We start from the raw sequence: 57,671 nt of genomic DNA on the forward strand, positions 1-57,671 counted from the left end.
AGCTCGGCCTGCGCGGCCGCCAGCGCGGCGCGGGCCTCGGCGAGCCCGGCCGACTCGTCGCGCGGCTGCGCCAGCTCGGCCTGCGCGGCCGCCAGTGCGGCGCGGGTCTCCTCGAGCTGCGCGCGCAGGTCGCTCTCGGCCGCCGCTCCGCTGCGACGGCGCCGGCGGCGCGGCGGCGGCAGCTCGACGACCAGCGTGCGGCCGATCTCGAGCTCGGCCCCCGCGATGTCGTCGCCCGACCACGCGAACGACGCCATCCACGGCTCCTCGGACTCCTGGCTGCCGGACAGCCGCTGGCGCCTCCCGCCCGCGTCGACGGTCAGCGCGGGGCGCGAGACGCGGCGCCCGCGGACGCCGTGCCAGCGGCCGACGACCTCGAGGCGGTCGTCAGCCGTCCACTCGAAGCGCTCGAGATCGAACGAGACCTCACCGACGGCCGGCATCAGGTCTCCGTGCCGGCCTCGGGCGGGTCGTCGAGCAGCGAGGAACGCTGCGAGACGGGCTCGCCGGACTCGGTGGGCGGCGGACGGTGATCGACCGCGCTCACGCGCCGGCGCCGGTCACGGCCCTCGACGGCGACCGCGAAGTGGACCTTGCCGAGTGCCAGGAGGGTGCCGAGCGCCATGAAGATCGTGGCGGCGAATGCCATCCAGGCCCCGAGTGCGGGGTCGCCGATCGAGGTTTGCGGCGCGATCAACTGGTTCACAACGAGCACGATCGCCGCCCCGACGATCCAGGGCAGCCAGCGGCGGTCGACCAGGTCGACGGTCGGCACGATCAGCCCGATCGCCGCGACGAAAGCGCCGATCGCGAGAGCCGCGAGGATGAGGTCGGTGATCTCGAATAGCCGCCAAGCATTCACCTTGCCGGCGTCTGCGCCGCCGGCAATTGCCTGGCCGTAGTCCACCCACGGCAGGAACAGGCTCACCAGCAACACAAGCGCCGCGAGGGCCAGAACGAATGGCCCGATGTCGAATCTGCGTGTCAACGAGTCTCCTCTTGTGGAGTTGACGCGGACAAGGATGACAACCGCCCCCGCCAGATGGCTTTCGTTGGAAACCTGACAGAACACCGGTTTCCCCGTTTTTCGCCTCTTGACGAGGGAATCCAATCAGTAGGCGCTCCGCATGTCTCCCGATCGAGCGCCCACTTCCCTCCTCTACCGCGCGGGCGGATCGCCGACACGGGCCGCCCGCGCGGCGTCCCCTGCCTCGGCCGCCACCAAGGCCGCCGCTGATTCAGAGAGGTGCTCTCGCAGCACAGTCGGCCCGTCACGCTCCAGCCCCCGCACGAGCGCGGCGTGGTCGGCTGCCATGCGTTCGACGCTCCAGAGCGGCTCCAACTGCGCGAGGAAGAGCTGCATCTCGCCGTTCAGCGCGGCGTGGGCGGCCTCGATGCGCGGGCTTTCCGCCGCGTGGACGATCGAGCCGTGCAAGTTCGCGTGCGCCTCGTTGATCGGCCCCCACGCACGCTCGACGCAGGCGGCTTCGAGCGTCGCCAGCGCCGCGTGCACCGAGGCCGGGAGCCGGCCGCGGTGGCGTTCGAGCGCGAGGCGGGCGGCTTCGACCTCGAGCGCCGTCCGCAACTCGTAGAGCTCGACGATCTCCTCCGCCGTCAGGCGGGTCACCCGCGCGCCGCGGTTGGGCTCGATCCGCACCAGCCCCTCCGCGGCCAACTCCCGCAACGCGGCGCGCAGCGTGTGGCGGGCGACGCCGTAGCGCGCGGTCAGCTCCTGCTCGATCAGCCGCTGGCCGCCGGGCCGCTCGCCCTGGAGGATCTCCTGCCGCAGCGCGGCTACGACGGTCTCGACCGTGCTCACACGGTGACCGTAGCGGGGCGGCGGCGGATGTCGGGCGCCGCCAGCACCACCAGGCCGCCGAGGATCAGCGTCCCGCCGAGCATCGCGGGCGCGGTCAGGTGCTCGCCCAGCACGATCACGCCGAGCAGCGCCGCGGTCAGCGGCTCGGCCAGGGTGAGGGTGGCGGTCTCGGCAGCGCTCAGTTGCTTCAGGCCGCGGGCGAAGAGCAGGTAGGCGACCGCGGTCGGGACCACGCCGAGGAACACGATCAGGCCGGCCCCGGCGGGCGTCGCGAGCCCGCCGCCGGCGAACACGAGCACGGGCAGGAGCAGCACGGCGCCCAGCCCGAACGCCCCCGCCATCACGGTCTCGGGCGAGTGGGCGTGGAGCATCCGCTTCGCCGCGAGCGTGTAGCCCGCGTAGGACGCGCCAGCGCACAGCGCGAGGCCGACGCCGGGCAGCGAGATGTTCGCGTCCGTGCCGGCGAGGGCGAGCATCGCGACCCCGGCGCAGGCGAGGGCCGTCGCGGCCGCCCAGGCGCGGGAGGGCGCGCGCCGCTCCACCGCCCACTCGATCCCACCCGCGAGAGCGGGTGCGGAGCCGAGCGCGACGATCGTCCCGACCGCGACGCCGGTGTCGTGCACCGCGGCGAAGAACGAGAGCTGGTAGGTCGCGACGGCACCGGCGGCCAGCAGCAGCGGCCGCTTCGGCAGCGCCGTCAGTCCGCCCCTGGTGAGCAGCGCGACGAGGACCAGCAGCCCGCCGCCGACGAGGATTCGCCCGGCACCCACGCCGGCGGGCGACAGGCCGTCCGGCCCGAGCGCCTGCGCGGTACCGGTCGTGCCGAAGCAGAGCGAGGCGAGCAGGACCTGGAGGCGCGCGGTACTGGACATGCGCTCGATTGTTGCACAATCATCGCGATTGTTCAACAATACGTTTGAGCAAGAGCCTGTCCATGGCGCGGCCCGGCAGCACGCGGGCGATGGCAGCCTGGATCTGCGCGTTGCGGCCGACGACGTAGCGCGTGCGCGGACGTTCGGCGAGGAGCGCGGTGGCGACGATCCGCGCCACGGCCTCGGGCGGCAGCCCCTCTTCGTTCTGGCGCTGCGCGAGCGCGCGCAGCGAGGCGACGAGCTTGCCGTAGCGCTCGTGGGCGACGGGCGGCATCGCCTCGTACAGCGCGTCGGCGGCGGTGAGCGAGCGGTCCCAGATCGGGGTCGCGATCGAGCCCGGCTCGACGAGGACGACGGGAACGTCCTGCTGTTCGCGGCGCAGCGAGTCGCTCAGCGCCTCCAGCGCGAACTTCGACGCCGCGTACGGTCCGTACAGCGGCAGCGCGACCCGGCCGGCGATCGAGGAGATGTTCACGATCCGGCCGCCGGCCCGTCTCAGGGCCGGCATGCAGGCCTGGATCACCGCGAGCTGGGCGATCACGTTGACCTCGAGCTGGCGGCGGAGCTCGTCGATCGGGAGGAACTCGAGCGGGCCGGTGATCGCGATGCCGGCGTTGTTGACGAGGCCGTCGAGGCGCTCGATCTCCCTCAGGTGCTCGGGTTCGAGGACGTCGAGGTGGATCGTCGTGATGCCCTGCCCCAGATCCTGCGGCGTGCGCATGCCCGCGAGGACGTTCGCGCCCAGCTGCGCGAGCAGGAGCGCGGTCGCGCGCCCGATGCCGGTCGAGGCGCCGGTGACGAGCACGGTGCGGCCGTCGAGCATCTGGGCGAGCCTATTGAATGTGCGGATGCTGTTCGCCGAGCTCGCCGCCGCCACCGAGGACGTCCGTGCGATGTCAGGCCGCAAGGCGAAGGTGGCGCGGCTGGCGGAGGCGTTGCGGGGGCTGGACGAAGGCGAGCGGGCGGCGGGCGCCGGGTACCTGGCGGGCGCGCCTCGGCAGCGGGTGCTCGGGGTCGGGTGGGCGTCGCTGCGGGAGCTGCCGCCGGCCGCCTCGACGGCGTCTCTGACGGTCGCCGACGTGGATGTGGCCTTCGCCGCCCTGGCGGAGCTGAGCGGCGCCGGGTCGGTGGGCGCGCGGCGGGCGGCCCTCGCGGGGTTGCTCGGTCGCGCGACGGAGTCCGAGCAGGCGTTCCTGCGAGCGCTGATCATCGGGGACCTGCGGCAGGGGGCGTTGGCGGCCGTCGTCGGCGACGCGGTGGCGGCGGCCGCGGGCGTGCCGGTCGGCGCCGTGCGGCGGGCGTTGATGCTGCGCGGAGACCTGGGCGCGGTGGCCGTCGCCGCCTTGGACGGCGGTGCGGAGGCGCTGGCGTCGTTCCAGCTCGAGGTCGGCCGCCCGATCGCGCCGATGCTCGCGTCGACGGCCGCCGACGTCGCCGCCGCGATCGAGAAGACCGGGCCCGCCGCGGTCGAGTGGAAGCTCGACGGGGCGCGCATCCAGGTCCATCGGTCCGCTTCGGGCGTCCGCATCTTCACGCGCACGCTGGACGAGGTGACCGATCGGCTGCCGGAGATCGTGTCGGCGGCTTCGGCGTTGCCGGGCGCCGCGTTCGTCCTGGACGGCGAGGCGATCGCGCTGCGCGACGACGGGCGGCCCTACCCGTTCCAGGTGACCGGGTCGCGGTTCGCGTCGCGCGGGGCGCACGAGGTCGCGTTGACGCCGATGTTCTTCGACCTGCTGCATCTCGACGGGCTCGACCTGCTCGATCGACCGGGTTCTGAGCGTGCCGCGGCGCTGTCGGCGCTGGTGCCGGCGGAGTGGCGGGTCCCGCGCGGAGGGCCGGAGATGCTCTCGGAGGCGCTGGCCGCCGGTCACGAGGGCGTCGTGGTGAAGGCGTTGGACGCGCCCTACGAGGCGGGACGGCGCGGGTCGGCGTGGGTGAAGGTCAAGCCTGTCCACACGCTCGACCTCGTGATCCTGGGCGTCGAGTGGGGCTCGGGCCGGCGCCGCGGCTGGCTCTCGAACCTCCACCTGGGCGCGCGAGGCGCTGATGGCGGGTTCGTGATGCTCGGCAAGACCTTCAAAGGCCTGACCGACGCGATGCTCGAGTGGCAGACGGAGAAGCTGCTCTCGCTGGAGGAGCGACGCGCCGGGCACGTCGTGTTCGTGCGGCCCGAGCTGGTCGTCGAGATCGCGTTCGACGGCGTCCAGACCTCGCCGCGCTACCCGGGTGGCGTCGCGCTCCGGTTCGCGCGGGTCGTGCGCTACCGCGAGGACAAGCCGGCGTCCGAAGCGGACACCCTCGAGTCGGTGCTCGCGCTCAGATCAGCGTGATCAGGATCGTCAGCACGACGATCAGCGCCACCGCCACCACGACGATCGCCGCGACCCGCGTCCGCGTGTCCCACTCCTCGGTCCGCCTCGGCCGCGGCGTGCGCGGTGTGCGAGGCGGCAGCGGCTTGACCTCGACCGGCTGCGCGTTCTCGGCCGCGACCTGCATCTCCGCCAACTCCCGCTCGAGCCGCGTGACGTGAGCGACAGCAGCCTGCGCCCGCGCATTCGACACCGCCAACTGCCCCTCGAGCTCGACGATCTCCTGCGCCCGCTCGACCGCGCTGTCGTGGTGCGACGACAGCCCTTCGATCTGCTGCCGCGCCTCGGCGAGCTCGCGCGCGAGCGCCTCCCGCTCGGCCCGCTCCTCGACCAACCGCCGCTCGAGCGCGAGCACAGCGATCTCCGCCGCCACCGTCGTCGGCGCGTGTGCGGGCACCACCGGCGTTTCTGGCACGTCGGCGCTCGGGGTGTGAAGGGAGGTTGACGGCGGCGCCGCCGCGGCGGGTGGCGCCGGCCGCGCGGCGGCGGGTGGCACCGGCCGCGCGGCGGATGATGTCGCGGGCGGGGTGGCGGCGCGCGGCGCGGGGTCGACGGGCGGCGAGACGTCGGCCGCGGGTTCCGCGCCGGCGGGCGACGTCGTGGGACGCGGCGCGGGCTCGGCGGGCGGCGAGACGTCGGCCGTGGACGCGGCGGCGACCGCCGGCGCCTCCGCGCGCGGCGCGGGCTTAGCCGGCGGCGTCTTGCTGCGCGGCGTGGGGTCGGCGGGCGGCGAGACGTCGGCCGTGGACGCGGCGGCGAGCGGCGGCGCCTCCGCGCGCGCCGCGGGCTCAACCGGCGGCGCCTCGCTGCGCGGCGCGGGGTCGGCGGGCGGCGAGACGTCGGTCGCCGGGTCCGCGCGGGCGGGCAGCGTGTCAGCGCGGGGCGGCACGTCGGTGGGCGCCGCAGTCCCGGGCGGCGCCTCCGCCCGCGGCGCGGGCTTGGCGTGAGGCGAAGTGTCGGCCGCGGGCGTCGCCTCGGCGGCCGGCGCCGGCTCGGCTTCGGCGGACGGCGCGGCGGTGTCCGTGGGGCGCGGCGCCGCGGCCTCTTCGCTCCGACCTGCCGCGGGCGGCTTCTTCGCGGCCGGGGGCTTGCGCTTGGCGCGTGCCTTGGGCTTTGCGCTCGCGGCTGCCGGGGACAGCTCGTCGGCCGGCGGTTCGGTCTCGGTGGGCGCCTCCGGCTCCGGGCGGCGGGGCGCCGGGGGGCGGCGGGGTTCGGGTTTCGGGCGGGGGCGCGGGGTCAGTGGCCGGCTCGGTGCGGCGGCGCCTGGGGCGGGAAGGTCGACGATGACGTCGGGGGAGACCTCGAGGCGGGGGTCGGTCACGCCGGACTGGGCGCCGCGCCAGGTGAAGGCGGCGGTCCAGAGATCGTCGGTGTCGGCGGCCCAGGGTTTGTGGTCGAGCACGGCGATCAGGCGCCGGCGGCGGCCGTCCACACGGGTGTGGAGGGTCGGGCGGACGAAGCGCCGGCCGCGGACGCCGTACCAGCGGCCGGAGACCTCGATCCGGTCGGCGGCGGTCCAGTCGAAGCTCTCGAGCTCGAACGCGAGGTCGGTGAAGGGATCCGCCGGTGTGTCGATGCGCGCCATCAGAACACCCGTGTACCCATCCTGGCACGACCTGGTGCTTCACTGGTTGCTCGATGAAGCGGCGGATCGCGGTGGATCTGAGCGTCCTGCGCGAGAACCGTGGTCTCCGGCTGCTGATCTCCGGGGAGCTGATCTCCGGCCTGGGGTCACAGGCCACGCTGGTCGCGATCCCGTTTCAGATCTACACGCTGACGCATTCGCCGGCGTTGGTGGGCCTCCTCGGAATCGTCGAATTGATCCCGATCGTCGTGTGCTCGTTGTTCGCGGGCGCGATCGCGGATCGGGTCGAGCGGCGGCGGTTGATGTTCGCCGCGCAGCTGGCGATCGCCACGTCCGCGGCGGCGCTGGCTTCGATCTCGTTCGCCGAGGACCCGCCGGTCGCCCTGATCTTCGCGTTCGCGGCGCTGCTCGCTGCCGGCTCGACCGTCGACAACGTCACCCGCTCCGCCGTCGTGCCGGCGCTGGCGGGCGATCGGCTCAGAGCCGCGCTCTCACTCAGCTATGGCCTCCACCAGGTGTCGGCGGTGGTCGGGCCCGCGCTGGGCGGCCTGCTGATCGCGGCGACGAGCGTCGGGTCGGCGTACACGATCCAGGCCGTGGGCTTCGTCGCGATGCTCGGCATCACCGTCGCCCTCCCCCGCCTCGATCCGGCGCCGACGGAGACCGAGCACCCGCCGATCCTGCGCTCGATCAAGGAGGGACTGACGTTCGTCCGCCACAACAGCGCGCTGATGGGGTCGTTCGCGGCCGACCTCGTCGCGATGACGTTCGGCATGCCGCGCGCGCTCTTCGCGGTGCTCGCGCTCACGGTCTACGACGCGGGTGCGAGCGGCACCGGCCTGCTGTACGCGTCCGTGTCCGCCGGGGCGACGATCGCCGCGCTGACGACCGGCTGGGTCGAGCACGCCCGCTGGCTCGGGCGGATCGTCGTGGGCGCGGTGGCGGTGTGGGGACTCTCGATCGCCGCGGCCGGCTTCATGCCGTCGATCTGGCCCGCCGCCGCGCTGCTGGCGCTCGCGGGCGCCGCCGACAGCATCAGCGCCGTCTGCCGCTCGATCATCAACCAGACCGTCACCCCTGAGGAGCTCCGCGGGAGGATGTCCGCGATCTTCATGCTCGTGGTGACGAGCGGGCCGCGGTTGGGCGATCTCGAGTCGGGGATCGCGGCCTCGGTGACGACCGCGGGCGTCGCCGTCGTCAGCGGCGGGCTCGCGTGCGTGGCCGGAATCGCGCTGATCGCGCTCCTGTTTCCCGCGCTGATCGCGTTCGACGGGAGGCAACCGGCCGTGGCAGCCGGCGGATCAGACCTTGACGGCGATGATGCGGTCGTCGCCGGAGCGCGGTGAGCCGCGGCCGTCGCGGTTCGACGTCGCCACCCACAACGTTCCGTCGGGCGCGGCCGCGACGGTGCGGATGCGGCCGTAGCGGCCGGCGAGCATCCGGGTCGGCTTGCCCAAGGACGACCCGCGCAGCGGGATTCGCCACACGCACTCGCCCCGCAGCGCCGCCACGTAGAGGTGCGAGCCGATGATCGCGGCGCCGCTGGGTGACGCCTCGGACGTCGACCAGGTGACGAGCGGGTTCGTGAAGCGCCCGTCCTGCGTCGGGCCGACGCCCTCGACCTCCGGCCACCCGTAGTTGCGGCCGCGGCGGATCAGATTGACCTCGTCGCGGGTGTCTTGACCGAACTCGCTCGCCCACATCCGCCCGCGCCGATCCCACGCGAGACCCTGGACGTTCCGGTGCCCCCAGGTCCAGATCAGCGAGCCTTTGAACGGGTTGCCCGCCGGGACGCTCCCGTCGGGGTTCATCCGCAGGATCTTGCCGTTGAGCGACCCTCGGTCCTGCGCGTTGGCGGTGTTGCCGGCGTCGCCGACGCCCGCGTAGAGCTTGCCGTCCGGGCCGAACGCGATCCGGCCGCCGTCGTGGATCCCGGCCTTCTGCAGACCTGTGACGAGATTGCGCACTTTGCCACCGAGGCGGAAGCGAACGATGCGGTTATCGGAAGCCGAGGTCAGATACGCGTAGATGAGCTTGTCGTGAGAGAACTGGCGAGAAATAGCCAATCCGAGGAGGCCGCCCTCCCCCACGGCCGATACGCCTGGCACCGTCATGACCGCCCGCGCACGACCACCTTTTGCCGGGATACGCAGGATCTTTCCGGTCGCACGCTCGGCGACGAGGGCGTCGCCGCCCGGCAGGAACGCGATACCCCACGGTACGTCGAGTCCCGTAGATACGGTGCGGCGCGTAGGAACGCGTGGCGTCCGCGTCGGGGCGGGTGTGGCGGTCGCGGACGCCGTCGCGGTGGCGGTGGCCGTGGGCGACGGCGCGGGATCGGTCGGCGTCGAGGTCGAGCGGACCGCGTCGCCGGAGGAGGACGAACCGCACGCCGCGAGAACGAGGGCCACGAGCGTGGACGCGGCGAGGCGCGGGGCGACGACGCGGGCGGAGCGACGAGGTGAGACGGCGCGGGCGGGGCGATGCCGCGTGACGGCGCGGGCGGGGCGGCGCGGCGTGCCAGCGCGGGCGGCGAGGCGCGGCCGGCGGCCGCGAGGGATCGGCGGTGGCGCCGCGCCGCGCATGATCAGGCCGGCGGCGGGCGGTGCCCCGGGAGCTTGACGACGGTGACGAAGAACTCGTCGATCTGACGCACGACGTCGATGAAGCGGTTGAAGTCGACCGGCTTGGTCACGTAGGCGTTGGCGTGCAGGTCGTAGGAGCGCAGGATGTCCTCCTCGGCCTTGGAGGTCGTGAGCACGACGACCGGGATCGAGCGCAGCGCCGGGTCGGACTTGATCTCGGCGAGCACCTCGCGGCCGTCCTTGCGGGGCAGGTTGAGGTCGAGCAGGACGAGGTCCGGACGGTCGGAGTCGGGGGCGCGGAGGTAGTCCATCGCCTCGACGCCGTCGCCGACGATCTTCAACGAGTTGCGCACCTTGTTGTGCTCGAACGCCTCTTCGATCAGCACGACGTCGCCGGGGTCGTCCTCCACGAGGAGGACGCTGATCGGCTGGCTGTCGTCTGGGGTCATCAACTCTCCGGTCGTTTGGCGGGAAGCGTGAAATAGAAGGTAGAACCCGAGCCGAGGGCCGTCGTGTCCGTGTCCAGCCACATGCGACCGCCGTGGTACTCGACGATCTTGCGGCACATCGCGAGACCGATGCCCGTGCCTTCGTACTGGGTGCGGGGATGCAGCCGCTGGAACAGCACGAAGATGCGCTCCGCGTACTCGGCGTCGATCCCGATGCCGTTGTCGATGCAGCGGAACCGCCAGAAGTCCCCGTCGCGCGTCGCGCTCAAGACCACCCGCGGCGCCACCTCGCCGCGGAACTTGATCGCGTTGGCGATCAGGTTCTGGAAGACGAGGCGCAGCAGCCCCGCGTCGCCGTGCACGGTCGGCAGCGTCCCGTCGACCTCCAGGACCGCGTCGTTCTCCTCGATCGCCCGCGACAGGTCCCCGCGCACGCGCTCCAGCAACAGGCCGCAGTCGACGTCCACGTGCGGCTGCTCCATCCGCCCCACGCGCGAGAACGCCAGCAGGTCGTTGATCAGGTCCTGCATGCGGCGGGCGCCGTCGACCGCGAAGGCGATGTACTGGTCGGCGCGCTCGTCGAGCTGGCCGCCGTAGCGCTGCTGGAGCAACTGGCAGAAGGACGCGACCTTACGCAACGGCTCCTGGAGGTCGTGCGAGGCGACGTAGGCGAACTGCTCGAGCTCGGCGTTGGAGCGCCGGAGGTCGGCCTCGGCGACCCGCAGCGCGTCGAGCTCGGCGACGATCCGTGCCCGCATCGCGTCGACGTCCTCCCCCAGGTCCACGACCTCGCGCGCCCCCGACCCGCGCACCTCGGTCCCGAACTCCCCGCGGGCGACCTTGCGCACCGCCCGCGCGAGCTCCTGGACGGGAACGACGAGCTGGCGGCGCAGCGTCAGCGCCACGGCGGCGACGCTCAAGAGGATCACGATGCCGGTCCCGAGGACCCAGAAGCGGACGACGTCGGCGTTGCGGTCGAGCTCGGCGCGGGCGGACTCGCGCGCCGGAGTGAGCACGCGCTGGAGGTCGGCGATCGCCGCCCGGAAGGCGTCGAAGCGCTCCTTGCCGGCCTCGACGGCGCCAGGTGTCCGCGCGGCGGCGGGATCCGAGCGCACGACGGCGATCGTCGGCTCGGCGTAGCCGCTACGCCACTCGGCGGCGGTCCGCCCGACCGCGTCGACGGGATCGTGGAGGAAGCGCACGTCGTCGAGCGCGGCGATCGCGCGCAACCGCGCGAGCGCGGCGGCCTCGTCGCGCTGACCCGACCGATATGGATCGAGGAACCGGTCGTCCCGGCCGAGCATGAAGCCCCGGAGGCCCGTCTCCTGGTCGGTCAACGCGGCCTTGATCTGCTCGGCCGTGATCGCCGCGGGGTCCAGCCGGTCGGCCAGCCGCTCGCGCGCGTCGCCGAGCCGCGAGAGCGCGATCGCCGACGCGACCGAGCCGAGTACGCCGACGAAGACGAGCAGCGCGACCGAGATCGCGAACCACTGATTCGCCGTCAACCGACGGCGGCGAATCATGTCCGTTGCACCAGGAACGCGGCGACGTCGTCGAGCATCGGGCCGCCGTTGAGCTCCTCGGCGCCCTCGACGAGAGCGGTCAACAGCCCGGGCGCGGTCTCGTCGCGCAATCCGCGCACCATCGCCTCCAGGCCCTCGCCGCCCAGCCGGTCCGACCCCACGCCGGTGCGGCCCTCGATCAGCCCGTCGGTGTAGAGCAGCAGCGACCAGCGGTCCGGCAGGTCGTGCGACACGGGTGTCCACGCCGCGTCATCGACCACTCCGAGCGGCGGATCGACGAACGCCGGCTCCAACGTCGTGATGCCACGCGCGATCAGCAGCGGCGGCGGGTGCCCCGCGACCCGGACGGACACGGACGAGCGGTCCGGCGCCACCGAGATCATCGCGAGCGTCGTGAACATCCACGCGAAGTGGCGCTCGGCGTCGTGGATCCGCTGCAGCGTGGGAAGGATGTCGTCTGCGCCCGAGAGCACGAGCGTCCGCCACGCGATCCGCAGGCAGACACCCAAAGCGGCCGCGTCCGGACCGTGGCCGGACACGTCGCCGATCACGGCGTGCACCGTGCCGTCCGCGACCTGCACCGCGTCGTAGAAGTCGCCACCGAGCAGCGCCCGCTGGCGCCCCGGGCGGTAGTGGGCGGTCAGGAGCAGCGCGGGATCGGTGACCAGCGGCGCCGGAAGCAGGCCGCGCTCCAACCGCGCGTTCTCCTCCTGGTGCGCGCGGGCGAGCTCCAGCTGCTGGCGCGCCTCGTCGGCCCGGCGGCGCTCGACCGCGTAGCGCACCGCGCGCGCCAGTCCTTGCCCGTCGATCTGGCCCTTGACCAGGTAGTCCTGCGCGCCCGCGGCGACCGCCTGCGTGCCGCGGACCTCGTCGTCGAAGCCCGTCAGCACGAGCACGGACATGTCCGCCCGGTCGGTCTTGAGCTGGTGCAGCGCGGTCAGGCCGTGGGCGTCGGGCAGGTCGAGGTCGAGCAGGACGCAGTCGATCTCGTCGAACGGCACGCGTCGCGCGCCGGCCAGCGTCGGCTCGCGCAGGAGCTCGACGTGGGCGCCGCTGACCGCGAGGAGCTCCTCGACGAGGAGCGCGTCCCCGTCGTCGTCCTCGACGAGCAGGATCCGGATCGGCGACGAGGCTGCCGCGGTGTCACGCGGAGCTGTGTTGACGGTCTCTGGAGGACTCACGTGTCGTTCTGGCTCCGCAAGCTGCCCCACCATACCCACGGGAACGGCGCCCCAAGCCCAGTAGCCTGCGGCACCGTGAACGACGCGACCGCGGTGATCGCCGGAGGCGCGCTGGGCACGCTGGCGCGGGCCGGCCTCGCAGAAGCGATGCCCGTGCATCCGGGCACGTGGCCGTGGGCGACCTTCGTGGCCAACATCGCGGGCTCGCTGATCCTCGGGTGGGTGGTGATCGCCAAGGCGCATTGGCGCCCGTTCGTCGGCACCGGCTTCTGCGGCGCGCTGACGACGTTCTCGACCTTCCAGGTGCAGATCGTCGTCCTGGGCGACGACGGGCACGTCCCGCTGGCGGCGCTGTATCTGGCCGTGAGCGTGATCGTCGGGCTGGCGGCGGCACACGCGGGAGCGAAGTTGGCGCGCCGATGATCGCGTGGGTGGCGATGACGGCCGCGGGCTCGCTCGGCGCGTTCCTGCGCTGGCAGGCGTCCAAGCGCTTCGCCCCGCGCGGGACGTTGCTCGTCAACCTCACGGGCGCGTTCGTGGCCGGGCTCGTCACCGGACTGCACCCGAGCTCCACCGTCCTCATGATCGCCGGCACCGGCTTCCTCGGCGGCTACACCACGTTCTCGACCTGGATGGTGGAGCGCACCTACATCGCCACCTCGATCGTCGCCGGCCTGGCGGTGGCCTCGGCCGGCTTCGCGCTCGGCTCGTCGTTCTGACCCTCGATCGCGCGCATGCCAGGGGCGTACAACGCGGCCAGGGTGACGACCGCGCCCAGCACCCCCGCGCCGATCAACGTCTCCCGCACGCCGATCGCCCCGCTCACGGGCCCGGTCAGCGCGAAGCTCAGCGGGAGCAGCCCGATCGAGATCAGCCAGTCGAGGCTCGAGACGCGGCCGAGCAGCGCCGCCGGAACATGCTTCTGCTTGGCCGTCGCCCAGACGATCGTCCCCGCGGTCTCGAACGCGTTGAACGCGAACGAGGCGAGCATCAGCTGCCACACCGCGTTGGCGATCCCGTACCCCGCCACGCACAGCGTCCCGAGCGTCCAGACCGCGTACATGAAGGTGATGTCGCGGCGCGGGAGCCCGCCCTGGCCGATGATCACCGCGCACAGCACCGACCCGATGCCGCCGGCGGCGAAGACGATGCCGAGGTCGGCCGCGCTCCCGCCCAGCTCGTTCTTGACCACGTACGGCAGCAGGACCTCGGCCGGCCCCATGAACAGCAGGTAGGCGATGGCGGCACTCGCGAACGTCGCCCACAGCCAGACGCGACCCCGGATGAAGCTCCACCCCACGCGGATGTCGGCGACGACGCTCCCGGAGGCCGTGCGCAGCGTCGGCCGGGCCCGCATCGACAGCACCACGCCTGCCGACAGCACGAACGACGCGGCGTCGAACGCGAACGCCGCTCCCGCGCCGACCGCCGCCACCAGCAGGCCGCCCAGCGCCGGACCCGCGAGCCGCAGTGCCAGCGGGCGCACGAACTGGTCGAGCGCGTTCGCCTGGCCGAGGTCGGATTCCGGCAGGACGTCCGGCACGATCGCGTCGAACGCCGGGTTGAAGAACGCCGCGCCGACGCCGTAGACCGCGACCAGCGCGACGACGTGCCAGAGCTCGATCGCCCCCGTCAGCGACAGCAGCGCGAGCAGCCCCACCGCGAGGCCGCGGGTGACGTCGGCCGCGACCATCACCCGCCGCCGGTCGAACCGGTCCACGACGACGCCGCCGATCAGCAGCAGCGCGATCGTCGGCACCGCCATCGCGATCCCCACCAGCGAGAGCGCGGTCGGGACGTTCGAGAGCGCGTAGACCTGCCACGCCATCGCGACCATGAACATGCCGTCGCCGAGCAGCGACACGCACATGCCGGTCCACAGCAGCCGGAAGTCGCGGTGGCGCAGCGGTGCGAGCAGCCGCACGCGGCTGAAGCCGCCGACGCGGTCCAGGCCCTCGTAGGAGTGGTGCATCAGGCGCGCTGCAGCCAGCCGCGCTCGGCGAGCTCCTCGATCGTCTCGCACAGCATGAAGATCTCGTCGGCTGTGTTGGCCGAGGTGATCTGCGCACGGAAGCCGACCTCGGCCTTCGGGACCAGCGGGAACGCGGCCAGCGTCACGTAGATGCCGCGGTCGAAGAGGAACTGGCCGACCTCGGCGATCTTCGTGTGGTCGGCGATCGGCAGCTCGACGATCGGGAAGCCCGAGCGGTTGGGCGTGTGGGCGCCGACGCGGTCGACGGTTTCCAGCACTTTGAGCGTGTGTTCGCAGAGCGTCTTGCGCAAGTGGTCGCCGCGCTCGTCGTTGACGCGCAGGCCCTCGAGCACGGTCGCCAGCGAGGCGACCGGCGACGGGCCGGAGTACAGGTACGGCGGTGCGCCGACCTTGAGCAGGTCCTTGACCTCGGTGGGGCAGGCGATGAAGGCCATCAGCGACGAGTAGGCCTTCGAGAAGCCGCCGACGAGGACGATGTTGTCGTAGGTCTCGTCGGCGTGCTTGACCACGCTGTTGCCGCGAATGCCGTAGGCGCACGTCTCGTCGGGGCGGCGCTCGCCGATCACGCCGAAGCCGTGGGCGTCGTCGACGTAGAGCAGCGCGCCGTGGGCGCGGGCGACCGCGGCGAACGCGCGCAGGTCCGGGGCGTTGCCGGTCATCGAGTTCACGCCGTCCATGCAGACGAGCTTCGTCTCGCCGCCGGACTCGCGCAGGAGCGTGTCGAGGTGGTCCGGGTCCTCGAAACGGAAGCGCTTGACGGTGGCGCCGCGGGACTTCGCGACGTGGCACCCGTCGTAGATCGTCTTGTGCGCGCGGGCGTCGAGGAAGATCGTCCCGTTGCCGGCCAGCAGCGGGATCACCGACATGTGGATGTGGGTGATCGTGGCCATCACGAGTGCGTCCTCGCAGCCGAGCAGCGCGACCAGCTTGCGTTCGATCTGCTCGTACAGCACCGGCGAGCCGAGGAGGCGCGACCAGGACGGGTGCGTGCCCCAGGCGTCGAGGTAGGCGGGGACGGCCTCGATGATCTCGCGGTCCAGGTCCAGCCCGAGGTAGTTGCAGGAGGCGAAGTCGGCGAGCCAGTGGTCGCCGATGCGGATCATCCGGCCCTGCTGCTCGTCGATGACGGCGTCCATCATCGGGTGCGAGTGCTTGAGGGCGGCGAGATCCCCGCAGGTCTGGAGCCACCGCTCCAGCCAAGGGGTGGACGGGGTGAGGTCGATGAGGCTCGTCATGGCCCCCCGTTTGGTAGGCGGGACCGGTAATGCGCCGGTTATATGGCGGTCGGGTGGCGGGGCTCGTAGAGCCCGAGCTCACCGCCGCCCGGCACGCGCAGCGCCGTCAATCGACCCCAGCGTTCGTCGCTCACCGGGCGGGTGAACTCGACGCCCTTGGCCCTGAGTTCCGCCATCGTGGAGTCGAGGTCGTCGCACATCAGATAGAGCTCGACGGCGGCTTCGTCGGCCGGATGCGCCGCGATCTCGGCGGGCGGCAGGGCGAAGATCAGCCAGCCGCCGCCGGCATCGACGGACTTGAGCTCCAGCGTGTCGCGCAGGAACGCGCGTGTCGCCTCGGCGTCCTTCGCGTACAGGATCGCGTGGGCGCCGATGATGGTCACGACGACAAGGCGGGGAGCCCGTCGATCGACTCCCAGTTGTTGTCGCGTTCGTAGACGCGCATGGCGCCCTCACCCTCCACGCGGATGCGCTTGGCGGTCGAGAGGTCCATGTGCGGGCGCTCGCCCTCGTAGCTCATCAGCGGGACGCCGTACCCGCAGGAGTCGGCGATGCGGGTGACGTTGACGACGATGAACGCCCGCATCGACTCGGCGATCTCGGGCTCGGCCCAGCCCAGCTCGCGCAACTCGTCGAAGCGGGCGTTGTCCGGGCGCACGTACTCGCCGTGGCCGTGCAGGCGGAGGATCCGCGGCGGGCCCTCGAACGCGCAGAACATCACGCAGATGCGGCCGTTGTCGCGCAGGTGGGCGATCGTCTCCGCCCCGCTGCCGACGATGTCCAGGTAGGCGACGGTGTGGTCGTCGAGCACCCGAAGGGTCCCGATCGGACCCTTCGGGGAGACGTTGATGTGTCCGCCGTCACCCGAGGGGGCCGTACCTACGAAGAACATCGACTGCTTGGCGATCCATGCCTTCTGGTACTCGTCGATGCGTTCGTAAATGCGGCCCATGCACGGTGAGTCTAAGCGTTCGCACCGCCGTCTCCGGCGGATCGCCGGCCAGATCACCGGTCGTCGCTGCCGGCGGCGGACGCCGCCGACATACCGGTGGTACGACTGCGGCGGCCGCCGCCGGGCAGCGGCGGGCGGGGCGCGCCGGAATCCGTCGGAGGCGACGGGGCGGGCGCTAAATGGCGTGGTTGGCGTGCATGAGCCCGTTCGGGTCCATGCGCGTCCTCACGGCCTGCAGCCGCGCCCAGGACTCGGCGCCGAAGGTCAGCGACGCGTCGACCTTGTCCTCGGCGAAGTTGAGGTAGGTGCCGCGGAGGCTCCACGGCTCCATCGCGGCCTTCACGCGGGACATGTAGTCGCGCATGAACGCGCCCATGTTGGCGTCGATCGCCATGCCGCCCATGAACAGGACGAACTGGCCGGCGATGCCGCCGGCGGCGCCGTGGCCGGGCTCCCGGCGGGCGAGCGCGCCGCCGATCTGGCGCAGCTCCACGCCTGCCAGCGGGGAGCCGCTCTTCGGGCCGGCCATGCAGACCAGCATGTCGATCGCGGCCTGGGGCAGCTCCTCGATCAGCGCGGTCTCGCTCGTGAAGGGCATCGGCTCTTCCGGGTCCTGGTGCAGGCGGATGAGCGCGGGAGCGGGGATCGTCGCGAACGTGTCGATCTCGGGCTCGAGCGCGCGCAGCGGCGCGATCACGTCCGGGTCGCCCTGGACGGCGCCGTCGATGATGACGATCGAGCGGCCGCGGATCGGCGCGGGGATCTCCGGCAGCGGCGGGAGCTGCATGATCCGGAAGGACGTGGTGATGTGGTCGGGGGCGGTGACCGCCCACTGCGCGTACACCTTCAGCACGCGGGCGGCCTCGGTCCAGTCCCACACCATCATCCCGGCGTAGATCTCGGTCAGCTCGTAGAGGCGGAACTCGAGCGCGGTGACGATGCCGAAGTTCCCGCCGCCGCCGCGCAGCGCCCAGAAGAGCTCGGGGTCGTTGTCCGCGTCCGTGCGGACGAGCTCGCCGTCGGGCGTGACCAGCTCGACCGCGGTCAGGCTGTTGGTCTGCAGGCCGTGGCTGCGGGCGAGCCAGCCCATGCCGCCGCCGAGCGAGTAGCCGGCGACGCCGACCGTGGGCGAGGAGCCGTGCAGCGCGTAGAGGCCGTGCGGGGCGGCGGCGTCGACGACGTCCTCCCACAGCACACCGGCGCCGACGCGGGCGGTCCGGTTGGCCGCGTCGATCGCGACGCCGCCCATGCCCGAGGTCTTGACGAGGATCGTCCCGCTCAGGTCGCCCAGCGGGCCCGCGTTGTGGCCGGTCGTCTGCGCGGCGACGCGCAGACCCACGCCGCGGGCGAAGCGCATGACGTCCGCGACCTCGGAGGCGTCGGCGGGATACACCACGGCCGCCGGACGCGGGTCGAGCGAGAGGTTGAAGCCGCCACGGGCCGCGTCATAGCCGTCGTCGCCGGGAAGGGCGACGGCACCGCCACACAGTTCACGGAGCAGGGAGAGGTCATCGCGGGGAGGATCGATGATCGACATGGCGTCAACACTCACGCCCCACCGTTGCCCAGACCTTGCCGCGCATTGCCGCGAGATTTCTAAACCCGACCTTAAGTGCCTGACCCTTTATCTCGCCGTTAGGTTGTGGCACGGCGCTGCGCCGTCGGCGAACCTAAATCGCACCTAAGGGGTCAGGTAATTTAGGTGGGGTTTAGGTTTCGAGGGCGAGGGCGAGCTCGCCTTGGGAGGACGCGCCGAGCTTGCGGAGGGCGCTGCCGAGCTTGATCTCGATGATGCGCGGGGTGACGAAGAGCTCCTGGGCGATCTCGCGTTCGGCGCGGCCGGCGGCGGCCAGGGCGGCGACGCGGCGTTCGCTGGCGGTGAGGGAGTTCACGCCGCGGGGCATGGCGAGTGCGGGCTCGACGCCCACGGCCAGCATCTCGCGCTGGATCTGGCGGACCAACCGCTCGGCGCCGCAGACCTCGGCGAGCTCGTGGGCGCGGGTGAGGGGCTCGCGGGCGTAGTCGGGCCGGCCGGCGAGGCGGCGCAGGGAGCCAAGACCCGCCAGCGACTTGGCGAGCTCCAGCCGCGAGGGCGCGCGGGAGACGACCTCGACGGCCTCCTCCAGGCGCTCCAGCCCTTCGGCGCCCTCGAGCAGTCCGAGCACCCGCAGCGAGTGCGCGACGGTACCCGGCGCACCCCAGTCGCGGGCGCGGTCGAGCTCCTCGGACGCCAGCTCGATCGCCTTGCGCTTCATCCCCAGCTGGTCGAGCGCGATCGCCTTCAGCGAGCTCCAGCGCGCGGCCGCCGGGTTGTGCCAGAGGTGGAAACGCTGCGCGTACTCGTCGGCGGCCTCGACCGCGTCCTCGAAGCGGCCTTCGGCGACCAGCAGCTCCAGCCGCGCGTTGCACCAGTAGCGGGCGCCGTCGGAGCCGCCGCCGCGCTCGGGCGCGCGGACGAGCGCCTGTCGCGCCTCGGTGAGCTTGCCCCGCTCGGTCAGGCACCAGGACAGGTGGGCCGCGTTCCACTGCAGGGTGTCGCGCCCGTAGCCCCACGCCTCCGCCTGGTCGAACGCCTGCGTGAGCTCCTCCTCGGCATCGAGCAGGTCGCCGCGCCAGAACAGGCAGAACCCGCGCCACAGGTACATGCCGGTGACGGCGAACAGCGAGCCGCGGCGGTGCGCGTCGAGCATCGCGAAGTCGAAGGCGGTCAGCGCCTCCTCGCGGTCGCCGATGATCATCGGCAGCAGCGCGGCCAGTGTCAGCAGGTTCGGGTCGCGATTCTGGACGTCGCCGCCCTCGAGCGCGAGGCGGCCGAGGGCGACGCACTCGTCGACATGGCCGCCGCGGCGCTGCCATTCGAACGCGGCGAACGAGGTCATCATCTTCTCGCCCAGCGTCTTCGGGACGCGGTGGCGGTATGGCTCGGTGACGGCGGCCTCCGCGGGATCGCCTGAGCCGAACGGGATCCCCATCAGCGCGAACGCCTCCAGCGCGAGCGCCTCGTCGGCGAGCTCGGGCGGGAGCGACGCCGCGGCCTCCCGCGCGACCGCCGCGCCCTCGGCGGGCGACGTCGTGAACAGCAGCGCGCGGCCCAACGCGTTCGCGGCGCGAATCCGCAGGTGGTCGTCGGTCAGCCCGTCGTACGCCTCGCGCAGGTGCTTGGCGGCGCCCGGACCGGTCAGCAGGGCCTCGACCTCCCCCAGATCGAGCAGCAGCCGCGGCCGCATCGAGGCCGGCGCCGGCTCGTCCAGCGCGCGCTGCAGGTAGCCGACCGCGTTGTCGATCGCGCCGCGCGCGAACGCCGCGTTCCCCGCCTCGTGCAGCAGCCGCGCGATCTCCTCGTCGCCGCTGCGCGGCGTGTGCGTGAGCTGCCCCGCGATCTGGTCCATCGGCGCGCCGATCCGGCGCAGGACGCCCGCCGCCCGGCCGTGCAGCAGCTCGCGCTCGCCCAGGGGGAGGCCGTGGTAGACGGCGTCGCGGACGAGCGGGTGGACGAAGCCCGGCGGCGGGTCCGGGCGCAGGATCTCCGCCCGCGCCAGCGCGGCCATCGTCCCCGCCACCTGTGCCTCGTCGAGCCCGGCGACGCCCGCGACGGCCGGCAGGTCCGCGCCCTCGCCGAGCACCGCGACCGCCCGCGCGACCGTGGACGCCTCGCCGGGCAGCCGCGCGAGCCGCAACAGGACCGAGCTGGACACCGCGCGCGAACCTATTGCCCGCACGACGTCGGCGTGGGCCGCGTCGGGCTTGACCGCGTCGGTCTCCAGCGCATTGAGCAGCTGGCGGACGAGCAGCGGGTTGCCGCCGGTGGTCGTGTGGCAGGCCTCGCGGAACGAGCGATCGGGCTCGGCGCCGAGGCGGCGCGCGACCAGCGCGCCGACGGCCTCCTCCGACAGCGGGCCGGGACGGATGTGGGCGGTCGCCGGGTCGTTGGCGATCTCGGCCAGCAGCGCGGCGTCGGTCGGCGCGTCGCCCGTGCGCACGGAGGCGGTGACGAGCACCGGCTGGCCCTCCAGCCGGCGGACGAGGTAGGCGAGGAAGCGCAGCGATGGCCGGTCGCACCAGTGCAGGTCGTCGATCTCGAGCAGCAGCGGGTGCTCGGCGGCGAGGTTGAGCGCCAGCCAGTACAGGCCGTGCAGGGCGGCGAAGGACGCGTCGCCGCCGTGGGAACCGTTCTCGTCCGGGTTGCGGAAGACGACCTGCGCCGGGGCGGCCGCGCCCGCCAACACGTCGGACTCGGCGACGACGGACTCGAAGAGCTGGCGGACGACGCCGAACGGGAACTCGCGCTCCAGCTCGCCCGCCCGGGCGTTGAGCACGAACGCGCCCTCCGCGACCGCGCGCCGCCGGAACTCGGCCATCAGCCGCGACTTGCCGATCCCGGGCGGGCCCTCGATCAGCACCGCGCGGCCCTCGCCCTCGATCGCCTCCTCGAGCATCGAGTCCAGCTGCGCGACCTCGCGCTCGCGCTCGACCAGCGTGGCGGACGCCTTCGGCTTGGACTTGCGCGCGGGCTGCGGCGCCGGCGGCGCGGAATCGTCACGCAGGAGCTGCTCGTGCAGGGCGACGAGCGCCGCGCCGGGCGAGCTGCCGAGCTCCTCGCGCAGCAGGACGCGGATGTCCTCGTAGACCCGCAGCGCCTCGTTGGCGTTGCCGCGGGCGCGCAGGACCTCCATCAGCGCGGCGCGGGCGGATTCCCGGAACGGCTGCGCCTGGACGGCGGCGCGGGCGGCCTGCTCGGCCTCCGGGTGCGCGGCGCCGCCGAGCTTGGCGCCCGCGGCCGCGACGGTCTCGAGCGCCTCCACCCGCAGGTCGGCGAGCTCCGCGCGGCGCGCGTCGATCCACGGCGCCTCCAGGCCGGGCAGGAGCCCACCGTCGGCGATCTCGAGCGCGGCCCGGGCCGCATCCCAGGCGACGCGCGGGTCTGAGGCCTCACGGGCGCGGCGCAGCTCGCGCGGCGCGACCTCCCAGTCGACCCAAGCGTCAGCCGGGAGGATCAGCTGCAGCTCGGAACGGCCCTCGAGGACGCCCGGGCCGAGCGCCTTGCGCAGGCGCGAGAGCGGCGGAGCGAGCAGCGACTCGTACGCGGGCGGGGCGCCCTTCCCGCTCCAGAGCGCCTCGGCGAGCTCGTCGCGGCGCACGGGCCGGTCCCGGTTGAGGGTGAGGTAGGAGAACAGCAGACGGCCCTGGCGTCCGCGCAGGGAGTCTTCGAGCCTCCGTCCCTGAAGCTCCACGATGAGTCGCCCGCATACACGTATGCGGGTCGCGTGACCCTCGACCACGCGGGGAAATCTATCCGGTACCCGGGCGGACTTCCACGACTCTGGAACAGTTCCGGACTAGGCGACCACCTTCGCGTCGGCCAGAACGGCCATGGCGGCGTTGCGCCCATTCAGCGCGATCACGCTGCCGCCCGGGTGGGTCGCCGCGCCGCAGAAGTAGAAGCCGTCGATCGGCGTCCGCGGCGCCAGGCGGTGCTCCCACATCTGGTCCGGGGTGACTTCGCCCTGGAAGATGTTGCCCTGGGTGAGGCCGATCCGCTCCTCGATGTCGGGCGGGCCGAGGACCACATAGCTCTCGATCACGTCGGGGAAGTTGGGCGCGAAGCGGGCGATCAGGTCGATGAACTGCTTGGCCACCTCGTCCCGGCGCGTTGACCAGTCCATGTCGTAGGGCGCGTACTGGCCGAAGACGCTCAGCAGGTGGCGGCCCTCCGGGGCGGGCGTCTGGTCGTAGCCGGTCTGGATGTAGATCTCGCCGAAGCCCACGGCCGGCTCGCCTCGGGCGCAGCGCTCGAAGGCGGCCTGCGCCGCGTCGAGACCGTCGGTGACGTCGATCGTCGCGCGAGCGGGCCAGGACTCGCCGGGCGCCGCGGTCCAGTCGGGGAGCGCGGTCAGCGCCGCGTTGAACTTCACGACGGGGCTGCGGATCTTCCAGGCTTCGAGTCGTTGCCGGTAGTCGTCGGGGACCTCGGTGAGGAGGTTCAGGGCCCGCTTCGGGTCCGCATTGCAGAGGATCGTGCGGGCGCGGATGACCGTCCCGTCCTCGAGCGTGACGCCCTCGCCGGGGGTGATCTCGGCGACGGGGACGCCGGTCGCGAGCGTCGCGCCGGCCTCCTGGGCGGCGTCGGCGATCGCGAAGCTGATCATCCCCATGCCGCCCTTGACGTAGCCCCACACCGGGCCCTGACCCTCGAGGTCGCCCTGATAGTGCATGAGCTTGATCGAGGCCGTGCCCGGGTCCTTCGGGCCGCCGTAGGCGGCGATCACGCCCTGGCCGAACAGCGCGTCCTTGAGCCGCTGATCTGAGATGTAGTCGTCGAGGACGTCGGCGATGCTGGCGTGGAAGACGATGTCGATCATCGTCTGCTCGCCGTGCAGGAGGTCCTCGATCTCCTCGCGGGTGGGCGTGTCGCCGACCCACGTGTCGCGGCCGCGCGTGCGCAGGCGCTGGCGGACCTCGTCGAAGATGTGCTCGTAAGCCCAGTAGCCCTCGATGTCCTTGGCCGAGACGTTGAGGTCCTCGAGGTTGCGCTGGGTCTTCGCGTCGTCGAGCCACTGGCCGAAGCTCGTGCCGTCCTCGAACGGCACCCACAGGTTGGGGTCGGCGACGTAGCACTCGAAGCCGCGTTGCCGGAGCTGCAGCTCGTCGATCACGAGCGCGTCGAGGAGGCCGACGACGTACGCGCAGGGGCTGACGCTGTAGCGCTGGTCCGGGAACGGGCGCTCGAGGGTGCAGGCGCCGCCGAGGCGTTCCCTTCGCTCCAGGACGAGGACGCTCTGGCCCGCTTTCGCGAGGTACGCGGCCGCGGTGAGGCCGTTGTGGCCGCCGCCGACGATCACCGCGTCCCAGTGCTGCGCCGCGAGCTCCTTGACCGGTTTCGGGAGCCCGACCTCCCCCAGCTTGGCTGCGATCTCGTTCATGAGGCCTCCTGGGCCAGTGCGTCGACGGCCACGGCGTGGGTGCCGTGGACGATCACGGGGTTCAGCTCGATCAGCGCGTAGGGCAGCTGCTGGAGCTGGAGCGCGAGCGCGATGACGGGCTTCGGTTCGATCGGGGTGCGGAGCGTTTCGAGCGCTTCGGCGATGCGGGTCGCGTCCGCGGGGAGCGGGACGACGGCGACATCGTCGAGCCGCTCGGTGTGGACGCCGCCGGCGCCGAGAAGCAGGACGGGGACGAGGCCGTCGCGCCGGATCGCCACGAGGACCTCGGTGCCCCGCGGCGCCATCCGCTCGACGAGGACGGTTCGGCCGAGCCGTGTTTGGGCCGCGCGGATCGCGTTCTCATCGTTCAGGTCGAGGACGACGCCGCCCTCGCGCGCCTTATGGGTGACGTTGAGGCGCTTGACGGCGACGGGGCCTTGGAGGCGGCGCCAGGTCGTGACGGCGTCGTCGGTGACCTCGCCGTCGACGATCGGGACGCCGGCGTCGCGTAGAAGGTGTTTGGCCTCGGCCTCGCCGATCAGCCGGCCGGCGTCGGTGCGGGTGTCGAGGCGGCGGGGCGCGCGGAGCGGTTGCATCGCGCGAATCCCGCTGCGCAGGCCGGCGATCGCGCCCGCGGAGACGAGCTCGGGGAGCGTCGAGGCGACCGTCACGTCGCCGGTGGCGTTCTGAACGGCGGTGAGGACGGCCGCCCAGTCCTCGGCGTCGCTGGCCGCGTCGTAGAGCACCAGCACGCGCCCGATCGCGGGGTCGTCGCTCAGTGCCTCGATGAGCTCGGTGAGCTTCTCCGGCTCATCCCAGAGCAGCGCGGTGTAGTCGAGGGGGTTTCCCGCCGTGGCCGCCGCGGGCAGGACGGCGTCGAGGCGGGCGAGCGTCGCGGGCGCGAGGTCGGGCAGGTCGACGCCGAGCTCGGCCGCGAGGTCCGCCGCGACGGCGGAGTCGCCTCCGGAGCACGTCATGACGGCCACGCCCGTCGGCGCCGGGCCGTTGCCGGCCGCGGCCGGGTCGGCCGGCCGCGCGGCGCCGGTCGGCGCCGGGCCGTCGCCGGCACGCGTTGGGCGACGCGGCGCGGCGAGCGCCTTCGCGAGCTCCAGGAGGTCGTGCGGGTCCTCGGCCCAGGCGGCGCCCAGCTCCTCGAACAGCGCGCGGAAGACGCGCTGGTCGCCCGCGAGCGCGCCGGTGTGGGCGACCGCGGCGGCCGCGCCCGCCCGGGAGCGGCCCGCCTTCAGGACGGCGACGCGGATGTTCGCCGCGGCGGCCTTCTGCAGCGCTGCGCACCAGCGGGCGCCGTCGCCGTCGGCCTCCAGGTAGAGGGCGACCGAACGGACCCCGTCGCGCTCGCACACCGCCTCGAGGAAGTCGGTGGCGTCGAGCACGGCCTGGTTGCCGCAGGAGATGACGGTGTGCAGCCGCAGGCCGCGGCGCGAGGCGAGCGCGTTGACCGCGACGTTGCCGGACTGCGAGATCAGCGCGACCGGGCCGGCCTCGCGGGGCTCCACCGTGTCCCCCCAGAGGGCGACGCGATCGGGGAGCGAGATGATCCCGTTCCCGTTCGGGCCGCAGACCGGGAAGCCGTCGGCCGCGGCCGCGAGCGCCGCCTGCAGCTCGTCCTCGCGCGCCTCGGCGAACCCCGCGGAGAAGACGACCGCGCCGCCGCAGCCCATGCCGCGCGCCGTGGCCACGACGTCGGGTGCGTCCGCGGCGGGGATCGCCACGACGACCGCGTCCGGCGCCTCCGGGAGGTCGAGCAACGACGGATAGGCCGCGACGCCGTGCACGTTCGGGCGGCGCGGGTTGACCGCGTAGACGCGGCCGGGGTAGCCGAGCCGCGCGAGGTTGAGCAGCGCCTCGCCGCCGTAGGACGCGGGGCGCTCCGACGCGCCGACGACGGCGATGGAGGCGGGCGCGAAGAGGCGCGAGAGGTCGCGCCGCGCGGGCGGCGCCGCGCCGTGGGCGGCCGGCGAGCCGCGGTGGGGCGGCGCGGCGGCGTCGGGCGGCGAGCCGCGGTGGGGCGGCGCGGCGGCGTCGGGCGGCGAGCCGCGGTGGGGCGGAGCGGCGGCGTCGGGCGGCGAGCCGCGGTCGGGCGGCGCGGCGGCGGGCGTCGCGGCGGCGTCGCGGGTTGCCATCAGTGCAGCACCCGCTCGACACCGCGGCGTTCGAGGGCGCGGGCGACGATCAGCCGCTGGATCTCGCTCGTGCCCTCCCAGATGCGGTCGACGCGCAGCTCGCGCCAGAAGCGCTCGGCGACGTTGACGCGGGTGTAGCCGCGGCCGCCGAAGATCTGCAGGCAGCGGTCGGCGCAGCGGTTGGCGGCCTCGGACACGAAGAGCTTCGCCATCGACGCCTTGGCGTGGATCAGCTTCGGGTCGGCGCCCGCGTCGGCGAGCCGCGCCACTTCCAGGCCGAGGAGCCGGCCCGCGGCCGCGTCGGCGGCGGAGTCGGCCAGTGGGAACGAGACGCCCTGGTGGTCGATGATCCGCGCGCCGCCCTGCTCGCGCTCGATCGCCCACGCGGTGGTCTCCTCGAGCAGGCGGAGCATCGCGCCGCAGCCGCGGGCGGCGATCCCGAGACGCTCCTCGGCGAACCATGCGCGCTGGAGCTCGTCGCCCCCGCCGAGCCCGCCGATCACCGCGTCCTCCCCCACGACGACGCCGTCGAAGCGGATCGTCGGATGCCCGTGCGGATAGGTGTGGGTGAAGGGCGGGTCGTCGACGACGGAGATCCCCGTGAGGCCCGCCTCGACGAGGAAGAGCGTCGGCGACGGCGCCAGCGCCATGACGATGAACACCGCCGCGACGTCGCCGTAGGTCACGAACCACTTCTCGCCGTCGATCCGCCAGCCGCCGTCCACGCGGGTCGCGGTGGTCTCGATCCCCGACGGGTCCGATCCCGCCCCCGCCTCGGTCACCGCGTACGCGTCGTGCAGCTCGCCCCGCAACGCGGGCTTGAGCCAGCGCTCGATCTGCGCAGCCGACCCATGGGCCAGCACGTTGTACGCGGTCGGGACGTGCCACGACAACGCGTTCGTCGAGCGCCCGAACTGCTCCTCGACCTCGAACCACTCGACGTGCGACCACCCCTGACCGCCGTGCTCGCGCGAGTGCAGGCTGCCGGAGATCCCGCGCGCGAGCGCCTCCTCCTTGATCAGCGCGACGTCCTCCGGCGTGATCCGCCCGAGCTCCGCGTCGACCTCGCGCGGGATCAGGATCTCGTCCACGAACGCCTTCGCCCGCTCCGCAGCAGTCATGCCTTAGGGTCCTCCTCGTGGAAGCCAGAGCGGCCGCGCGGGCCAGCGCCCGGGCACGAATCCTGGACGCGGCCGTGAAACTCGTCGCGCGTGAGGGCATCAACGACGTCCGCATCGCGCGCATCGCGCAGGAGGCGGGCGTCTCCCCCTCGCTGCTGCACTACCACTTCGCCACCCGCGACGCCTTGTTGGCGGAGGCGCTCGAGCACTCCTACGAGCTCGCCGGCACGATCCGCATCGGCCCGGACGACGAGCCCGCGCCCGCCGCGGCGCGCCTCCAGAGCATGATCGATCAGTGCCTGCCCGCCGAGGGCTCGCTGCGCGACGACTGGCTGCTGTGGGTCGAGCTGTGGCTGCACGCCGCACGCCGCCCCGAACTGCGTCCCACCGCGGCGCGTCTGTACGCGCGCATGCACCAGTGGTTCGGGGAGACGATCGCGGAGGGCGTCGAGTCCGGCGAGTTCACCGTGGCCGACCCGGGTCGGACGATCGACCGCCTGCTGGCGCTGATCGACGGCTACGGCATCCGGGCGCTGACGGACGACCCGGCGATGCCGATCGAGCGCGCGCGGGAAGAGATCTGGGACGCCGTCAGTCACGAGCTGGGGCTCTGAGCGCGTCGCGTTCGGCCGGCTTGAGCGCGCGGCCCGGGACCTCCAGCGTCGTCGCGGCCTCGACCGCGACGCCTTCGCCGTCCGCCACCGTCTCGCGGGTGCGGAACGACGCGCGGCCGACGGCGTCCAGCGTGCAGGTCACCGTGACCGGCTTGCGGCCGAGCGGCCGGCGGTAGCCGACCGCGACGTGCGTGACGACCGCGTCCGGCAGGCGCGGGCCCAGCCAGGCCGCTCGCGCCTCCTCCAGGAACGTGAAGAGCACCGCGGGGTCGACGTGGCCGGCCGCGTCGAGGTCGCGGGCGCGGACCTCGATACGCACGCGATGGACGGACGCCGACTCGACCACGACCGGCGCCGGCGGCGAGGGCAGCGTCACGCCCAGCTCGAGCTCGGCCACCCGCCGTGCCCACGAAGCGGCGCGGCCCGGCGGGACGTCCTCGCCGTGGACGGTCGTGTGCAGGCCGATGCCGTCGATCACGGCGACCAGCCGCGCGGCGGTGTCCTGGACGTCCTCGCACGCCCAGCACCCCTGGCGGACGCCGTCCTCCAACACTTCGGCGAGCACCGCGCGCCAGCCGACGTCGAAGCGCCCCAGCGTGTCCCGCACCAACGGCGAATGCACCGACTCGCCCCACGCGTCCACCCACAGCCGCCAGGAGTCGGCGTCCGCCCACTCGGACTGGTCCAAGTACGCCGCGAGGCGCTCGGGCGGGTCCTCGAAGCGGCGCGAGATCGCCTCCAGCGACGCGAGATCCTCCCGCGCGGCAGCCGCGAACGCCTCCGCGACGACCTCGTCCTTGGACCCGAAGTGGTAGTTGAGCAACCCGAGCGACGCGCCCGCCTCGCGGGTGATCTCCCCCACCGTCGCCGCGGCGAAGCCGTCGCGGCCGATCACCCGGCGGGCCGCGGTCACCAACTCCTCGCGCCGCCTCATGGCTCCAGGACCCGCAGGCACTCCGCCGGGAGGTGCACGCTCACCGGGTCGCCGGAGGCGTGCTCGACGAGGGTGCCGTCATTGGGGACGTCGCACCGCACCAAGGCGCCCGAAGCCAGCCGCACCCGCACGTCCTGGTGGAAGCCCAGGTAGACGACCGCCTCCACCATGCCCGGAAGCCGGTTCTCGCCGCCGGACCCGTGCGGCTCGAGCCGCACCCGCTCCGGCCGGATCATCGCCAGCGCGTCGCCGGTCTGTCCGTTGACGTTCGCGCGCAGCGAGAACTCGCCCACGCGCAAGCCACCCTCGGAGACGACCGCGGGGATCAGGTTCGACGCGCCGAGGAAGTTCGCCACGAACGCGGTCCGCGGCTCCTCGTAGAGCACCCGCGGCTCGTCGCACTGCTCGACCCGCCCGTTGCGCATGACCGCGACGCGGTCGCTCATCGTCAGCGCCTCGTCCTGGTCGTGGGTGACGTAGACGAACGTGATCCCGAGCGTCTCCTGGATGCGCTTGAGCTCGACCTGCAGGTCGACCCGCAGCCGCGCGTCCAACGCGCCCAACGGCTCGTCCAACAGCAGGACCGGCGGGGCGAGCACGATCGCCCGCGCCAACGCCACTCGCTGCTGCTGGCCACCGGACAGCTGACCCGGACGCCGCTCCCCCAAGGCGCCCAGCTGCACCATCTCCATCGCCTCGCCGACCCGCCGCGCCATGTCCGCCTTCGAGCACTTCTGATAGCGCAGCCCGAACGCCACGTTCTGCGCGACCGTCATGTGCGGGAACAGGGCGTAGGACTGGAAGACCGTGTTGACCGGCCGCTTGTGCGGCGGCTTGTCCGCCATGTCGACCCCGTCGAGCTTGATCGCCCCGGAGTCCAGCTTCTCGAACCCCGCGATCAGCCGCAGGGTCGACGTCTTCCCGCACCCCGACGGGCCGAGCATCGTGAAGAACTCGCCGCCCGGCATGTGCAGGTCGATGCCGTCGACCGCCACGACGTCGCCGTAGCGCTTGGTCAGCTGGTCGAGGTCGATCTGGCCCCGGGTCATTGGGCCGTTCCCGCCGCGAACGTGCTCACCGACGCCTCCTGACCGCGCGCGAAGCGCTTGAACACCAACCACGCCAGCGTCAGCGCCAGCAGCGAGAGCACGAGCATCACCGTCGCCAGCGCGTTCAAGGCGGGCGTGGGCGCGGCGCGCGCCGTGGCGTAGATCCGCATCGGCACCGTGGTCGTGTCGGCGCCCGAGGCCATGTACTGCGCGACCACGAAGTCATCGATCGAGAGCGCGAACGTGCTCAGCATCGCCGCCGCGATCGCCGGCGCCAGCAGCGGGAGCAGCACGCGCCGCAGCACCTCCCGCTGCGGCGCCCCGAGATCGGCCGCGGCCTCCTCGACGTCGTTGCCGATCATCACCAGCCGCCCGCGCACGATCAGCACGACCCACGAAAGCGAGAACGTCACGTGCCCGATCACCTGCGCGGTCGTGCCCAGGCCGATGAAGCCGAACGCGGAGGTGAACAGCAGGAACAGGCCGACGGCGAACACCAGCTCGGGCGTGACCAGCGGCAGCAGCATCAGGATGTTCGAGACCCCCGAGCCGCGCCCGCGCCACCGCTGCAGGCCGATCGCCAGCGCGGTGCCCAGCGGTGTGGCGATCAGCATCGCCAGGCCCGCGAGCACGAGCGAGTGCTGCAGCGCGGCCCACAGCGTCGGGTCGTTGCGCACGCTCAGCGTCGGATCCGTCCAGAACCACCGCAGCGAGAACCCCTGCGACGACGTCCGCGAGCGGCCCTCGTTGAACGCGAACCTGATCGCCAGCAGCACGGGCAGGAGCGACCATGCCACATAGATCCACGTCACCGCCGGGAGCACGCGGATCCGCCTCATTGCTCGCTCCGCAGGACTCGCAGGTAATAGACCATGAAGACGAGGAGGAACGCGCTCAACAGCAGCGTCAAAGCAGCGCCGAGCGCCTTGTCCGGCCCGCCCTGGACGTAGTTGTTGATCGTGTTGCCGAGCAGCGCGGTCTTCGGCGAGCCCGACATCAGGTCCGGCGTGTAATAGTCGCCGAACATCGGCAGCGCGATCAGCACGATCCCGCCCAGCGTCCCCGCCTTGCTGAGCGGGAGCACGACGCGCCGGAACGCCGAGGCCGGCGGCGCGCCCAGGTCGCGCGCGGCCTCGATCAGCCGCTGGTCGATCCGATCCAGCGAGGCGTACAGCGGCAGGATCAGGTAGGGCACGTAGCCGTAGACGAGCCCGAGGATCACCGCGATCGGTTGCCCGCCGAGCCAGTCGTTGCCATCCAAGAGCCCAAGCGCCGAGAACACGCGGTCGATCGACAGCGCGTTGAGCACGTCCGCCGCGTACCCGCCGGTCGCCAGCAGGTTCGTCCACGCGAACATCCGCATCAGGTACGAGATCCAGAACGGCGCGACCAGCAGGACGAGCAGGAGCGCCTTCGTCTTGCCGTGCGCCTGCCGCGAGACGTAGTAGGCGACCGGGTAGCCGATCGCCAGCGACAGGAGCACCGCGACGACGACGTAGACGATCGTGCGGACGAACACGCCCCACGTCCGCCCGCCCGGCACGACGTCGGTGATCGCCTGCCAGATGTAGCCGACGTTCCAGTCGAGCGGGTTCCAGTGCGGGACCGGCTCGTAGAGGTCGGTGATGTTCCCGAACCCGACCGCGACGATCGCGTAGAACGCCACGAGGAAGAACGCGGCGAGCCACGCCATCCCCGGCACTGTCAAGAAGCCCCAGGCGCGCTTCATCTCATCCGTTGCGGAACGCGTCCCAGTTCTGGTCCCAGGCGCGTCGGCCCGCGGCCGTCAGGGCGAGGTAGGCGTTGCCGTTCGCGTACTCCTCCCGCGTGACGACGCAGTTCGAGAGGTTCTGCGGCAGCAACTGCTGTTCGAACAGCGCCTGCGCGTCGATCTTGGTGATCGGCGGCTGGTAGCCCACGTACCCCGTGAAGTTCTCCAGCGCGTTCTTCGGGTCGAGCATGTAGTTCATGAACCGGTGCGCCATCACCGGCTTCTCGGCCTCGGCGCCGACGCAGATGCAGTCGTTGAACACCGGCCCGCCTGACGACGGGGTCCAGTAGGAGAGGACCTCCCCGGTGGTTCCCTCGGGCAGGTACGAGATGACGGCGTTGAGCATGTCGCCCGACCAGACCTGGTTGAGCCACATGCGCCCGGCGGGGAGCGTCTCGTAGCCGGTGATCGTCACCTTCACGCGCGCGATCTCGTTGAGCTCCTTCAGATCCTCGGACGCGCGCTTGAGCAGCACCGGGTTCTCGGTGTTGAGGTCGGTCACGCCGCGGTACATCAGCGCCATCCCGATGCCCTCGCGCGAGTCGTCGAGCACCCCCACGCGCCCGCGGTACGGCTCCGACTTCCAGAACGATTCCCAGCCGAGCTCGGCCGGGTCGAACGCCTTGATCTCGTCGTTGCGCCAGCCGATCCCGGTCGTGTACAGCGTGTACGGCACCGAGTAGCGCGGGCCGAGGTCGTAGAACGGGTCCTGCAGCTCGGGCCAGACCTCGGTCTTCAGGTTCGGGACGAGGTCGAGATTGAGCGGCTGGACCAGCTTGCGGCCGACGAGCCGCGAGAGGTGGTCGGGCGCGGTGAAGATGACGTCGAAGCGCAGCCGCCCGGTCGAGAGCTTGGTGAACGCCTCGTCGAGCGAGTTGAACGTGGTCACCCGCACCGACACGTTCTCCTGCTTGCCGAAGGCCTTGATGACCTCCGGGTTCAGGTAGTCGGCGTAGTTGTAGATCTGCAGCTCGCCGCCGGACTCGGGCTTGGTCGCCTCCACCGGCTCGCCGACCTTCGGCAGCGTGACCGGATAGTCGCGGCGCGAGAGCGGGATGCCCGCGGCGTCGACCGGCCCGCCGGCGGTGGGATCGCCCATGATCCCGTTGCCGGACGACCCCTCGGCGGTGGCGACGGGCGTCGTGGTGTTCTCGCACCCCGTCAGGCTCGCCCCGGCCAGCAACGCTCCGGCGCCCGCGAGCAGTCCCCTCCTCGACAGTCCTGAAGGCTCGTTCAAGACTCCTCGATCCTGACTGTTTGTGACTATCGTGTCAAGCTCGACTGAGCAGCTTGAACGGGCGTTCAGTGAAACGGCGCTTGCGGCGGTCCTTCAGGACGCGCTGGGCGGCGTTGTGGCCGGCGGCGGCGATCACGCCCCCGCCCGGGTGCGTCCCGGCGCCGCACAGATAGAGGCCGTGGACGGGCGTCGAGTAGCGCGAGAGCAGCGGCGTCGGGCGCATGAACGCCATCTGGTCCAGGCCCTGCTCGCCCTGGAAGATCGAGCCGCCGACGAGGCCGAAGATCCGCTCCAGGTCCGGCGGCGCGAGGACCTCGTAGTGCACGACGGCGTCGCGGACGTTGGGCGCGTGCTGGGCGACGATCTCCAGGCAGCGCTGCGCGTAGGCCTCGCGGGCGCCGTCCGGCCAGCCGGCCTCGTCGTGCGGGCCGTACTGGGTGAACATCGTCATCACGGTCGTGCCGTCGTCGGTCAGCGAGGGATCGATCGCCGTCGGCACCTCGACCTCGATGTACGGCGCGGCGGCGGGCTTGCCGAGCGTCGCGTCCTGCCAGGCGCGCTCCAGGTAGTCGATGCTCGGGCAGATCGCGAGGCTCGTGTGCATCAGCGCGTCGTCGGAGAACCTCGGCGGCTCGCTCAGGATCCAGTTGACCTTCACGGAGCCGCCGCGCGAGCGGTAGCGCTCCATGTCGGTGACGACCTCCTCCGGGAAGTGCTCGCCGCCGACGAGGTCCAGGACGGTCGTCTTCGGGTGCGCGCCGGACATCACGATGTCCGCGGTGATCGTCTCGCCGTCCTCCAGGGTCACGCCCTGCACGCGGCCGTCGCGCACGTCGATGCTCGCGACCGGCGCGTGCGTGCGGACGGTCGCGCCGAACGCGCGGGCGCTGGCCGCGATCGCCTCGGAGATCGCCCCCATCCCGCCCTTGACGTGACCCCAGGCGCCGCCGACCCCGTCGAGCTCGCCGAGCTCGTGGTGCAGGAGGTTGTAGGCCGTGCCGGGGGTCCGCGGGCCCGCCCAGACGCCCACCACGCCGGTGCTGGCGTAGGCGCCCTTGAGGGCGTCGTTGGAGAACCAGTCGTCGAGCAGGTCGCCGACGGACATCGTCATCACGCGATAGAGCTCCTGCAGCCCTCTTCGGGAGAGCCCGGCGGCGCGGCCCGCCTCGCGCAGCAGCTCGAGCACGTCGCCCGGGTGCCTGGAGCCGAGCGCGGGCGGCGGCTTGAGCATCATCGGGCGCAGGACGTCGGCGACGCGCTCCATCATCGCGTCGAACTCGGGCATCTTGGCGGCGTCTTTCGGTGAGACGCGGGCGAGCGAGGCCTGGGCCTTGGCGTCGTCGTTGTGGAACAGGATCGGGGTGCCGTTCGCGGCGAAGGTGGCGAACGGCGGGTCGAGCGGGATCGGGTCGTAGCCGAAGCGCTTGAGCTCGAGGTCGGCGACCACCTGCGGGCGCAGCATGCTCACCACGTACGACGCTCTGGACACGCGGCGGCCGGGAGAGATCTCCTCGGTCACGCAGGCGCCGCCCAGCAGATCGCGGCGTTCCAGGACGCAGACGCGCAGACCCGCGCGCGAGAGGTAGGCGGCCGCGGTCAGGCCGTTGTGGCCGCCGCCGACGACGATCGCGTCGAAGTCGCTCATCGCAGCGCCTCCAGGTAGCGCTCGGCGACCATCACGTCGAACGTGTGCACGTCGTCCTCCTGCGTCGTGTAGCGGCCGGGCGTGAACGAGGGCGAGCTCATGCCGCGCTGCGTGAGCTCGCACACCTCCCAGTCCTCGCGATTGACCTGGTCCCAGAACTCGACGGCGTCGGACGAGTCGAAGTCCGGCGCCTCGATCGCCTCGGGCTCGAAGAACCACTCGCACACGACCTCGGTGCGGTCCGGGCCCTTCGGCCACAGCGTGTGCAGCATCACGTAGTCCGGGTGCAGCGACACCAGCGTGTTCGGGAAGATCAGGAAGTAGAGGATCGAGCGCACGTCGACGCCGTCGATCGGCGCGCGCGTGCGGGCGCCGTCGACGGTCATGTCCTCCACGCCCTCGGCGAGCGTCATCGAGCCGCCACACCACAGGCCGGCGCCCTCGATCGTCTCGCCGGAGAGGTAGTGGCTGAGCCGGTTCAGCTCCGGATGCACGCCCGGGCAGTGCAGGCACTCGCTGTAGTTCTCGCCGATCGCCTTCCAGTTGGCGCCGACGTCGTACACCTTGCGCGCGCCGCGTTTGAGCTCGGCGTTGCGGTACTGCGCGAGCATCGGGGCGAGGTCGCCGATGTGGGCCTGCGGCGGCGGCGCCTCGCCGGAGAGGTCGAGCAGGACGAGCCCTTCGACGACCGCGAGGCGGACCTCGTGCAGCGAGAAGCACTTCGGGTCGAAGTTGTCGAGGCCGCCCGTGAACGGCGCGTTCTTGAGGCTGCCGTCGAAGCCGTAGGTCCAGGCGTGGTACGGGCACTGGATGCGACGCAGCGTGCCGTAGGGCTGGATGACCAGGCGCGCGCCGCGGTGCCGGCACGTGTTCAGGAACGCGCGCGGGAGCCCGTCGTCATCCCCCACGACGAGCACGTTCTCGCCGCCGGCCTCGATCGTGAGGAACTGCCCGCGGCTCGCCACCTGCTCGATGTGACCGGCGCAGATCCAGCCCTGACGGAAGAAGTTGGCACGTTCCCACTGGAAGACCGCGTAGTCCGTGTACGCCGCTCCCGGGAGCATCGTCGCCTGCTCCAGCGGCAGGCACGTGCGCTCGACATCCGCGGCGGAGAGCGGGAGATCGGGGTTGATCACGGTCACGCGGCAGCTCCCTTCGAGGTTCGACCGGGGCGAACCCTACCACCCGCTTGTGCAACTGGCAACAAAGTCAGTTTGGTCCGTACGCGCAAGTCTGGACGCTCGCTCGCGTTTGGGAGTTGTGTCCAGCGCGCACCCCACGTAAGGCGCACATGTCTCCTTTGTTGACAGCCCGGCCGTCCGTTTCCGTGACCTTGCGTCTCGTCGGCGCGACGGTCGTCATGGCGCTGGTCGCGGCCGCGGTGCCGTTCCTCGGCGGTGACGGCCGCTCGAGCGCCGTGGTGCCGGCGGTCCTGTGCGTGGCCGTGGTCTGCGCGGCGCTGGTCAGCCATCTCCTGTACGCCTCCGCGCGTGCGACCGGCGACGGCCGGCTCGCGTGGATCGCGATCGGCACGACGCTCGCGCTGCTCGGGCTGGCGCTGACGCTGTTCTCTTCGCCGAGCCTGTTCCCGGACGGCTCGCCCGTGGCGATGAGCGAGGACGCCGCCGCGGCCCGCTACCTGCTCTGGCACGTGGCGCTGCTCGCCGCCACCGGGCTGGCGCTGTCCGGCCTGGAGCCTCGACTTCGCTCCCTGTTGATCTTCGGCGGCCTGGGTGCCCTCCTCCTCGCCTGGGCCGCCGTTGTCTCCACCCCGCTCGGCGACCTCGCGTCGAGTGACGGGTTCTCCCCCACGATGCGTGTGCTCGTCGCCGTCATCGTGGCCGCGCAGGCCGGCGCTGCCGCCCTCTGGTGGCGGCGCGCCGGCCGCGCGGTGTCCTGGGGGGACACGTGCGTGCTCGCGATGCTCGGCCTCTCGGCGTTGGACGCGTTGGCCTATGTCGTCGCGGCGCAGGCGTTCGAGGGCGCGTGGTGGGCGTCGCTCGCTCTGCGTGCCGGGCAGTTCGCGGTCCCGGCCGTGGGGCTGCTCGTCGGGTTCATCGCGGTCGCCGAGAAACTGCGGGAGTTCGAGGACGAACTGACCGCGAACCTGATGGCCGAGCGCGAGCGGGCGCGTGCGCAGGAGGAGCGGGTCTCGCTCGACCGGCAGCGCCGCGACCGGATCCGTGCCCGGATCCAGACGCTGATCGACGGGTTCGGGCTCGACGTCGCGTTCCAGCCGATCGTCGACCTCGCGTCGGGGCGGGTCGTCGGCGCCGAGGCGCTGGCGCGCTTCCGCGATCCCGACGGGGGCGCGATCCCGACCGAGCGCTGCTTCCTCGACGCCCACGCGGTCGATCTGGGCGTGGGTTTGGAGATGGCGGTCATACGCCAGGCGTTGGAGTGCGAGCACGACCGGTTGCCGGCCGGGCGCTATCTCGCGCTGAACGTCTCGCCCGCCGTGCTGGAGCACGACGACCTGGCGTTCGAGATCGCCGCGCATCGCACCGATCGGCCGTTGGTCGTCGAGATCACCGAGCATCAGCCGGTCGAGGACTACGTCGCCCTTTCCGCGTCGCTCGACCGGCTGCGGGCGTTGGGGGTGCGGGTCGCGGTCGACGACGTCGGCTCCGGCTTCGCCTCCTTCCGCCACGTCACCCGGGTCAACCCGGACATCCTCAAGCTGGACCGCACGCTCGTGTGCGGGATCGACGACGACCCGGTGCGCCAGTCGCTCGCCTCCGCGATCGTGGCCTTCGCCGCCGATGTGGGTGCGGTCGTGGTCTCGGAGGGGATCGAGTCCGAGAGCGAGCTCTGCTGCCTTCGCGGCCTCTCGGTCGGTTGCGGGCAGGGCTTCTACCTCGCCCGCCCGAACCTCGGCACGATCGACGCCGAGGTCGAGCAGCTCACGCTCGCCGCGTAGTTCGGCTGGCCGCACGGGCCGTTCGGGTGCCTGCTCCCGCGCGAGCCGGCGTCGGGTTCGGGATTGTTCAACAACCCTGTCCCATCAAGTTCTCATCCAGGTCCTCGGTGGGCTGTCGGCGAACGTCGACGGAGTGCCGGTGCGGCTCCCGGCCGATGCGCGCGCACGCGAGTTGCTCGCATTCCTCGCCGTCCACCCGGGGCCGCACCCGCGCTCCCGCCTCGCGGGGGTGCTGCGGCCGGACGTGGCCGAGGAGAGCGCGCGCAAGACGTTGCGGGACGCGGTCTATGAGCTGCGCCGGGCGTTCGCGCCGGCCGAGCCGGTGGTGGCGACGCGCGACCGTGTGGAGTTGCACGCCGAGGTGGACCTCGAGGCGTTCGCCGCGCTGCGGGCGGCGGGCGACCTCGCGGGCGCGGCGGGGGCGGCCGGCGGCGAGCTGTTGGCCGGGCTCGACGTGGACTGGGTGCTGCGGGCGCGGGACGAGCACGCGGCGGCGGTCGGCGCCGTGCTCGCCGGCCTCGCCGAGGGCGCCGGCGATGTCGCGACCGCGATCCGGTGGACTCGGGCGCGGGTCGAGCACGAGCCGTTCGGGGAGGCCGCGCATCGCGACCTGATCCGGCTGCTCGCCGAGTCGGGCGACCGGGCCGCCGCGCTGGCTGTCGCGGACGCGCTCGCCGAGCGGTTGCGGCGTGAGCTGCGGGTGCCGCCGTCCGCCGAGACACGGGCGCTGGTCGAGGAGGTCCGGCGCGGGCGTGTCGGCGCCTCGGCGGCCGTGGCACAGGGCCCGCTCCCGGCGCCGCTCGCGCGGACGGCGACGCCCGCGGGCCGTGAGGCGCCGTTGCGCCGTCTGCGCGCGACGTGGCTCCAGGCGCGTGCCGGTGCGCTGCGGATCGCCATCGCTTCCGGCGAGCCCGGGATCGGCAAGACGACCCTGCTCGGCGAGTTCGCCCGCCGCGTCCACGCCGATGGCGCCGCGGTCCTGTTCGGCCGTAGCGATGAACACGGGCTCCTCCCCTACCAGCCGTGGGTCGAGGCCCTCGAGCGCCACCTCGCCGCGCTCCCACCGGTCGAACGCGCCCACCGGCTCGACGACCCCGCGTTGACGCGGCTCCTGCCGAACCTAAAGGGGGCAGGCCCCTTTAAGTTCGATGACGCCGCGACCGAGCGGTATCGGGCGTTCGAGGCGGTGCGGGTGCTGCTCGAGGAGACGGCCGCGGCGCGGCCGGTGCTGCTCGTGCTCGACGACCTGCAGTGGGCGGACGCGGACTCGCTGCACCTGCTGCGCCACCTCGCGCGGATGGCGCACTGGGCGCGGGTGCTGGTGGCGATCTCGATGCGGCGGGCGGAGCTGTCGCCCGACGCGGCGCGCGCGGTCGCGGACCTGCGGCGCGAGGGGCCGCTGCTGCAACTCGAGCTCGGCGGGCTCGACGAGGACGCGGTCGCGGCCGTGCTCGCGCGGCATCGGGCGGGCGGCGATGCCGGCGTCTACCGCGCGCGCACCGGCGGGAACCCGTTCTTCCTCGACGAGCTGCTGCGCGAGGAGGCCGAGCACGGGCCGGGGTGTGCGACGCCGCCGGGCGTGCGGGAGGTGATCGGCCGCCGGATCGCGCGGCTTCCCGACGCGGCGCGCTGCGTGCTGCGGACCGGCGCCGCGCAAGGGCTCGAGTTCGAGCCGCTCGTCCTCTCCACCCCCGAGCTGGTGCTCGACGGCCTCGACGCCGCGATCGGCGCGGGCCTGCTGACCCGCGTCGGCGAGCACCGCTACGCGTTCCCGCACGCGCTGATCGCCGAGACGGTCCTGGCGGAGCTGTCGCGCTCGCACCGCGCAAGGCTGCACCTGCGAATCGCGGACGTGCTCGGTGAGACCGGCGACGCCGGCGAGATCGTCAAGCACGTCCGCGCGGCGGGGGCGCTGGCCCCGCGCGAGCGGCTCGTCGAGGCGGAGCTCGCGGCCGCCCGCGGGGCGGAGGAGATGCTCGCGTACGCCGACGCGGCCTCGCACTACGAGGCCGCCCTCCCCTTGATCGGGGAAGTGGGCCGCGGCGACATCCTGCTTGCGCTCGGGGCGGCGCGGGATCGGGCGGGCTGTCGGACGAGGGCGCGGGAGGCGTTCGGTGAGGTCCTGGCGCTCGCGCGGCGCACCGAGGACCCGCTGTTGCTCGCCCGTGCGGCGCTCGGGCACGGTGGGGTCGGGGTCCTCGTGGACGCGCCCGATCAGGACGTCACGCGCGCGCTCGAGGAGGCGCTGCACCGGCTCCCCGCCAAGGAGAAGGCGCTCGCCGCGCGGCTCAGGGCGCGGTTGGCGATCGAGATCTACTACCCCGACCGCGCGGGCGCCGAGGCGCTGAGCGCGGAGGCCGTCGAGGATGCGCGGCAGGCGAACGACCCGGCGGCGCTGGCGGCCGCGCTCAACGCCCGCCGGGTCGCGTGCTGGACGCCTGAGCTGATCGAGGAACGGCTCGAGGCCGCGACCGAGATGATCGAGGCGGCCGAACGGGCCGGCGATCGCGAGGGCGTGTTGCAGGGGCGCAACTGGCGGGTCGTGGACCTGATGGAGCTCGGCCTGCGCCCCGCGCTCGATCACGAGATCGACGCGTACGAGGCGCTCGCGGACCAGGTCGGGCTCGCGCACTACCGGTGGTTCGTGCCCCTGTGGCGCTCTGCGCTCGCCCAGCTCGAAGGCCGCTGGGCGGACGCGCGGAGCAGCGGACAGGAGGCGCTGATGCTCGCCGCGCAGGCGGACGACCCGATGGCGCCGTGGCTGATCCGCGCCCAGCACGAGAGCGCGCTCGACGTGCGCGGGCTCCACGCCCAGATCGACCGCGACTGGTACGTCGCGATGGCGGCCTCCTCGGCACAACCGTGGGCGTGGCTGACGTGCCTGGCGTACTTCGACGCCGCGAACGGCGACCACGACGCCGCCCGCGACGCCCTGAACGACGTGATGCGCGACGCGAAACTCCCCGACACCGTCAACTGGCACGTGATGAGGGAGCTGGCCGAGGCGGCGGCGATCGTCGGCGACCGCGAGTCGGCGGCCCGCCTGCACGACAAGCTCGCGCCCCACGCGCGGCTGTTCAGCGTCGTCGCGCGCGGCGGGATCTGCCTCGGCTCGACGCAGTACTACCTGGGACGCCTCGCGGACACCCTCGGCCGCCCCGACGAGGCCGAGCTGCGGCTGAGACGATCGATCACCGAGAACCTGCGGATCAACGCCAGGCCGCGGGCGACGATCGCGCTGCAGCGCCTCGGCGAGCTCCGCGACGACCACGAGCTCCTGCAGCAGGCCGCCGCGAAGGCGGACGCGCTGGACATGCCCGGCGTCGCCGCCCGCTCACGCGCCTACGTCTCGTAGCCCCAGCGAAAGCCCGGGACGAGCCCGTCCAGAACGAGCGGACTTCCCGGCAGCCCGTCGACCAACTCCGCCGCGTTGAACGCCGACGGCGCGACATCGTTGGGCGTGTCCGGATGGAACACCGCCGCGAGCAGCTCGATCTGCCCGCGCCCGATCCCCAGCTCCCCCATGCCGCCGCCGTACATCGCGACGCCGTTCGCGGCGCACCACTCGTAGATCTCGAACAGCGGCCGCAGCCCGCCGATCCGCGACGGCTTGACGTTGATCGTGCGGGTGGTGATGTCGCCCACGCGGTGGATCGGCGCGTCGAAGGAGAGCCGGTCGCGCACAGGCTCGAGCAGTGCCTCGACCTCCTCGAGCTCGTGCGGATCCTCGAACAGCGCGTCCGGGAACGACGCGAGCACGACCCGGTACATCGCGATCAACGCGGCCTCGTCCTCGACCGGCAGCCCGTAGCGCCCTTTGAAGTCGACCGTCGCCACACACCCGAGCTCGACCAGTTCCGACACGATCGAAGACGTCCAGTCCGGCGCCGCGTCGAGCTTGAAGCCGACGGACGGGTTCGCCGCCACGCGGCGGGCGATCCCGTCGGACGACGCCGGATCGCCGAGCCCGAGCGAGTTGACGAACCGCAGCGGCGCCACCGGCCGGCCGACCACCGACGGCAGCGTCTCCCCCGCCTGGCGCAACGCGAGATCCAAGGCCGCCGACTCGAACGCCCAGTTGCGCCATGCGCGCGCCATCTCCCACTCGGGCGGCGCGACCGTCCACTGGTCGACGGTCGCCAGGTGCTCGACGAAGCTCCCCAGCGTCCACGAGCCGGCCAGGTCGAGATACGGACCCAAGGCGTGCAGCTTCTCGCTGTTCTCGTCGAAGAGGCCGACGTCCTCGCCGACGCCCTCCGTCCCGCCCCCGAAGAGCCGGTACTGCGTGGTGATCCGGTCGAACCCGTAGAGCTCGTTCCCGTCGAGCTTCTCGAGCCTGTACCCCTCGACGAGCAATGGCAGATCCCTGACGCGCTCCCACAGCATTTGCCGGACCCTAGCGACCCCAGGTACTGTCGCGCCCACAATGCGCGTGGTCCTGGCCGACGACACGATGCTCCTGCGCGAAGGCGTGGCGCTGCTGCTCGGCGAGGCCGGGTTCGACGTGGTCGCCCAGGCGGAGACCGGCGACGCGCTGGTCGACCTGGTCGGCGAGCACAACCCGGAGGTCGCGGTCGTCGACCTGCGGATGCCCCCGACCCACACCGACGAAGGCCTGCAGGCTGCGCTGAAGATCCGCGAGCGCCATCCGAACGTGGGCGTGATGGTGCTCTCCCAGCACGTGGACATCCAGATCGCGCTGAAGCTCCTCGACCGCGGGACCGAGGGCATCGGGTACATGCTCAAGGACCGCGTCGCCGACCTCGACGACTTCGCGGACGCGATCCGCCGCGTGGCCAACCAGGGCTCCGCGCTGGACCCGACGATCGTCTCGCAGCTGCTCTCCAAGCGCCGCGACGCGGGTCCGCTGGACGACATCACGCCGCGCGAGCGCGAGGTGCTCGAACTGATGGCCGAGGGGCGCTCCAACCAGGGCATCGCCGACCGGCTGGAGATCTCCGAGCGCGGCGTGCAGAAGCACGTGACCAGCATCTTCGAGAAGCTCGACATCCCGGCGGGCACCGACGATCACCGCCGGGTGCTGGCCGTCCTCACCTTCCTTCGCGCCTGAAAGCGCCCCCCGCGGTACGCAAACGCGTACCCGCACGACGCCGGGAGGCCCAATGTCGACAGGGCCGTCTCCTTGGGACCTTGGACAGCATGAACTCGGTCCTGATCCAGAACTCCACCTCCGTCGTCCAGGCAACGGGGCTCGAGCGTCGGTATGGCGACGGCGAGACCGCCGTCCACGCCCTGCGCGGCGTCGACCTCGGCATCGCCCAAGGGCAGCTCACGGCCGTCATGGGCCCGTCGGGCTCCGGCAAGTCGACGCTGATGCACATCCTCGCCGGGCTCGACCGCCCGACCGCGGGGAGCGTGACGATCGGCGGCCAGGACATCACGCGGCTCTCCGACAACGACCTGACGCTGCTGCGCCGCGAGCACATCGGCTTCATCTTCCAGTTCTTCAACCTGCTCCCGATGCTCACGGCGCTCGAGAACGTCGTGCTGCCGCTCTCGCTCGCCGGCGTCAAGCCGGATGGGGCGTGGGTCGCCGAGCTGGTGGACAAGGTCGGCCTGACCCCCCGGGTCGGCCACCGCCCGTCCGAGCTCTCCGGCGGCCAGCAGCAGCGCGTCGCGATCGCCCGGGCGCTGGTCTCACGCCCGACGATCATGTTCGCCGACGAGCCGACCGGCAACCTCGACTCGCGCACCAGCGGCGAGATCCTGACGCTGCTGCGCGGGATGGTCTCGGACCTCGGTCAGACGACCGTGATGGTCACCCACGACGCGCACGCCGCGGCGATCGCCGACCGCGTGCTCTTCCTCGCCGACGGCGAGATCGTCCGCGACCTCGGCCAGTCGAGCGCCCACACCATCCTCGACACGCTGGAAGAGGTCACGACGCGATGATCAAGGTCGCGCTCAAGGGGCTCGCGGGGCGCAAGGTACGCGCGCTGCTCACAGCCCTCGCCGTCGTCATCGGCGTCTCCATGGTCAGCGGCACCTTCGTGCTGACCGACACCATGCAGAAGGCCTTCGACGGCATCTTCGAAGAGTCCTACCAAGGCACCGACGCCGTCGTCAGCGGCGGTGCGATCCCCGCTGCACTGCTCGAGAAGGTCAAGGGGCTGCCGTCGGTCGAGACCGCCGCCGGCTCGATCCAGGACCTGCAGGAGAACACCAACCCGGCGACCCTGCTGGACAAGAAGGGCGACATGATCGGCCGCCAGGGCGAGTCGATGGGCATCGGCATCGGCGACGACGGGCGGCAGTTCTCGCCGCTCAAGCTCAAGCAGGGCGGCTGGGCGCACGGCGCCAAGCAGGTCGTGATCGACGCCGGAACGGCGCGCAAGTACGGCTTCGCCGTCGGCGAGACGATCAAGATCGCCGGCAACGGCCCCGCGAAGACCTACACGGTCCAGGGCATCGCCACGTTCGGCTCGATCGACAACCTCGGCGGCACGTCGCTGGCGATCTTCGACGTCGGGACCGCGCAGGCGCTCTTCGACAAGGCCGGGCAGTTCGACAGCATCTCGGTCGCGGCCAAGAGCGGCTCCTCACCGGACGCCGTGGCCAAGGACATCAAGCCGCTGCTGGGCAAGGGCCTGGTCGTGCAGACCGGCGACGCGCAGGCCAAGGCGGACGCCAAGGACACCAACGAGAGCCTGAAGTTCATCACGTACTTCCTGCTCGGCTTCGGCGGCATCGCACTGTTCGTGGGCGCGTTCGTGATCCTCAACACGCTCTCGATCACCGTCGCCCAGCGCTCGCGCGAGTTCGCGACGCTGCGCACGCTCGGCGCCTCGCGGCGCCAGGTCATGCGCTCGGTCGTCGTCGAGGGCCTGGTCGTCGGCATCGTCGCATCGGTGCTCGGGCTCCTGCTCGGCCTCGGCATCGCCCAGGGCATGACCGCCCTGTTCTCCGCGCTGGGCGTCGACCTGCCGAAGGCCGGCACGGTGCTCGCGACGCGCACGGTGATCGTCGCGATGCTCACCGGCACGCTGGTCACGCTCGTGGCGAGCGTCGTCCCGGCGCGCCGGGCGACCCGCGTCCCGCCGATCTCCGCGGTCCGCGAGGGCTCCTCCGCCACCACGTCGACCGGGCCTGAGCGCAGCGCGACCCGCGGCCTGATCGTGACCGGCCTCGCGCTGGCCTCGATCGCGGCCGGGCTGTTCGGCGGCGTCATGGTCGCCCTCACGCTGGTCCTCGGCGTGTTCGGGCTGTTCATCGGCATCGCCATGCTCGCCCCGCACCTGGTGAAGCCGTTCGCGGCGGTCGCCGGGTTCCCGTCGGCGCGCTTCGGCGGCGAAGCGGGCCGGCTCGCCCGCGACAACGCGCTGCGCAACCCGGGCCGCACGGCCTCCACGGCCGCGGCGCTGATGATCGGCCTCGCGCTGGTCACGGTCGTCGCCACGCTCGGCGCCGGCCTGCAGGGCTCCTCCCAAAAGGCCGTCCGCGAGCAGGTCAAGGCCGACTACGTCGTCACGGCCGCCGAGGGCGGCGGCTCGTTCCCCGGCACGTCGGACCAGGCGATCGCCCGCGCCGGCAAGACGGCCTCGGCCGTCCGCCAGGACTGGGAGGCGGGCATCACCGGCATCGACGCCGCCACCATCGACCACTTCTACAAGTTCACGTGGAAGAGCGGGTCGCTGCGCGGGCTCGAGAACGGTGGCGCGATCGTGTCCGAGGGCTACGCCGACAAGCACCACTTGAAGGTCGGCAGCGCGTTCAAGCAGGACAAGCTCGCGCTGCAGGTGGTCGGCATCCACGCCGCTCCCAAGCTCGACCCGCTGCTGGGCGACGTCGCGGTGTCCCAGCGCACGTTCGACGACGCGATCCAGCGTCCGCAGAACGCGTACACGTTCGTGGACGGCAGCTCGAAGGCGGCCCTGACGGCGGCGATCGCCGACTACCCGGACGCGAAGCTGACGACCGGCGAGGCATTCGCCGACAGCCGCGGCGACGGCCTGAAGATGATCCTCAAGATGATCTACGTCCTGCTCGGCTTCTCGGTGCTCGTGAGCCTGTTCGGGATGGTCAACACGCTCGTGCTGGCCGTCTACGAGCGCACGCGTGAGCTCGGGATGCTGCGCGCCGTCGGCATGACGCGCCGGCAGGCACGCCGGATGGTGCGCCACGAGAGCGTGATCACGGCGCTGATCGGCGCGGCGATGGGCATTCCGCTCGGTGTGTTCCTCGCGGCGCTGATGACCCAGGCGCTGTCGAAGTACGGCGTGGGCCTGGAGCTGCCGGTGACCGAGCTGGTCGTGTTCACCGCGGTGGCGATCGCCGCCGGGGTGTTGGCGGCGATCATCCCCGCGCGCCGGGCGTCGCGCTTGAACGTGCTCAACGCCCTGCAGTACGAATAAGCAGCGCGGCTGGGCGGCGATGAGGCGCCGCCCAGCCGTTGTTCCCGCCGCTTACGGGGTGGTGGTGCTGAGGGTGAAGGTCAGCGTCTTGCTGTAGGTACCCGTGCGCAGTGCGTCGCCCGAGTTGATCAGCTGGCTGAAGCCGAGCGTTACGGCGTCGTTGGACACCGGGCCGCTGTAGGTCAGCAGGTTCAGCGGCGCGGTGCTGGAGCCGACGTTGTTGTACGCGGTGCCGGTGTTGGCGGCGTTGCGGGCGCGCGCCTGCAGCGGCTGCGGCAGGGAGAACGTGCCGTTGACGAGCTTGCCGGTGGCGGTGCTCGACGGATCGGCGACGCTCAGGAGCGCGTCACCGGCGGTCGAGATCACGTTGGCCGTGGTCGAGGACTCGTAGGTCTTCGTGATGCCCGGGGTGAACGGGCCGAACGAGGCCGGCGTGCCGAGCGTCAGCGCGAGGGTCGCCCCGACCGAGCCGCCGGCGTTGCCGTCGGCGGACGTCAGCGAGACCGCCAGCGCCTTGTCGCCGGAGACCGCGAAGCTCTTGACCGAGCCGGCCGCGTTGCCGTTGGTGACCGTGAAGTCGCACGTGACGTGCGGGGCGCGGACCTCGAGGTAGCCGGCGGCGTCGGTCTTGCCGAAGTCGCGGAGGCCGTCGCCGCAGTCGCCCTTGACCGACGCGCCCGCGGCGGGCTGGCCGGAGCCGTTGGTGACGTTGACGTCAACCTTGTTGAGCGCGTTCCAGATGTAGGAGGCGCCGATGACGTCGAGTTGCTCCTGCAGGTAGAACTGCGAGACGTTGTCCATCGCGTCACGCGCCGTGTGGTAGACGGGCTCGGTCACGTAGCTGCAACCGGTGCAGTTCGAGCCGGTACCGGTCGCGCACAGGCCGGTGGCCGCCTTGCGGTAGTCGAGGTGGATGAACAGCGCCGCCGGGATGCCGGCGTTGTGGAACGGCACGTGGTCGGACTGCGACAGCTTGCACTGATCGAAGTAGGCGCCGGGACCGGTCGTGATGCCGCTGCGCTGAGCGGCTTTGAACGCCTCCTCGGTCACGCGGTTGGGCCTGCCGTCGACCGTCAGCGCCCACAGCTTGGCGGGAGCGTAAGTCGTGCCGGTCATGTCCATTTGCCACTGGCCGATGTAGCGCTCGGCCTCGGCGCTCTTCGTCCGCGGAGTGGAGACCACATTCGACGTCAGCGGGTTGTTGTCGGTATCAGAGCTGATGTAGAGGTGATCGTTGCCCCACGCGGTGGAACCGGTCAGGCCCTGCTCCTCGCCGCCGAAGCCGCCGAAGCGGATCTCCTTGTCGAGCGGCACGTTCTTCATGACGCGCGCGACCTCGAGCCAGATGCCCTCACCGGTGGCGTCGTCATGCGCGCCCGGCGAGCTGAACACCGAGTCGATGTGACCACCCATGCCGACGATCGGCGCCGTGTCGAAGACATCGCCGACAGCCTGCTTCTCAGCGGTGATGACCGCGCGAGTGGCCAGGCCGGGAGCGTCGACGGTGGCCGCCGTGTTGGCGGTGACGGTCTCGGTCGCGATCGTCAGCGTCAGTTTCTTCTGCGTGGCGCACCAGGGGCCGTTCTGCGTCGGCCCGACCGTACCGCCCGCGTGCGGGGCGAACACCGAGCCGTCAGGACCCGGAGCGCACACCAGCTCCTTGATCGTGTCCGACTGCACGTCGGCGGAGGACACCACCGGGATGGCCGCCGCGGCGGTGAGCGTGAACGCCCCCTGCGCCGTCGAGCCGGTGCCCATGTTGATCACGCCGATCGCGCCCGCTGCCACGGCGTTGACGACCGCCGTGTTGAGCGCCGCGCCCGTGACGTTGTTGATCGCCGCGATCTTGCCGGTGGTCGATGCCGGGAAGTCAGCCGCGCTGGCGCCGCTGTTGTTGATCCAGATGACCTCGCCGCTGATCGGCGTGTCGTATCCGGTCATCTTCGAGTTGCCGGCGGCACGCATGATCCACGTCGGACCGGGATACAGCGTGCTGTCCGGCGAGCGAACCACGGCCGACGAAGTCGTCGCGGGCCCGTGGTACTGGTTGATCTTGGTCTGATACCCGAACCCGTCCATCTGCTGCTTCAGCCAGTCGGCGGCCTGGTCCTCCTGGCGCGTGCCGGAGAAGCGCCCGCCGATGTCGTTGGCGAGGTGGCGGACGGTCTCGAACGAGTTGGCCGCGTCGAGATTGCCGACGAGCTCGTCGTAGTAGCTCGGTTTTGGCGTCTGCGCGGCAGCCGTGCCGGCGAATAGACCCCCCGTGGCGATGACGGCAGCCGTCGTCGCCACGCGTAGCGCGTGTTTCATTTAACCCCTCCGTGATGTAGCCGGTCGGCGCAGAACCAGTCCTACTGCGTCTCCGGAGACTCTCATCCGACAGTAGACGGCACCCCGACGAAGTGTCAACTACACAGCGTGGGAGTTCCTCAACACCCCTCGTGAGCGAACCTGGCGCCCCGTCGATGGTCGAGCGGCCACCCAGTGTTTCGGTGGGGTCCGAAAAGCGGAGCAACAGGCACGCGCCGATCGGCCTGCTGCTGCAGGCGCCTCAAGCGGCCCGCCGGCCCTGTCACCTGGGACGCGCCAAGAACCCGTTCGCCCGAGTAGTGGATCTGGCACACTGGTCGTATGAGGGCGCGACGCGACCTCTTCGGCACCGACCACGGGCTCGTGCTCCGGATGGTGACGGTCGGCCTGCTGACCCCGTTCGTGGTGCTCGGCGCACTCGTCCTCGTGATGCTGCTGCTGACCTCGTTCACGATCCGCGCGGTGATCTTCGGTGCGCTGTGCGTCGGCGTCTGGGTCGCGATCCGCGAGCGGGTCGAGGCGTCGTCCCGCGGGCGCCGGCTGACGCCGGCCGAGGCGCCGGACCTGCACGCGATCCTCGAGCGGCTGTGCGTCGTCGCCGACCTGCCGAAGCCGACGATCGTGCTCGACTCGCGCTCGATGCCGAACTCCTGGATCGAAGGCACGCGCCGCGGCGGCTTCCGGCTGCACCTCACGCAGGGATTGCTGGACCTGCTCGAGCCGCGCGAGCTCGAGGCCGTCATCGCGCACGAGCTGGCGCACGTCGTCAACCGCGACGCGGCCGTGATGACCGTCGTCGGCGGGCCCGGCGAGGCGCTGCTCGCGGGTGGCGTCCGCGTCGCCTCGCAGGGCTGGTTCCCGGTCATGGTGGGCGGGGCGATCGCGTCCGCCATCGGCTGGATCGGGACCTTCGGCACCCGCGCGCTCTCGCGCTACCGCGAGTTCGCCGCCGACGAGGGCGCCGTGGCGCTGACCGGCTCGCCGGCCGCGTTGGCGTCCGCGCTGATGAAGGTCTCCGATGGCCTGGTGGCGATGCCGCGGCGCGACCTGCGCGAGGCCGCGCTGCACGACGCGTTCCACCTCCTCCCCGCGTCGAAGGACACCGCCTTCGGCCTTCCGGCGACGCACCCGCCGCTCGAAGCCCGGATCGCGCGCCTCGAGCGGCTCGAACGCGCTCTGCACCGCCACTAACCTTGTAGGGGTGACCCGCACCCGTGACCCACTGCGGGCGCGTCTGAACGATCTCACGCTGCAGGACTCCTACCGGCTCGGCCAGCGGCTCAAGCGCCTCAAGAGCGGTGACGAAAAGGCGCGCGAGCGCCTGGAACGCGACGTCGAGCGAGCCGTGGAGCGCGTGGACAAGCGACGCGCCGCGGTCCCGCGCATCACCTATCCCGAATCGCTGCCGGTGTCGGCGCGCCATGACGACCTGCTCGCGGCGATCCGCGATCACCAGGTCGTGGTCGTCGCCGGCGAGACCGGCTCCGGCAAGACCACCCAGCTGCCGAAGATCTGCCTCGAGCTGGGGCGCGGGATCAAGGGCACGATCGCCCACACGCAGCCGCGGCGGATCGCGGCGCGCACCGTCGCCGAGCGGATCGCCGACGAGCTGAAGGTCCCGCTGGGCGAGGCGGTCGGGTTCGCGGTCCGCTTCAGCGACCGCAGTCGCGAGGACACGCTGCTGCGGCTGATGACCGACGGCCTGCTCCTGGCCGAGATCCAGCACGACCGCCTCCTGCGCCGCTACGACACGATCATCATCGACGAGGCGCACGAGCGCAGCCTCAACATCGACTTCCTCCTGGGCTACCTCAAGCGCATCCTGCCCGCCCGGCCGGACCTGAAGGTGATCGTGACCAGCGCCACGATCGACCCCGAGCGCTTCGCCGCGCACTTCGACGACGCGCCGATCGTCGAGGTCTCCGGCCGGACCTACCCGGTCGAGGTCCGCTACCGCGAGCCCGAGGATGACGTCGACCAGACCGACGCGATCGGCGACGCGGTCGAGGAGCTGCTGCGCGAGCGGCCCGGCGACATCCTCGTCTTCCTGTCCGGCGAGCGCGAGATCCGCGACACCGCGGATGCCCTGGAAGGCCGGCTGCGCTCCGACATCGAGATCCTGCCGCTGTTCGCGCGCCAGTCGACCGCGGCGCAGCAGCGGGTGTGGAAGGCGCACTCCAACCGCCGTGTGGTGCTCGCCACCAACGTCGCGGAGACCTCGCTGACGGTCCCCGGCATCCACTACGTCGTCGACCCCGGCACGGCGCGCATCTCCCGCTACTCCGCGCGTCTGAAGGTCCAGCGGCTGCCGATCGAGCCGATCAGCCAGGCGAGCGCCGACCAGCGCAAGGGCCGCTGCGGCCGTACGACCGACGGCATCGCGATCCGGCTCTACAGCGAGGAGAACTTCACCGAGCGCCCGCGCTTCACCGACCCCGAGATCCTGCGCACCTCGCTGGCCGCGGTGATCCTGCAGATGGCGGCGATCGACCTCGGCGACGTCGAGGACTTCCCGTTCCTGGACCCGCCGGACCGCCGCCAGGTGCGCGACGGCATCGCGCTGCTGCAGGAGCTCAACGCGCTCGACGAGTCCGGGCGCAAGCTCACGCCGCTCGGCCGCAAGCTCGCGAACCTCCCGATCGACCCGCGGATGGGCCGGATGGTGCTCGAGGCCGACCGCCTCGGCTGCACCGAGGAACTGATCGTGATCGCGGCCGCCCTGAGCATCCAGGACGTCCGCGAGCGTCCAGCCGACCAGCAGGCCCAGGCCGACCAGGCGCACGCCCGCCACGCCGACGAGACCTCGGACTTCCTCGCCTACCTGAACCTGTGGCGCTACCTGCACGAACAGCGCCGCGAGCTGAGCGTCAACCAGTTCCGCAAGCAGTCCAAGGGCGAGTTCCTGCACTACCTGCGTATCCGCGAGTGGCAGGACCTCGTCGGCCAGATCCGCCAGGCGGCCAAGCAGGTCGGCATCAAGATCAACCACACGCACGCCGAGCCGGACGTGATCCACCAGGCGATCCTGACGGGGCTTTTGAGTCATCTCGGACTGCGGGATGCCGCGAGGCGCGAGTATCAGGGCGCCCGCAACGCCCGCTTCGCGCTCTGGCCCGGCTCCGGCGTGAAGGGGAATCCGAGCTGGGTGATGGTGGCCGAGCTGGTCGAGACCTCGCGGCTGTGGGGACGGACGGCGGCGAAGATCGACCCGCGCTGGGTCGAGCCGCTGGCCGAGCACCTGATCCGGCGCACGTACGAGGAGCCGCGCTGGGAGCGAAAGCGCGCGTCGGTCGTCGCCACTGAGCGGGTGACGCTGTACGGACTGCCGATCGTCGCGGGCCGCGCCGTCGCCTACGGGAAGCTCGACCCGGTCCTGTCGCGGGACCTGTTCATCCGGCGCGCGCTGGTCGAAGGCGAGTGGGACACGCGCCACCGCTTCGTGCAGCGCAACGCGGCGCTCGTGGAGGAGGTGCGCGAGCTCGAGGAGCGCGCCCGCCGCCGCGACATCCTCGTCGACGACCAGACGCTGTACGACTTCTACGCGGCCCGCATCCCGGACACGATCGTCTCCGGCGCCCACTTCGACCGCTGGTGGCGCGACGAGCGCAAGGTCCGCCCCGACCTGCTCACGTTCACGCGCGAGCTGCTGATCAACCCGGCGGCCGCCGAGGACGTCCGCGGGCGCCCGGACACGTGGATCCAGGACGAGAACGAGCTCCAGCTGACGTACCGGTTCGAGCCGGGAAGCGCGCACGACGGCGTCACCGTCCATGTGCCGCTCAAGACCCTCCCCCAGCTGCGCGCCGAGGGCTTCGACTGGCTCGTGCCCGCGCTGCGCGCCGAGCTGGTGACCGCGCTGATCCGCTCGCTGCCGAAGGAGCTGCGCAAGCGGCTCGTGCCGGTTCCGGACGTGGCGGCGAAGGTGCTCGAGAACCTCGAGCCGCGCAAGCGGCCGCTGCTGGAGGCGCTGGCGAGCGAGATCGAGGCCCAGCGCGGCGTGCGGATCGAGCCGACCGACTGGGACGTGGGACGGCTCCCCGACCACCTGCGGATGACGTTCAGCGTCGAGGACGAGCAGGGCCGGCGGATCGCCGCCGGCCAGGACCTGAGCGCGCTGCGCGAGCAGGTCCGCCCGAAGCTGCGCGCCGCGCTCGCGCAGGCGACCCGCAAGCTCGAACGCACCGGCCAGACGACGTGGACGTTCGGGAAGATCCCGAAGGTCGTCGCGCTGCCCGGCACCGGTCAGGCGATCCGCGCCTACCCGTCGCTGATCGACGAAGGCGCGACCGTCGGGCTGCGCGCGCTGGAGAGCGCCGAGGCGCAGCGGGTGAACATGCGGGCGGGGATGCGGCGGCTGCTGACGCTGACGATCCCGTCGCCGGCGAAGGCCTATCAGGCGAAGCTCGGCAATCAGGCCGCGCTCGCGCTCCTGGAGGCGCCGCACGCGTCGGTCAGCGCGGTGCTCGAGGATGCCTCGACCGCCGCGATCACCGCGCTGATGGGCGAGCCGGTGTTCGACGAGGCGTCGTTCGAGCAGGTCCGGCTCCACGTCGCCGGCCACGTGTCCGGCGTGATGGCGCGGATCATCGCCGACGTCGTGCGGATCCTGCAGGCCGCGCGTGAGGTCCGGCGGCTGCTCGACGGCCTGCACGGCGCGGCGTTCGACGCCGTCCGCCACGACGTGTCCTCGCAGATCGGGCGGCTCGTCTTCCCCGGCTTCATCTCCGCCACGGGCGCGAAGCGGCTCGGGGACGTCGAGCGCTACCTGCGCGGGGCGGCGTGGCGGCTCGATCGGCTGACCCGCAACGCCGCCATCGACCGGGACCGGATGGCGGTCGTCCACCAGCTCGAGGACGAGTACGCGCGGGTCCGCGACGGCGGCGCCAACGGCGAGCTGGCCGAGGTGCCGTGGCTGATCGAGGAGCTGCGGGTCAGCTTCTTCGCGCAGGCGATCGGGCCCAAGGGCCAGCCGACGCCCAAGCGGATCCGCCGGATCCTCGAGGACGCCGCGAAATAGTGGACCTGGGCGACCATGCCCGGCGCCACCAGGTCCGGGACCGCAGCGTCGCGTGAGGCGGTAATGGCGCGGTAACGTCCGCCCGGATGGAGTTCGCGATCCTCGGACCGCTCCGCGTCAGCGGGCCAGGCGGGGCGATCCGGATCGGCGCACCCAAGCAGCGCGCGCTGCTCGCGGCACTGCTCCTCGCCTACCGGGACGACGGCGTCTCGACGTCGCGCCTGATCGACATGCTCTGGGACGAGGACCCGCCGCCGACCGCGACCAAGGCGCTCCAGGTCCACGTCTCCCAGCTGCGGCGCGTGCTCGGGGCGACGACGATCGTCACGCGGCCGTCCGGGTACGCGATCCACGCCGAGTCGCTCGACCTCGCCCGCTTCGAGGCGCTGGTCAAGGACGCGGGTGACGCCGAGCACGCTCCCGCCGCGGAGCTGCTGCGCGAGGCGCTCGCGCTCTTCCGCGGCCCGCCGCTCTCCGACGCGCCGCTCTACGGCCCCGCCCACGGCGAGCCCGACCGGCTGGCCGAGCTGCGGCTGAACGCGCTCGAACGCCGGATCGAGCTCGACCTCGAGCTCGGGCGCCACAGCGAGCTGGCCTCCGAGCTCGAGGCGCTGACCCACGAGCACCGCTACCGCGAGCGTTTCCACGCGCAGCTGATGCTCGCTCTGTACCGCGCCGGCCGACAGGCCGAGGCGCTCGATGCGTCCCGCCGCGCTCGCGCGATCCTGATCGACGAGCTCGGGATCGAGCCGGGCCGCGAGCTGCAGCGCCTGGAGCACGCGATCCTCGCGCAGGACCCCACGCTGGACGCGCACGCCGCGCCCGCTCCGCGGCCGAAGGCGCCCACGCCCACGCTGCCGATCCCGGCGAACCCGCTGCTCGGCCGCGAGGATGACCTCGCCACCGCCCTCGACCTGCTGCGCGACCCCGCGGTGCGGCTGCTGACGCTTACCGGGCCGGGCGGGATCGGAAAGACCCGGTTCGCGCTCGAGCTGGCGCACAGCGTCGGCGGCGAGTTCGCCGAAGGCGCGCGGTTCGTGGCGTTGGGCGCGCTCGGGCAGCCGGAGCGGGTCGGCACCGAGCTCGAGGGCGCCCTCGGCGATCTCGATGCGCGCGAGCTGCTGGTCGTGATCGACAACTTCGAGCAGCTGCTGGACGCCGCGGGCGAGGTCGCGCGGGTGCTCGACGCGTCGCCGCGCACGAAGGTCGTGGTCACGAGCCGGGCGCCGCTGCGGCTCGGCGCGGAGCACGAGCTGGCGCTCGGCCCGCTCGCCGGCGAGCCCGCGGCCGCGCTGTTCATCCGCCGCGCCCGCGCTGTCGATCCGCGGCTCAAGCTCGACGCCGAGCCCGCGATCGCGGAGATCTGCGCCAAGCTCGACGGCCTGCCGCTGGCGATCGAGCTGGCCGCCGCGCGGATCCGGGTCCTCACGCCGCGGGAGATCCTCGATCGCCTGTCGCGGCGGCTCGACCTGCTCAGCGCCGGTCCGCGCGACGCGCCGGTGCGTCAGCAGACGCTGCGCGCCGCGATCGGCTGGAGCTACGACCTGCTCTCCCCGGACGTCCGGACGCTCTTCAGCCGGCTCAGCGTGTTCGCGGGCGGCTTCACCCTGTCGGTCGCCGAGGAGGTGTGCGGCCCCGATGCGCTCGACGGCATCGAGGCGCTCGCCGACCAGAGCCTGCTCACGCGCGACCAGAACCGCCGTTTCGGGATGCTCGAGACCGTCCGCGAGTACGCGCTCGAACGGCTCGAGGACGGAGAGGCGGTGCGCGATCGGCACGCACGCGCGTTCGCCGGCGCGGTCGACGGGATGGGCGCACGGTTGGAGGGCGCGGAGCTCCCGCTCTGGCTGGCGTGGCTCGACGCCGACCACGACAACATCCGCGCGGCGCTCCGCCACGCGATCGCGCGCGGGGATGCGGCGACGGCGCTCGCGATCGTGGGGCCGCTGTGGCGCTATTGGGTGATGCGCGGCTACGTCGCGGAGGCGCGCGGGCTCGCCGACGCTGCGCTCGCCCTCCCAGACGGGCCGCCCGAGCTGCGGGTCAACGCCGCCAACGGCGCGGGCGTGCTGGCCGCCGAGCAGGGGGATTTCGCCGCCGCCCGCGCGTACTTCGAGGAGAGCCTCGCCCTCGCTCGCGTGGCCGGCACCCGCCGCGACCAGTCGCGGGCCAACAGCAACCTCGGCGTGCTGGCGGTGTACGCGGGTGACGACGAGGAGGCGATCCGTCGCTACGAGGCGGGCATCGAGATCGCCCGCGAGCTCGGCGACCAGCGCACGCTCGGGCTGCTGCTGCAGAACCTTGGGCTCGTCCACGCGGGTGCGGGCAACCGCGAGCGGGCGATCGCGTTGCACGAGGAGAGCCTCGGCATCTCCGCCCCGGTGGGCGATCCGGCGCTGGTCGCGTCGATCCAGCGCGGGCTCTCGCGCCTGCTGATCGACGAGGACCCCGTGCGCGCCCGCGAGCTGCTGGGCGCGACGCTGCGCCACGCGCACGCGATCGCCGACACCCATGGCATGACCCACTCGCTCGAGACGGCGGCCGCTCTCGCCGACGATCCGCTCACCGGTGCGAGGCTGTGGGGCGCGGCAGGAGCCCTCCGCGCCGCGGGCGGCGGTGCCCGCCAACCGGACGAAGTGGCGTTCGCCGAGCGCGTCGAGGGTACGCTGCGCAACGCGGTGGGACCAGCAGCTTTCACGAGCGCCGTCGCCGAGGGTGCGGCGCTGTCACAAGCCGACGCGGTCGCGTTGGCCGAGAGATAAAGGGGTCAGGCCCCTTTATGTTGTTCGCGATCCTTGGGCCGTTGCGGGTGGTCGGGCCGGATGGGCCGATCGAGATCAAGGCGCCCAAGCAGCGATCGTTGCTGGCGGTGCTGCTGCTCGAGCACCGGAACGACGTGGTGTCGGCGGAGCGGTTGATCGACGTGCTGTGGGGCGAGCACCCGCCCGCGACCGCGCCCAAGGCGTTGCAGGTGCTGATCTCGCAGCTGCGCGGGAAGCTCGGGGCGCAGACGATCGTGACGCGGTCGGGTGGGTACGCGATCGCGCTCGAGGACGGCGGGCTGGACCTGCAGCGGTTCGAGGCGCTGGTCGCCCGCGCACGCGACGCCGAGCCGGCGCACGCCGCCAACCTGCTGCGCGAGGCGCTGGCGCTGTTCCGCGGCGCGCCGCTGGCCGACGCGCCGCTGATGGGTCCGGCGGTGATCGAGGCCGACCGGATCGCCGGGGCGCGGATCGAGGCGCTCGAGCAGCGCATCGCCCACGACCTCGCGCTCGGCCGCCACGCCGAGGTCATCGGCGAGCTCGAGGGACTGACCGCCGAGCACGCCTACCGCGAGCGCCTGCACGCGCAGCTGATGCTCGCGCTCTACCGCTCGGGCCGCCAGGCCGACGCGCTGGAGGCCTACCGGCGCGCCCGGCACGCGCTGGTCGAGGACCTCGGCTTGGACCCGAGCCCGGAGCTCAAGCGCCTGGAGGCGGCGATCCTCGCCCAGGACCCGGCGCTGGAGCTGGACGCACCGCCGCCGACGGCGCCCGCCGCGGCGGTGCCCGAGCCCCCTCCCCTCCCGCTTCCGCCGACGTCCCTGCTCGGCCGCGAGGACGACCTCGCGACCGGGGCCGAGCTGCTGCGCGATCACCACGTGCGTCTGCTCACGATCACCGGGCCGGGCGGGATCGGGAAGTCGCACTACTCGCTCGAACTCGCCCACCGGCTCGCCCCGGAGTTCGCCGACGGGGCACGGTTCGTCTCGCTGGCCGGACTCGAGGACCCGGCGCTGGTCGCCACCGAGATCGCCGAGGCGCTCGGCGCGGGCGAAGGCGAGGCCGCCGCGGTGCTGTCGCGCAGTGCGGTGCTGCTCGTGATCGACAACTTCGAGCAGCTGCTCGACGCCGCGCCGGAGCTCAGCCGCCTGCTCGCGGCCTCCCCGCAGTCCAAGCTCGTGGTGACCAGCCGCGCGGCGCTGCGGATCCAGGGCGAGCACGAGCTCGGGATGCCGCCGCTGGCCGCTGAGCCGTCGGCGGAGCTGTTCGTCCGCCGCGCCCGCGCGCTCGACCCGCGCCTGGCGCTCCTGCCCGGCGACGAGGAACGGATCCGCCAGATCTGCGCCCGCCTCGACGGCCTCCCGCTCGCGATCGAGCTGGCCGCCGCGCGGATGAAGGTCCTCAAGCCCGCGGCGATCCTCGAACGCCTCGGCCGCCGGCTGGACCTGCTGAGCTCCGGCCCCCGCGACGCGCCGGCGCGCCAGCAGACGTTGCGCGCCGCGATCGGCTGGAGCTACGACCTGCTCGACGCCGACACGCAGGCGGTGTTCGAGCGCCTCGGCGTGTTCGCCGGCGGATTCACGCTCGAGCTCGCGGAGGCGGTGTGCGGATTCGAGGCGCTCGACGCGATCGCGTCGCTGGTCGAGCACAGCCTGCTGACGAGCCGCGACGGACGCTTCGAGCTGCTCGAGACGATCCGCGAGTACGCCGTCGACCGCCTGACCAAGGCCGGCACGCTCGACACGGTGCGCCGTGCGCACACGCTCGCGATCCGCGACATCGTCGAGGGCGGCGAGAACGGCATGGAGAGCGCGGCGACCGGCGAGTGGCTCGACCGGCTCGACGCCGAGCGCGAGAACGTGCGCGTCGCGATGACGTTCGCCGTGGCCGAGGGCGACGCCGACACCGCGCTGCTGTTCTGCGCCGACCTGTGGCGGTACTGGATCTGGCGCGGGAACCTGACCGAGGGCCGCGAGCTGCTCGCGGCCGCGCTCGCGCTCGAGGGCGGGACGCCGGAGCTGCGCCAGCGCGCGCTCAACGGCGCCGGCGCCGTCGCGGGGGAGCAGGGCGACTTCGACGTCGCCAAGGACCTGTTCGAGCAGGCGCTCGAGCTCGCCCCCACGGTCGGCGACGGCAACCGCGCGGCGCGGATCAGCGGCAACCTCGGCAACCTCGCGCTCTACCGGCAGGACTACGACGAGGCGATCGAGCGCTACAACGCCGGCGTCGCCTACATGCGCTCGATCGACCACGCGCGGGGACTCAGCCTGATGCTCCAGAACCTCGGCA

Annotated in this window: 41 protein-coding genes and 1 pseudogene (1 of these 42 running past the window's edge); 14 read left to right on the top strand and 28 right to left on the bottom strand. The window is 72.5% G+C overall.

Features of this window, described 5'->3' with window-relative positions; translation table 11 throughout:
• The 5 genes and pseudogenes from G569_RS56425 to G569_RS0142685 form a co-directional block, all read right to left on the bottom strand.
• Positions 1–443, bottom strand: a pseudogene (locus G569_RS56425) (hypothetical protein); the annotation flags it as partial.
• The gene (locus tag G569_RS0142670; RefSeq protein WP_157592702.1) at positions 443–1,111 is read right to left on the bottom strand and encodes a hypothetical protein; all 669 of its coding nucleotides are present in this window, start codon (positions 1,109–1,111) and stop codon (positions 443–445) included. The pseudogene G569_RS56425 and the gene G569_RS0142670, both read right to left, overlap by 1 nt.
• Before the next feature lie 48 nt (positions 1,112–1,159).
• Positions 1,160–1,819, bottom strand: coding sequence for a GntR family transcriptional regulator (locus tag G569_RS56430; RefSeq protein WP_053227831.1), 660 nt, complete (start codon positions 1,817–1,819; stop codon positions 1,160–1,162).
• A complete protein-coding gene (locus G569_RS0142680) occupies positions 1,816–2,691 on the bottom strand; it encodes a DMT family transporter (RefSeq protein WP_037503367.1) in 876 nt (291 codons plus the stop codon). The genes G569_RS56430 and G569_RS0142680 overlap by 4 nt, the downstream gene beginning before the upstream one ends.
• Before the next feature lie 19 nt (positions 2,692–2,710).
• The gene (locus G569_RS0142685; protein WP_028067943.1) at positions 2,711–3,514 is read right to left on the bottom strand and encodes an SDR family oxidoreductase; all 804 of its coding nucleotides are present in this window, start codon (positions 3,512–3,514) and stop codon (positions 2,711–2,713) included.
• Positions 3,515–3,539: 25 nt separating this feature from the next.
• Between G569_RS0142685 and G569_RS0142690 the strand changes: the two genes are divergently transcribed.
• The gene (locus tag G569_RS0142690) at positions 3,540–5,024 is read left to right on the top strand and encodes an ATP-dependent DNA ligase (RefSeq protein WP_028067944.1); all 1,485 of its coding nucleotides are present in this window, start codon (positions 3,540–3,542) and stop codon (positions 5,022–5,024) included.
• On the opposite strand, the gene G569_RS0142695 is transcribed toward G569_RS0142690, so the two are convergent.
• Positions 5,011–6,648, bottom strand: a complete 1,638-nt coding sequence (locus G569_RS0142695; protein WP_037503370.1) for a hypothetical protein — start codon at positions 6,646–6,648, stop codon at positions 5,011–5,013. The genes G569_RS0142690 and G569_RS0142695 overlap by 14 nt on opposite strands.
• A gap of 53 nt (positions 6,649–6,701) precedes the next feature.
• Here G569_RS0142695 and G569_RS56435 point away from each other — a divergent pair, with 53 nt between their 5' ends.
• On the top strand, positions 6,702–7,994 hold the full coding sequence (locus tag G569_RS56435; RefSeq protein WP_053227832.1) for an MFS transporter: 1,293 nt from the start codon (positions 6,702–6,704) through the stop codon (positions 7,992–7,994).
• Here G569_RS56435 and G569_RS56440 read toward each other — a convergent pair.
• The 4 genes from G569_RS56440 to G569_RS0142720 form a co-directional block, all read right to left on the bottom strand.
• Positions 7,950–9,059 carry a PQQ-dependent sugar dehydrogenase gene (locus tag G569_RS56440; RefSeq protein ID WP_053227900.1) on the bottom strand — a complete coding sequence of 370 codons (1,110 nt, stop codon included), beginning with the start codon at positions 9,057–9,059 and terminating at the stop codon, positions 7,950–7,952. The genes G569_RS56435 and G569_RS56440 overlap by 45 nt on opposite strands.
• Positions 9,060–9,235: 176 nt before the next feature.
• Positions 9,236–9,682: a response regulator gene (locus tag G569_RS0142710; protein WP_028067946.1), complete on the bottom strand. Its 447-nt coding sequence runs from the start codon at positions 9,680–9,682 to the stop codon at positions 9,236–9,238.
• Positions 9,682–11,205 carry a sensor histidine kinase gene (locus tag G569_RS0142715; RefSeq protein ID WP_028067947.1) on the bottom strand — a complete coding sequence of 508 codons (1,524 nt, stop codon included), beginning with the start codon at positions 11,203–11,205 and terminating at the stop codon, positions 9,682–9,684. Before G569_RS0142715 ends, G569_RS0142710 begins: the two co-directional genes overlap by 1 nt.
• Positions 11,202–12,386, bottom strand: a complete 1,185-nt coding sequence (locus tag G569_RS0142720; RefSeq protein ID WP_245602781.1) for a PP2C family protein-serine/threonine phosphatase — start codon at positions 12,384–12,386, stop codon at positions 11,202–11,204. Before G569_RS0142720 ends, G569_RS0142715 begins: the two co-directional genes overlap by 4 nt.
• Before the next feature lie 75 nt (positions 12,387–12,461).
• On the opposite strand from G569_RS0142720, the gene G569_RS0142725 reads away from it, so the two are divergent.
• Both G569_RS0142725 and G569_RS56445 read left to right on the top strand, forming a co-directional pair.
• Positions 12,462–12,809: a CrcB family protein gene (locus G569_RS0142725; RefSeq protein ID WP_028067949.1), complete on the top strand. Its 348-nt coding sequence runs from the start codon at positions 12,462–12,464 to the stop codon at positions 12,807–12,809.
• Positions 12,806–13,105, top strand: coding sequence for a fluoride efflux transporter FluC (locus G569_RS56445; protein WP_084286338.1), 300 nt, complete (start codon positions 12,806–12,808; stop codon positions 13,103–13,105). Before G569_RS0142725 ends, G569_RS56445 begins: the two co-directional genes overlap by 4 nt.
• On the opposite strand, the gene G569_RS56450 is transcribed toward G569_RS56445, so the two are convergent.
• The 9 genes from G569_RS56450 to G569_RS0142775 form a co-directional block, all read right to left on the bottom strand.
• Positions 13,033–14,358 (bottom strand): MFS transporter, encoded by a 1,326-nt coding sequence (locus G569_RS56450; protein WP_053227834.1) that lies wholly within the window; start codon positions 14,356–14,358, stop codon positions 13,033–13,035. The genes G569_RS56445 and G569_RS56450 overlap by 73 nt on opposite strands.
• Positions 14,358–15,614 carry an aminotransferase class I/II-fold pyridoxal phosphate-dependent enzyme gene (locus tag G569_RS56455; protein WP_211233249.1) on the bottom strand — a complete coding sequence of 419 codons (1,257 nt, stop codon included), beginning with the start codon at positions 15,612–15,614 and terminating at the stop codon, positions 14,358–14,360. Before G569_RS56455 ends, G569_RS56450 begins: the two co-directional genes overlap by 1 nt.
• A 38-nt stretch (positions 15,615–15,652) precedes the next feature.
• The gene (locus G569_RS0142745) at positions 15,653–15,997 is read right to left on the bottom strand and encodes a VOC family protein (RefSeq protein ID WP_028067950.1); all 345 of its coding nucleotides are present in this window, start codon (positions 15,995–15,997) and stop codon (positions 15,653–15,655) included.
• On the bottom strand, positions 15,994–16,566 hold the full coding sequence (locus tag G569_RS0142750; protein WP_028067951.1) for a pyridoxamine 5'-phosphate oxidase family protein: 573 nt from the start codon (positions 16,564–16,566) through the stop codon (positions 15,994–15,996). Before G569_RS0142750 ends, G569_RS0142745 begins: the two co-directional genes overlap by 4 nt.
• A gap of 175 nt (positions 16,567–16,741) precedes the next feature.
• Complete coding sequence (locus G569_RS0142755) at positions 16,742–18,118, bottom strand: FAD-binding oxidoreductase (protein ID WP_211233251.1); 1,377 nt, start codon at positions 18,116–18,118, stop codon at positions 16,742–16,744.
• A gap of 157 nt (positions 18,119–18,275) precedes the next feature.
• Positions 18,276–21,797: a helix-turn-helix transcriptional regulator gene (locus tag G569_RS56460; RefSeq protein WP_037503376.1), complete on the bottom strand. Its 3,522-nt coding sequence runs from the start codon at positions 21,795–21,797 to the stop codon at positions 18,276–18,278.
• Positions 21,798–21,902: 105 nt separating this feature from the next.
• A complete protein-coding gene (locus tag G569_RS0142765) occupies positions 21,903–23,486 on the bottom strand; it encodes a phytoene desaturase family protein (protein ID WP_028067953.1) in 1,584 nt (527 codons plus the stop codon).
• On the bottom strand, positions 23,483–25,630 hold the full coding sequence (locus G569_RS0142770) for a CoA-binding protein (RefSeq protein WP_028067954.1): 2,148 nt from the start codon (positions 25,628–25,630) through the stop codon (positions 23,483–23,485). The genes G569_RS0142765 and G569_RS0142770 overlap by 4 nt, the downstream gene beginning before the upstream one ends.
• Positions 25,630–26,751, bottom strand: coding sequence for an acyl-CoA dehydrogenase family protein (locus G569_RS0142775; protein WP_028067955.1), 1,122 nt, complete (start codon positions 26,749–26,751; stop codon positions 25,630–25,632). Before G569_RS0142775 ends, G569_RS0142770 begins: the two co-directional genes overlap by 1 nt.
• 17 nt (positions 26,752–26,768) lie before the next feature.
• Between G569_RS0142775 and G569_RS0142780 the strand changes: the two genes are divergently transcribed.
• Positions 26,769–27,365 (top strand): TetR/AcrR family transcriptional regulator, encoded by a 597-nt coding sequence (locus G569_RS0142780; protein ID WP_028067956.1) that lies wholly within the window; start codon positions 26,769–26,771, stop codon positions 27,363–27,365.
• Here G569_RS0142780 and G569_RS0142785 read toward each other — a convergent pair.
• From G569_RS0142785 to G569_RS56475, 7 genes are read right to left on the bottom strand one after another with little or no spacing between them, the layout of a single operon-like run.
• Positions 27,343–28,299 (bottom strand): TetR family transcriptional regulator C-terminal domain-containing protein, encoded by a 957-nt coding sequence (locus G569_RS0142785; RefSeq protein ID WP_037503381.1) that lies wholly within the window; start codon positions 28,297–28,299, stop codon positions 27,343–27,345. The genes G569_RS0142780 and G569_RS0142785 overlap by 23 nt on opposite strands.
• Entirely contained in the window at positions 28,296–29,348 is a 1,053-nt protein-coding gene (locus tag G569_RS0142790) for an ABC transporter ATP-binding protein (protein WP_028067958.1), read from the bottom strand. The genes G569_RS0142785 and G569_RS0142790 overlap by 4 nt, the downstream gene beginning before the upstream one ends.
• The gene (locus tag G569_RS56465; protein WP_037503385.1) at positions 29,345–30,187 is read right to left on the bottom strand and encodes an ABC transporter permease; all 843 of its coding nucleotides are present in this window, start codon (positions 30,185–30,187) and stop codon (positions 29,345–29,347) included. Before G569_RS56465 ends, G569_RS0142790 begins: the two co-directional genes overlap by 4 nt.
• Positions 30,184–31,041 (bottom strand): ABC transporter permease, encoded by an 858-nt coding sequence (locus G569_RS0142800; protein ID WP_169542381.1) that lies wholly within the window; start codon positions 31,039–31,041, stop codon positions 30,184–30,186. Before G569_RS0142800 ends, G569_RS56465 begins: the two co-directional genes overlap by 4 nt.
• A gap of 37 nt (positions 31,042–31,078) precedes the next feature.
• Entirely contained in the window at positions 31,079–32,356 is a 1,278-nt protein-coding gene (locus tag G569_RS56470) for an ABC transporter substrate-binding protein (RefSeq protein WP_157592703.1), read from the bottom strand.
• 34 nt (positions 32,357–32,390) lie between these two features.
• A complete protein-coding gene (locus G569_RS0142810) occupies positions 32,391–34,001 on the bottom strand; it encodes a phytoene desaturase family protein (RefSeq protein ID WP_028067960.1) in 1,611 nt (536 codons plus the stop codon).
• The gene (locus G569_RS56475) at positions 33,998–35,143 is read right to left on the bottom strand and encodes an aromatic ring-hydroxylating oxygenase subunit alpha (protein ID WP_053227837.1); all 1,146 of its coding nucleotides are present in this window, start codon (positions 35,141–35,143) and stop codon (positions 33,998–34,000) included. Before G569_RS56475 ends, G569_RS0142810 begins: the two co-directional genes overlap by 4 nt.
• A 185-nt stretch (positions 35,144–35,328) precedes the next feature.
• Between G569_RS56475 and G569_RS62115 the strand changes: the two genes are divergently transcribed.
• Positions 35,329–36,921, top strand: a complete 1,593-nt coding sequence (locus G569_RS62115; RefSeq protein WP_053227838.1) for an EAL domain-containing protein — start codon at positions 35,329–35,331, stop codon at positions 36,919–36,921.
• Positions 36,922–37,054: 133 nt separating this feature from the next.
• Positions 37,055–40,276 (top strand): ATP-binding protein, encoded by a 3,222-nt coding sequence (locus G569_RS0142825; protein ID WP_028067961.1) that lies wholly within the window; start codon positions 37,055–37,057, stop codon positions 40,274–40,276.
• Here G569_RS0142825 and G569_RS0142830 read toward each other — a convergent pair.
• Positions 40,264–41,307: a hypothetical protein gene (locus G569_RS0142830; RefSeq protein ID WP_028067962.1), complete on the bottom strand. Its 1,044-nt coding sequence runs from the start codon at positions 41,305–41,307 to the stop codon at positions 40,264–40,266. The genes G569_RS0142825 and G569_RS0142830 overlap by 13 nt on opposite strands.
• A gap of 40 nt (positions 41,308–41,347) precedes the next feature.
• Here G569_RS0142830 and G569_RS0142835 point away from each other — a divergent pair, with 40 nt between their 5' ends.
• The 3 genes from G569_RS0142835 to G569_RS0142845 all read left to right on the top strand — a co-directional run bounded on the left by G569_RS0142835 (position 41,348) and on the right by G569_RS0142845 (position 45,293).
• Positions 41,348–41,992 carry a response regulator transcription factor gene (locus G569_RS0142835; RefSeq protein WP_028067963.1) on the top strand — a complete coding sequence of 215 codons (645 nt, stop codon included), beginning with the start codon at positions 41,348–41,350 and terminating at the stop codon, positions 41,990–41,992.
• Positions 41,993–42,081: 89 nt separating this feature from the next.
• Positions 42,082–42,834, top strand: a complete 753-nt coding sequence (locus G569_RS0142840; RefSeq protein WP_053227839.1) for an ABC transporter ATP-binding protein — start codon at positions 42,082–42,084, stop codon at positions 42,832–42,834.
• Positions 42,831–45,293 carry an ABC transporter permease gene (locus G569_RS0142845; RefSeq protein WP_028067965.1) on the top strand — a complete coding sequence of 821 codons (2,463 nt, stop codon included), beginning with the start codon at positions 42,831–42,833 and terminating at the stop codon, positions 45,291–45,293. The genes G569_RS0142840 and G569_RS0142845 overlap by 4 nt, the downstream gene beginning before the upstream one ends.
• A 51-nt stretch (positions 45,294–45,344) precedes the next feature.
• Here G569_RS0142845 and G569_RS0142850 read toward each other — a convergent pair whose 3' ends face one another.
• A complete protein-coding gene (locus tag G569_RS0142850) occupies positions 45,345–47,603 on the bottom strand; it encodes a M28 family peptidase (RefSeq protein WP_084286340.1) in 2,259 nt (752 codons plus the stop codon).
• Between the two features lie 321 nt (positions 47,604–47,924).
• Between G569_RS0142850 and G569_RS65065 the strand changes: the two genes are divergently transcribed.
• The 4 genes from G569_RS65065 to G569_RS0142870 all read left to right on the top strand — a co-directional run.
• On the top strand, positions 47,925–48,794 hold the full coding sequence (locus tag G569_RS65065; RefSeq protein ID WP_028067967.1) for a M48 family metalloprotease: 870 nt from the start codon (positions 47,925–47,927) through the stop codon (positions 48,792–48,794).
• A gap of 10 nt (positions 48,795–48,804) precedes the next feature.
• The gene (hrpA, locus tag G569_RS0142860; RefSeq protein ID WP_028067968.1) at positions 48,805–52,620 is read left to right on the top strand and encodes an ATP-dependent RNA helicase HrpA; all 3,816 of its coding nucleotides are present in this window, start codon (positions 48,805–48,807) and stop codon (positions 52,618–52,620) included.
• Between the two features lie 86 nt (positions 52,621–52,706).
• Positions 52,707–55,382, top strand: coding sequence for an AfsR/SARP family transcriptional regulator (locus G569_RS56485; RefSeq protein WP_053227840.1), 2,676 nt, complete (start codon positions 52,707–52,709; stop codon positions 55,380–55,382).
• Positions 55,383–55,399: 17 nt separating this feature from the next.
• On the top strand, positions 55,400–57,671 hold the 5' portion of the coding sequence (locus tag G569_RS0142870; protein WP_084286341.1) for an AfsR/SARP family transcriptional regulator. Its footprint extends 479 nt past the window's final position; the window shows 2,272 of its 2,751 coding nt (coding positions 1–2,272); it begins with the start codon at positions 55,400–55,402; its stop codon lies beyond the right edge, outside the window.

Origin of the sequence: Solirubrobacter soli DSM 22325 (genome assembly GCF_000423665.1) — a bacterium.
In the GTDB taxonomy this organism is placed as follows: Bacteria; Actinomycetota; Thermoleophilia; order Solirubrobacterales; family Solirubrobacteraceae; genus Solirubrobacter; species Solirubrobacter soli.

Excerpts from the sequence above, each read along its gene's own strand:
- G569_RS0142750 (WP_028067951.1), bottom strand. The coding sequence starts at position 16,566 with ATGGGCCGCATTTACGAACGCATCGACGAGTACCAGAAGGCATGGATC.
- G569_RS0142835 (WP_028067963.1), top strand. The coding sequence starts at position 41,348 with ATGCGCGTGGTCCTGGCCGACGACACGATGCTCCTGCGCGAAGGCGTG.
- G569_RS56450 (WP_053227834.1), bottom strand. The coding sequence starts at position 14,358 with ATGCACCACTCCTACGAGGGCCTGGACCGCGTCGGCGGCTTCAGCCGC.
- G569_RS56485 (WP_053227840.1), top strand. The coding sequence starts at position 52,707 with ATGGAGTTCGCGATCCTCGGACCGCTCCGCGTCAGCGGGCCAGGCGGG.
- G569_RS56455 (WP_211233249.1), bottom strand. The coding sequence starts at position 15,614 with ATGACGAGCCTCATCGACCTCACCCCGTCCACCCCTTGGCTGGAGCGG.
- G569_RS0142775 (WP_028067955.1), bottom strand. The coding sequence starts at position 26,751 with ATGACTGCTGCGGAGCGGGCGAAGGCGTTCGTGGACGAGATCCTGATC.
- G569_RS56435 (WP_053227832.1), top strand. The coding sequence starts at position 6,702 with ATGAAGCGGCGGATCGCGGTGGATCTGAGCGTCCTGCGCGAGAACCGT.
- G569_RS0142790 (WP_028067958.1), bottom strand. The coding sequence starts at position 29,348 with ATGACCCGGGGCCAGATCGACCTCGACCAGCTGACCAAGCGCTACGGC.
- G569_RS56445 (WP_084286338.1), top strand. The coding sequence starts at position 12,806 with ATGATCGCGTGGGTGGCGATGACGGCCGCGGGCTCGCTCGGCGCGTTC.
- G569_RS0142710 (WP_028067946.1), bottom strand. The coding sequence starts at position 9,682 with ATGACCCCAGACGACAGCCAGCCGATCAGCGTCCTCCTCGTGGAGGAC.
- G569_RS0142770 (WP_028067954.1), bottom strand. The coding sequence starts at position 25,630 with ATGGCAACCCGCGACGCCGCCGCGACGCCCGCCGCCGCGCCGCCCGAC.
- G569_RS0142695 (WP_037503370.1), bottom strand. The coding sequence starts at position 6,648 with ATGGCGCGCATCGACACACCGGCGGATCCCTTCACCGACCTCGCGTTC.
- G569_RS0142850 (WP_084286340.1), bottom strand. The coding sequence starts at position 47,603 with ATGAAACACGCGCTACGCGTGGCGACGACGGCTGCCGTCATCGCCACG.
- G569_RS65065 (WP_028067967.1), top strand. The coding sequence starts at position 47,925 with ATGAGGGCGCGACGCGACCTCTTCGGCACCGACCACGGGCTCGTGCTC.
- G569_RS0142685 (WP_028067943.1), bottom strand. The coding sequence starts at position 3,514 with ATGCTCGACGGCCGCACCGTGCTCGTCACCGGCGCCTCGACCGGCATC.
- G569_RS0142690 (WP_028067944.1), top strand. The coding sequence starts at position 3,540 with ATGCTGTTCGCCGAGCTCGCCGCCGCCACCGAGGACGTCCGTGCGATG.
- G569_RS0142845 (WP_028067965.1), top strand. The coding sequence starts at position 42,831 with ATGATCAAGGTCGCGCTCAAGGGGCTCGCGGGGCGCAAGGTACGCGCG.
- G569_RS0142765 (WP_028067953.1), bottom strand. The coding sequence starts at position 23,486 with ATGAACGAGATCGCAGCCAAGCTGGGGGAGGTCGGGCTCCCGAAACCG.
- G569_RS0142840 (WP_053227839.1), top strand. The coding sequence starts at position 42,082 with ATGAACTCGGTCCTGATCCAGAACTCCACCTCCGTCGTCCAGGCAACG.
- G569_RS0142680 (WP_037503367.1), bottom strand. The coding sequence starts at position 2,691 with ATGTCCAGTACCGCGCGCCTCCAGGTCCTGCTCGCCTCGCTCTGCTTC.
- G569_RS0142800 (WP_169542381.1), bottom strand. The coding sequence starts at position 31,041 with ATGGCGTGGCTCGCCGCGTTCTTCCTCGTGGCGTTCTACGCGATCGTC.
- G569_RS0142785 (WP_037503381.1), bottom strand. The coding sequence starts at position 28,299 with ATGAGGCGGCGCGAGGAGTTGGTGACCGCGGCCCGCCGGGTGATCGGC.
- G569_RS0142810 (WP_028067960.1), bottom strand. The coding sequence starts at position 34,001 with ATGAGCGACTTCGACGCGATCGTCGTCGGCGGCGGCCACAACGGCCTG.
- G569_RS0142830 (WP_028067962.1), bottom strand. The coding sequence starts at position 41,307 with ATGCTGTGGGAGCGCGTCAGGGATCTGCCATTGCTCGTCGAGGGGTAC.
- G569_RS0142715 (WP_028067947.1), bottom strand. The coding sequence starts at position 11,205 with ATGATTCGCCGCCGTCGGTTGACGGCGAATCAGTGGTTCGCGATCTCG.
- G569_RS56465 (WP_037503385.1), bottom strand. The coding sequence starts at position 30,187 with ATGAGGCGGATCCGCGTGCTCCCGGCGGTGACGTGGATCTATGTGGCA.